Origin of the sequence: Kitasatospora sp. CB01950 (assembly GCF_001905465.1) — a bacterium.
Classification (GTDB): domain Bacteria; phylum Actinomycetota; class Actinomycetes; order Streptomycetales; family Streptomycetaceae; genus Kitasatospora.
The window spans coordinates 94,139-148,759 of the sequence record NZ_LISX01000009.1 but is presented as its reverse complement, the minus strand read 5'-3'; the positions used below and the strand labels follow the sequence as shown (position 1 = coordinate 148,759).

The 54,621-nt window shown below is 73.8% G+C and carries 55 protein-coding genes (2 of these 55 only partly in view); 31 read left to right on the top strand and 24 right to left on the bottom strand.

Going from position 1 to position 54,621, the window contains the following annotated elements; genetic code table 11:
- Together AMK19_RS38175 and AMK19_RS22910 are read right to left on the bottom strand one after the other, a co-directional pair.
- Positions 1–255, bottom strand: the 5' end (the start) of a protein-coding gene (locus tag AMK19_RS38175) for a M56 family metallopeptidase (protein WP_073814817.1). It extends 732 nt beyond the left edge of the window; only the first 255 of its 987 coding nucleotides appear in the window; the start codon lies at positions 253–255; the stop codon falls past the left edge of the window.
- Positions 252–620 carry a BlaI/MecI/CopY family transcriptional regulator gene (locus AMK19_RS22910; RefSeq protein WP_073814815.1) on the bottom strand — a complete coding sequence of 123 codons (369 nt, stop codon included), beginning with the start codon at positions 618–620 and terminating at the stop codon, positions 252–254. The genes AMK19_RS38175 and AMK19_RS22910 overlap by 4 nt, the downstream gene beginning before the upstream one ends.
- A gap of 190 nt (positions 621–810) precedes the next feature.
- Here AMK19_RS22910 and AMK19_RS22905 point away from each other — a divergent pair, with 190 nt between their 5' ends.
- The 4 genes from AMK19_RS22905 (at position 811) to AMK19_RS22890 (ending at position 4,736) form a co-directional block, all read left to right on the top strand.
- Complete coding sequence (locus tag AMK19_RS22905) at positions 811–1,449, top strand: phosphatase PAP2 family protein (RefSeq protein ID WP_073814812.1); 639 nt, start codon at positions 811–813, stop codon at positions 1,447–1,449.
- 107 nt (positions 1,450–1,556) lie between these two features.
- Complete coding sequence (locus tag AMK19_RS22900) at positions 1,557–2,678, top strand: TIGR03364 family FAD-dependent oxidoreductase (protein WP_073814810.1); 1,122 nt, start codon at positions 1,557–1,559, stop codon at positions 2,676–2,678.
- A gap of 34 nt (positions 2,679–2,712) precedes the next feature.
- The gene (locus AMK19_RS22895) at positions 2,713–3,393 is read left to right on the top strand and encodes a phosphonatase-like hydrolase (protein WP_073814807.1); all 681 of its coding nucleotides are present in this window, start codon (positions 2,713–2,715) and stop codon (positions 3,391–3,393) included.
- Positions 3,394–3,497: 104 nt separating this feature from the next.
- Positions 3,498–4,736 carry a glycoside hydrolase family 3 N-terminal domain-containing protein gene (locus tag AMK19_RS22890; RefSeq protein WP_241844528.1) on the top strand — a complete coding sequence of 413 codons (1,239 nt, stop codon included), beginning with the start codon at positions 3,498–3,500 and terminating at the stop codon, positions 4,734–4,736.
- A 33-nt stretch (positions 4,737–4,769) separates the two neighbouring features.
- On the opposite strand, the gene AMK19_RS22885 is transcribed toward AMK19_RS22890, so the two are convergent.
- The 7 genes from AMK19_RS22885 to AMK19_RS22855 form a co-directional block, all read right to left on the bottom strand.
- The gene (locus AMK19_RS22885) at positions 4,770–5,318 is read right to left on the bottom strand and encodes a DUF6584 family protein (RefSeq protein WP_073814801.1); all 549 of its coding nucleotides are present in this window, start codon (positions 5,316–5,318) and stop codon (positions 4,770–4,772) included.
- Positions 5,319–5,376: 58 nt separating this feature from the next.
- Positions 5,377–5,697: a DMT family transporter gene (locus AMK19_RS22880; RefSeq protein ID WP_073814800.1), complete on the bottom strand. Its 321-nt coding sequence runs from the start codon at positions 5,695–5,697 to the stop codon at positions 5,377–5,379.
- The gene (locus AMK19_RS22875) at positions 5,697–6,356 is read right to left on the bottom strand and encodes an HAD family hydrolase (RefSeq protein WP_073814799.1); all 660 of its coding nucleotides are present in this window, start codon (positions 6,354–6,356) and stop codon (positions 5,697–5,699) included. The genes AMK19_RS22880 and AMK19_RS22875 overlap by 1 nt, the downstream gene beginning before the upstream one ends.
- A 293-nt stretch (positions 6,357–6,649) precedes the next feature.
- Positions 6,650–7,732: an ABC transporter ATP-binding protein gene (locus AMK19_RS22870; RefSeq protein ID WP_073814798.1), complete on the bottom strand. Its 1,083-nt coding sequence runs from the start codon at positions 7,730–7,732 to the stop codon at positions 6,650–6,652.
- 23 nt (positions 7,733–7,755) lie between these two features.
- Positions 7,756–8,586 carry an ABC transporter permease gene (locus tag AMK19_RS22865; protein WP_198953411.1) on the bottom strand — a complete coding sequence of 277 codons (831 nt, stop codon included), beginning with the start codon at positions 8,584–8,586 and terminating at the stop codon, positions 7,756–7,758.
- On the bottom strand, positions 8,574–9,578 hold the full coding sequence (locus tag AMK19_RS22860; RefSeq protein ID WP_143200344.1) for an ABC transporter permease: 1,005 nt from the start codon (positions 9,576–9,578) through the stop codon (positions 8,574–8,576). The genes AMK19_RS22865 and AMK19_RS22860 overlap by 13 nt, the downstream gene beginning before the upstream one ends.
- Before the next feature lie 8 nt (positions 9,579–9,586).
- On the bottom strand, positions 9,587–10,753 hold the full coding sequence (locus AMK19_RS22855; RefSeq protein ID WP_073814797.1) for an ABC transporter substrate-binding protein: 1,167 nt from the start codon (positions 10,751–10,753) through the stop codon (positions 9,587–9,589).
- Between the two features lie 289 nt (positions 10,754–11,042).
- Between AMK19_RS22855 and AMK19_RS22850 the strand changes: the two genes are divergently transcribed.
- Both AMK19_RS22850 and AMK19_RS22845 read left to right on the top strand, forming a co-directional pair.
- On the top strand, positions 11,043–11,810 hold the full coding sequence (locus tag AMK19_RS22850) for a GntR family transcriptional regulator (protein ID WP_073814795.1): 768 nt from the start codon (positions 11,043–11,045) through the stop codon (positions 11,808–11,810).
- Between the two features lie 42 nt (positions 11,811–11,852).
- Entirely contained in the window at positions 11,853–12,260 is a 408-nt protein-coding gene (locus tag AMK19_RS22845; protein WP_073814794.1) for a RidA family protein, read from the top strand.
- A gap of 62 nt (positions 12,261–12,322) precedes the next feature.
- Here the strand turns inward: AMK19_RS22845 and AMK19_RS22840 are convergent, their stop codons facing one another.
- Positions 12,323–12,526, bottom strand: coding sequence for a hypothetical protein (locus AMK19_RS22840; protein WP_073814792.1), 204 nt, complete (start codon positions 12,524–12,526; stop codon positions 12,323–12,325).
- A gap of 121 nt (positions 12,527–12,647) precedes the next feature.
- Here AMK19_RS22840 and AMK19_RS22835 point away from each other — a divergent pair, with 121 nt between their 5' ends.
- Positions 12,648–14,885, top strand: a complete 2,238-nt coding sequence (locus tag AMK19_RS22835) for a SpoIIE family protein phosphatase (protein WP_073814791.1) — start codon at positions 12,648–12,650, stop codon at positions 14,883–14,885.
- The gene (locus AMK19_RS22830) at positions 14,875–15,333 is read left to right on the top strand and encodes a hypothetical protein (protein WP_143200343.1); all 459 of its coding nucleotides are present in this window, start codon (positions 14,875–14,877) and stop codon (positions 15,331–15,333) included. Before AMK19_RS22835 ends, AMK19_RS22830 begins: the two co-directional genes overlap by 11 nt.
- A gap of 225 nt (positions 15,334–15,558) precedes the next feature.
- Here AMK19_RS22830 and tmpA read toward each other — a convergent pair whose 3' ends face one another.
- A complete protein-coding gene (tmpA, locus tag AMK19_RS22825) occupies positions 15,559–17,142 on the bottom strand; it encodes a 2-trimethylaminoethylphosphonate dioxygenase (RefSeq protein ID WP_083647222.1) in 1,584 nt (527 codons plus the stop codon).
- Positions 17,143–17,282: 140 nt separating this feature from the next.
- Between tmpA and AMK19_RS22820 the strand changes: the two genes are divergently transcribed.
- The gene (locus AMK19_RS22820; RefSeq protein WP_073814789.1) at positions 17,283–17,993 is read left to right on the top strand and encodes an SMI1/KNR4 family protein; all 711 of its coding nucleotides are present in this window, start codon (positions 17,283–17,285) and stop codon (positions 17,991–17,993) included.
- A 1-nt stretch (position 17,994) separates the two neighbouring features.
- On the opposite strand, the gene AMK19_RS22815 is transcribed toward AMK19_RS22820, so the two are convergent.
- The 3 genes from AMK19_RS22815 to AMK19_RS22805 form a co-directional block, all read right to left on the bottom strand.
- The gene (locus tag AMK19_RS22815) at positions 17,995–18,714 is read right to left on the bottom strand and encodes a hypothetical protein (protein ID WP_073814788.1); all 720 of its coding nucleotides are present in this window, start codon (positions 18,712–18,714) and stop codon (positions 17,995–17,997) included.
- Positions 18,711–20,057 (bottom strand): AAA family ATPase, encoded by a 1,347-nt coding sequence (locus tag AMK19_RS22810; protein ID WP_073814786.1) that lies wholly within the window; start codon positions 20,055–20,057, stop codon positions 18,711–18,713. Before AMK19_RS22810 ends, AMK19_RS22815 begins: the two co-directional genes overlap by 4 nt.
- Before the next feature lie 122 nt (positions 20,058–20,179).
- Positions 20,180–21,262 carry a pyridoxal-phosphate-dependent aminotransferase family protein gene (locus AMK19_RS22805; protein WP_073814785.1) on the bottom strand — a complete coding sequence of 361 codons (1,083 nt, stop codon included), beginning with the start codon at positions 21,260–21,262 and terminating at the stop codon, positions 20,180–20,182.
- A gap of 120 nt (positions 21,263–21,382) precedes the next feature.
- On the opposite strand from AMK19_RS22805, the gene AMK19_RS22800 reads away from it, so the two are divergent.
- The 4 genes from AMK19_RS22800 (at position 21,383) to AMK19_RS22785 (ending at position 24,980) form a co-directional block, all read left to right on the top strand.
- Positions 21,383–22,468, top strand: coding sequence for an amidohydrolase family protein (locus AMK19_RS22800; protein ID WP_073814783.1), 1,086 nt, complete (start codon positions 21,383–21,385; stop codon positions 22,466–22,468).
- A 16-nt stretch (positions 22,469–22,484) separates the two neighbouring features.
- Positions 22,485–23,030: a hypothetical protein gene (locus AMK19_RS22795; RefSeq protein ID WP_073814782.1), complete on the top strand. Its 546-nt coding sequence runs from the start codon at positions 22,485–22,487 to the stop codon at positions 23,028–23,030.
- Positions 23,031–23,065: 35 nt separating this feature from the next.
- Positions 23,066–23,743, top strand: a complete 678-nt coding sequence (locus AMK19_RS22790; RefSeq protein ID WP_073814780.1) for a uracil-DNA glycosylase — start codon at positions 23,066–23,068, stop codon at positions 23,741–23,743.
- A gap of 301 nt (positions 23,744–24,044) precedes the next feature.
- Entirely contained in the window at positions 24,045–24,980 is a 936-nt protein-coding gene (locus AMK19_RS22785) for a JmjC domain-containing protein (RefSeq protein WP_073814778.1), read from the top strand.
- Positions 24,981–25,067: 87 nt separating this feature from the next.
- On the opposite strand, the gene AMK19_RS38170 is transcribed toward AMK19_RS22785, so the two are convergent.
- Positions 25,068–25,202, bottom strand: coding sequence for a hypothetical protein (locus AMK19_RS38170; RefSeq protein ID WP_274536992.1), 135 nt, complete (start codon positions 25,200–25,202; stop codon positions 25,068–25,070).
- A 438-nt stretch (positions 25,203–25,640) separates the two neighbouring features.
- On the opposite strand from AMK19_RS38170, the gene AMK19_RS22780 reads away from it, so the two are divergent.
- Complete coding sequence (locus AMK19_RS22780) at positions 25,641–29,402, top strand: thiopeptide-type bacteriocin biosynthesis protein (RefSeq protein WP_073814777.1); 3,762 nt, start codon at positions 25,641–25,643, stop codon at positions 29,400–29,402.
- A gap of 261 nt (positions 29,403–29,663) precedes the next feature.
- On the top strand, positions 29,664–30,818 hold the full coding sequence (locus AMK19_RS22775) for a lanthionine synthetase LanC family protein (protein ID WP_158071932.1): 1,155 nt from the start codon (positions 29,664–29,666) through the stop codon (positions 30,816–30,818).
- Positions 30,819–31,228: 410 nt separating this feature from the next.
- Here AMK19_RS22775 and AMK19_RS22770 read toward each other — a convergent pair whose 3' ends face one another.
- On the bottom strand, positions 31,229–31,777 hold the full coding sequence (locus AMK19_RS22770) for a DUF2087 domain-containing protein (RefSeq protein ID WP_073814775.1): 549 nt from the start codon (positions 31,775–31,777) through the stop codon (positions 31,229–31,231).
- Positions 31,774–33,006, bottom strand: a complete 1,233-nt coding sequence (locus AMK19_RS22765; RefSeq protein WP_241844527.1) for a CynX/NimT family MFS transporter — start codon at positions 33,004–33,006, stop codon at positions 31,774–31,776. The genes AMK19_RS22770 and AMK19_RS22765 overlap by 4 nt, the downstream gene beginning before the upstream one ends.
- Before the next feature lie 102 nt (positions 33,007–33,108).
- On the opposite strand from AMK19_RS22765, the gene AMK19_RS22760 reads away from it, so the two are divergent.
- From AMK19_RS22760 to glnII, 4 genes are all read left to right on the top strand, one after another.
- Positions 33,109–33,936 (top strand): helix-turn-helix domain-containing protein, encoded by an 828-nt coding sequence (locus tag AMK19_RS22760; protein ID WP_073814770.1) that lies wholly within the window; start codon positions 33,109–33,111, stop codon positions 33,934–33,936.
- Positions 33,937–34,067: 131 nt separating this feature from the next.
- Positions 34,068–34,550, top strand: coding sequence for a hypothetical protein (locus tag AMK19_RS22755; RefSeq protein WP_083647217.1), 483 nt, complete (start codon positions 34,068–34,070; stop codon positions 34,548–34,550).
- Between the two features lie 208 nt (positions 34,551–34,758).
- On the top strand, positions 34,759–35,694 hold the full coding sequence (locus AMK19_RS38165) for an SCO1860 family LAETG-anchored protein (RefSeq protein WP_073814767.1): 936 nt from the start codon (positions 34,759–34,761) through the stop codon (positions 35,692–35,694).
- A 177-nt stretch (positions 35,695–35,871) separates the two neighbouring features.
- Positions 35,872–36,894 (top strand): glutamine synthetase GlnII, encoded by a 1,023-nt coding sequence (gene glnII, locus AMK19_RS22745; protein WP_073814766.1) that lies wholly within the window; start codon positions 35,872–35,874, stop codon positions 36,892–36,894.
- 118 nt (positions 36,895–37,012) lie between these two features.
- Here glnII and AMK19_RS22740 read toward each other — a convergent pair whose 3' ends face one another.
- On the bottom strand, positions 37,013–37,777 hold the full coding sequence (locus tag AMK19_RS22740) for a GNAT family N-acetyltransferase (RefSeq protein WP_338015807.1): 765 nt from the start codon (positions 37,775–37,777) through the stop codon (positions 37,013–37,015).
- Between the two features lie 86 nt (positions 37,778–37,863).
- Between AMK19_RS22740 and AMK19_RS22735 the strand changes: the two genes are divergently transcribed.
- From AMK19_RS22735 to AMK19_RS22715, 5 genes are all read left to right on the top strand, one after another.
- Positions 37,864–38,814: a helix-turn-helix domain-containing protein gene (locus AMK19_RS22735; protein ID WP_073814764.1), complete on the top strand. Its 951-nt coding sequence runs from the start codon at positions 37,864–37,866 to the stop codon at positions 38,812–38,814.
- Between the two features lie 46 nt (positions 38,815–38,860).
- Positions 38,861–40,033: a M48 family metallopeptidase gene (locus AMK19_RS22730; RefSeq protein WP_073814763.1), complete on the top strand. Its 1,173-nt coding sequence runs from the start codon at positions 38,861–38,863 to the stop codon at positions 40,031–40,033.
- 68 nt (positions 40,034–40,101) lie between these two features.
- Complete coding sequence (locus AMK19_RS22725) at positions 40,102–40,635, top strand: hypothetical protein (protein ID WP_073814761.1); 534 nt, start codon at positions 40,102–40,104, stop codon at positions 40,633–40,635.
- An 80-nt stretch (positions 40,636–40,715) separates the two neighbouring features.
- Complete coding sequence (locus tag AMK19_RS22720) at positions 40,716–41,255, top strand: hypothetical protein (protein WP_073814760.1); 540 nt, start codon at positions 40,716–40,718, stop codon at positions 41,253–41,255.
- The gene (locus tag AMK19_RS22715) at positions 41,252–42,028 is read left to right on the top strand and encodes an MOSC domain-containing protein (protein WP_073814758.1); all 777 of its coding nucleotides are present in this window, start codon (positions 41,252–41,254) and stop codon (positions 42,026–42,028) included. Before AMK19_RS22720 ends, AMK19_RS22715 begins: the two co-directional genes overlap by 4 nt.
- A 62-nt stretch (positions 42,029–42,090) precedes the next feature.
- On the opposite strand, the gene cobC is transcribed toward AMK19_RS22715, so the two are convergent.
- Both cobC and AMK19_RS22705 read right to left on the bottom strand, forming a co-directional pair.
- Complete coding sequence (cobC, locus tag AMK19_RS22710; protein ID WP_073814757.1) at positions 42,091–43,131, bottom strand: Rv2231c family pyridoxal phosphate-dependent protein CobC; 1,041 nt, start codon at positions 43,129–43,131, stop codon at positions 42,091–42,093.
- Positions 43,128–43,526 carry a cobalamin biosynthesis protein gene (locus AMK19_RS22705; protein WP_073814755.1) on the bottom strand — a complete coding sequence of 133 codons (399 nt, stop codon included), beginning with the start codon at positions 43,524–43,526 and terminating at the stop codon, positions 43,128–43,130. The genes cobC and AMK19_RS22705 overlap by 4 nt, the downstream gene beginning before the upstream one ends.
- A gap of 267 nt (positions 43,527–43,793) precedes the next feature.
- Between AMK19_RS22705 and AMK19_RS22700 the strand changes: the two genes are divergently transcribed.
- From AMK19_RS22700 to AMK19_RS22685, 4 genes are all read left to right on the top strand, one after another.
- The gene (locus AMK19_RS22700; RefSeq protein WP_073814754.1) at positions 43,794–44,684 is read left to right on the top strand and encodes an alkaline phosphatase family protein; all 891 of its coding nucleotides are present in this window, start codon (positions 43,794–43,796) and stop codon (positions 44,682–44,684) included.
- A gap of 6 nt (positions 44,685–44,690) precedes the next feature.
- Complete coding sequence (locus AMK19_RS22695) at positions 44,691–46,001, top strand: MFS transporter (RefSeq protein WP_073814752.1); 1,311 nt, start codon at positions 44,691–44,693, stop codon at positions 45,999–46,001.
- Positions 46,002–46,053: 52 nt separating this feature from the next.
- Complete coding sequence (locus AMK19_RS22690) at positions 46,054–47,130, top strand: TolB family protein (RefSeq protein WP_073814750.1); 1,077 nt, start codon at positions 46,054–46,056, stop codon at positions 47,128–47,130.
- Between the two features lie 108 nt (positions 47,131–47,238).
- Positions 47,239–47,856, top strand: a complete 618-nt coding sequence (locus AMK19_RS22685; RefSeq protein WP_073814749.1) for a hypothetical protein — start codon at positions 47,239–47,241, stop codon at positions 47,854–47,856.
- A 75-nt stretch (positions 47,857–47,931) separates the two neighbouring features.
- Here AMK19_RS22685 and AMK19_RS22680 read toward each other — a convergent pair whose 3' ends face one another.
- Positions 47,932–48,444, bottom strand: coding sequence for a MarR family transcriptional regulator (locus AMK19_RS22680; protein WP_073814747.1), 513 nt, complete (start codon positions 48,442–48,444; stop codon positions 47,932–47,934).
- Between the two features lie 125 nt (positions 48,445–48,569).
- Here AMK19_RS22680 and AMK19_RS22675 point away from each other — a divergent pair, with 125 nt between their 5' ends.
- Together AMK19_RS22675 and AMK19_RS22670 are read left to right on the top strand one after the other, a co-directional pair.
- Positions 48,570–49,478, top strand: a complete 909-nt coding sequence (locus AMK19_RS22675; RefSeq protein ID WP_073814745.1) for an ABC transporter ATP-binding protein — start codon at positions 48,570–48,572, stop codon at positions 49,476–49,478.
- Positions 49,475–51,079 carry an ABC transporter permease gene (locus tag AMK19_RS22670; RefSeq protein ID WP_073814743.1) on the top strand — a complete coding sequence of 535 codons (1,605 nt, stop codon included), beginning with the start codon at positions 49,475–49,477 and terminating at the stop codon, positions 51,077–51,079. Before AMK19_RS22675 ends, AMK19_RS22670 begins: the two co-directional genes overlap by 4 nt.
- A gap of 140 nt (positions 51,080–51,219) precedes the next feature.
- Here AMK19_RS22670 and AMK19_RS22665 read toward each other — a convergent pair whose 3' ends face one another.
- The 3 genes from AMK19_RS22665 to AMK19_RS22655 all read right to left on the bottom strand — a co-directional run bounded on the left by AMK19_RS22665 (position 51,220) and on the right by AMK19_RS22655 (position 53,975).
- Positions 51,220–52,722 carry an alpha/beta hydrolase gene (locus AMK19_RS22665; protein ID WP_083647275.1) on the bottom strand — a complete coding sequence of 501 codons (1,503 nt, stop codon included), beginning with the start codon at positions 52,720–52,722 and terminating at the stop codon, positions 51,220–51,222.
- 130 nt (positions 52,723–52,852) lie between these two features.
- Complete coding sequence (locus AMK19_RS22660; protein ID WP_073814740.1) at positions 52,853–53,329, bottom strand: OsmC family protein; 477 nt, start codon at positions 53,327–53,329, stop codon at positions 52,853–52,855.
- Positions 53,330–53,333: 4 nt separating this feature from the next.
- On the bottom strand, positions 53,334–53,975 hold the full coding sequence (locus AMK19_RS22655; protein WP_073814739.1) for a GntR family transcriptional regulator: 642 nt from the start codon (positions 53,973–53,975) through the stop codon (positions 53,334–53,336).
- 149 nt (positions 53,976–54,124) lie between these two features.
- Between AMK19_RS22655 and AMK19_RS22650 the strand changes: the two genes are divergently transcribed.
- Positions 54,125–54,621, top strand: partial view of a DUF4190 domain-containing protein gene (locus AMK19_RS22650; RefSeq protein WP_073814737.1) — the 5' end (the start) only. The gene runs 1,003 nt beyond the window's last position; 497 of the gene's 1,500 nt are visible here — the first part of the coding sequence; it begins with the start codon at positions 54,125–54,127; its stop codon lies beyond the right edge, outside the window.

The window sequence follows — 54,621 nt, the reverse complement described above, 5'->3', positions numbered from 1 at the left end:
CCACTGCGTCCCGGACAGGGCGTCGGGCAGGCGGCGGGCGGGGGTGAAGTGGGCGAGCGCGGCCGCGTACGGCAGGTGCAGCAGGCCGGTGACGGTGAGCAGGCCGAGTGAGGCCAGCGCGGCGGTGCCGAGGGCGGCGGCGGTGGCGGCCAGGGTGAGCGCGGCGGTGCGCGGGGCGAGCTGTTCGGCGAGCCGGCGGGCCAGCGGCGCGGCGAGCAGCGGCAGCAGCAGCGGGATCCAGACGGCGAGGGTCACGACTGGTCCCCGAGCAGGTCGCGCAGCAGCCGCTCGTCCTCGTCGGACAGGTCGGAGACGAACCGGGCGAGCACCGTGGAGCGGTCGCGGCCGCGGTCGAGTTCGGTGCGCATCCGGCGGGCGGCGAGGCCGTCGGCGTCCTGGACGGTCGGGGTGTAGGCGAAGGAGCGGCCCGCCTTGCTGCGGGCGACGGTGCCCTTCTCGTGCAGCCTGGCCAGGATGGTGGCGACCGTGGTGCGGGCCAGGTCGGCGTCCACGGCGTCCTGCACCTGCTGGGGGGTGAGCGGGGCGCCGGCGGCCCAGAGGGCGGCGAGCACCTGGGACTCCAGCTCGCCCGACGGGCGACGTGCGGGTGAATCCGTCATGTCGCGCGAACCTCCGGCATTCGTCTACAGTCCTGTCGATCGACGTCTACAACACTGTAGACGTGCGGGGGCGGCCGGGGATCGGCCACCCCCAAAGGTAACGGGAGGTCCGCCAGCCTTGCCCCAGTCACTCCTGCTCGCCTCTGCGGCCGAGCCGTCCAGTACGTCCGTTCTGGTACACCTTGTCCCTGTGACTTCGAACGTTCATCCCCCCGCCCGCCTGCTCGCCTACGACGGCAGCGGCATCGACGGCGGCCTCTACACCCGGATCACCGGGTGGGCCGAGGCCGCGCCGCACTGGTTCGACCAACTGGTCACGCAGTGGTCGGCGCTCGGCCTCGGCGTCTTCGCGGTGCTGATGGTGTGGGGCTGGTGGCGGGCCCGGGCCGCCGACTCGACGGTGATGGCCCGGGTGCTGGCCTCGCCGCTGATCGTGGTCGGCGCGTACCTGGTGAACTCGGTGTTCAAGAGCCTGGTCGAGGAGAACCGGCCCTGCCAGCAGATCCCCGGCACCGTCACCCTGGAGGCCTGTCCCGCCCCCGGTGACTGGTCGTTCCCCAGCAACCACACGGTGATCGCGTTCGCCGCCGCCGTCGCGCTCTGGTACGCGGACCGTCGGCTCGGCTGGATCGGCCTGGTCGCCGCCGTGCTGATGGGCGCCTCCCGGGTCTGGGTCGGCGCGCACTACCCGCACGACGTGGCGGTCGGCGCGCTGGTCGGCGTCCTGGTCGCGATCCCGCTGGCGCTGCTCGCCGGGAGGGCCGCACCGCTGGTGGACCGGCTGCGCACCGGCCCGCTCGGCCCCGTCCTCGGTGCCGGAGCGGCCTGACCCTCCCCGCCGGTGGCCCAGGTTGTATGGACAACTCTTGCGGGCGGTTCACCTGACCGACCCGATCCGGACGACCTGCGGCCACCTCGACGCCCCAGCCTGTCCGCATGAAGGTAATCGTCGTAGGAGCAGGCGTGCTGGGCACCATGCACGCCTGGCAGGCCGTCGAGCGCGGCCACGAGGTCGTCCACCTGGAGCGCGAGGCCGAGGCGCGCGGCGCGTCCGTCCGCAACTTCGGACTGGTCTGGGTCAGCGGACGCGCCGCCGGTGAGGAGCTGGAGGTCGCGCTGCGCGCCCGTGAACTCTGGGAGCAGATCGGCGCGCGCGTCCCCGGCCTCGGGTTCCGGCCCAACGGCTCGCTCACGATGGCCCGCACCGAGGCCGAACTCGCCGTCGCCGAAGCCGCCGTCGAGCTGCCCGACGCCGCCGCCCGCGGTTACCGCCTGCTCGACGCCGACCAGGTCCGCGCCGTCAACCCGGCGCTGCGCGGCGACTTCCTCGGCGGCCTGCACTGCACCCGGGACGGCGCCGTCGAATCCCGGGTCGCCCAGCCGGCGCTGCGCGCCGCGCTGGAGGCCACCGGCCGCTACACCTTCCTGCCCGGACGCGAGGTCCGCGAGGTCGTCGGCGCCGCCGCCGTCCGCGACGACCACGGGCAGCTGCACCAGGGCGACCAGGTGATCCTGTGCACCGGCGCCTGGCTCGGCGGCCTGGTCCGCGAACTCGTCCCCGACCTGCCGGTGCGCCGGGTCCGCCTGCAGATGATGCAGACCGACCCGCTCGGCGAGACCCTCACCACCTCGGTCGCCGACGGCGACTCGTTCCGCTACTACCCCGCCTTCGCCGGCCCCGAGCTGGACGCGCTGCGCGCCGTCCAGCCGCAGTCGCCGGTCGCCGCCGAGCACAAGATGCAGCTGCTGATGGTCCAGCGCAAGGACGGCGGCCTCACCATCGGCGACACCCACGAGTACGACCAGCCGTTCGGCTTCGACGTCGTCGAGGACCCGTACGAGCACGTCGCCGAGGTCGCCGAGGCCCTGCTCGGCCGGCCGCTGCCGAAGATCCGCCGCCGCTGGGCCGGCGTCTACGCCCAGTGCGTCGACACCACCCGGGTGGTGCACCGCCAGCAGGTCGCCGACGGCACCTGGCTGGTCACCGGCCCCGGCGGCCGCGGCATGACCTGCTCGCCCGCGATCGCCGAGACCACCGCCGACCTCGCCGGCCTCTGAGCCCACCACTCCCGAACGACTGCAAGGGCAGAACATGACCACGCACGATGTGACCCTGGTGGTGCTCGACATGGCCGGCACCACCGTCGCCGACGACGGCCTGGTGGAGCTCGCCTTCGCCGCCGCCGCCCGCTCCCAGGGCGTCGAGACCGGCAGCCCCGAGCACACCGCGATGCTGGCGCACGTCCGCGCCACCATGGGCGAGTCCAAGATCTCGGTCTTCCGCCACCTGTTCGGCGACGAGGACCGCGCCCAGGCCGCCAACCTGGCCTTCGAGGCCGCCTACGACAGCCTCGTCGACGAAGGCCGCTGCGAGGCGCTGCCCGGCGCCGCCGAGGCGATCGCCGAACTGCGCGGCCGGGGCCTGAAGGTGGTCCTCACCACCGGCTTCGCCCGCACCACCCAGGACCGGATCCTGGACGCGCTCGGCTGGCAGTCCGCGGCCGACCTGACGCTGTGCCCCGCCGACGCGGGCCGCGGCCGCCCCTACCCCGACATGGTGCTCACCGCGCTGCTGCGCACCCGCACCGACTCGGTCCGGCAGATCGCGGTGGCCGGTGACACCGGCTACGACATGCTCACCGGCACCCGGGCCGGCGCGTCCGTGGTGGCGGGCGTGCTCACCGGCGCCCACGACGAGGCCCGGCTGCGGGCGGACGGCGCGACGCACGTGCTCGGCTCGATCGCCGAGCTGCCGGCGGTGCTGCTGGGCTGACGCCCGGTCAGGCGGTGTGTGCGGCCCCGGGGTGGCGTTGACGCCCCGGGGTCGCGCCGGTGCTGGATCCGAGGTAGTTCGCATGCTTGTCTGACGGTATGTCGATGTCATCGAGGTCGGTCGGACTGTTGCTCGTGCTGGGCCTGGCGCTGGCCGCCGGCTGCGGATCGCCCGGCAACGCAGGCAACGGCGGCAGCCCGTCGCCCAGCCCGACGGCCGGCAGCCCCGAGCCGGAGAGCCCGTCGCCCTCGCCTTCACCCTCGGCGTCGCCCTCGCCGTCCCCCTCGCCCTCGCCGTCCCCCTCGGCCTCGTTGACGCCCGCCCCCGCGTCCGCGGCGAGCTCCGCCGAACTGGCCGGACAGCGGATCGTGTACTCCTACCCCGGCACCACGCCGCCCGCCGCGCTGCTGCAGCGCATCCGCGAGGGCCGGGTCGCCGGGGTGATCTTCTTCGCCGAGAACGTCGGCAGCGACCCGTCCGTGCTGCGCACCGCCGTCAACCAGCTGCGGCAGGCCGAACAGCAGGCCCCGAACCCGCGGCCGCTGCTGCTGATGACCGACCAGGAAGGCGGCCTGGTACGGCGGCTGCCCGGCGGGCCCGGACAGTCCGCGAAGGACGTCGGCCGCGCCGCCGACCCGACCGCCGCCGCCACCGCGACCGGCGGGCAGGCCGCCGCGACCCTGGCCGGCTTCGGACTCAACCTCAACCTGGCGCCCGTCCTCGACGTCTACCGCACCCCCGGCGACTTCGCCGACAGCGCCCAGCGCTCGTACAGCACCGACCCCGCCGTCGTGGGCCGGCTCGGCTCCGCGTTCATCAAGGCCCAGCAGGGCGCCGGGGTCGCCGCCACCGCCAAGCACTTCCCGGGGCTGGGCAGCGCGCCCGCCGGGGCCAACACCGACGAGGAGCCGGTGACGCTCAACGTCTCCCTGGACACGCTGCGGACCGTCGACGAGCGCCCCTACCGGGACGCGGTCGCCGCCGACGTCAAGCTGGTGATGCTGTCCTGGGCCGTCTACCCCGCGCTCGACCCCGGCACCCCCGCCGGGATGTCCGGCACCGTCGTCCGCGACGAGCTCCGGGGGCGGCTGAACTACCGGGGCGTCACGGTGACGGACGCGCTGGAGGCGAAGGCGCTCGACCCCGTCGGCAGCACCGCGAAACGGGCCCTCGCTGTCGCCGGGGCCGGTGTCGACCTGATCCTGTGCTCCGCGCGGGACGTCGGGCAGGGCGACCAGGCGGCCGCCGCGCTGGCCGGTGCACTGGACTCCGGGGATCTCGACCGGGACGCGTTCACCGCGTCCGCGGACCGGGTGGAGGCGTTGCGGGGGTCGCTCAAGTAGCTCGGCCGGAAGGCGAGTTGCCGCGGGGCGGGATCAGCGGAAGTAGAGCCAGGTCAGGGCGGCGAGGCAGAGCAGCAGGGCGATCCGCTTGGGCCAGAGGTGCGCCGGGGGCTCGGGCTTGCGGTACGGCAGGGCGATCGGCGGCGGCGGTGGGAGCGGCAGGTACAGGGGCTCCGGTTCGCGCGGGGGCGGGGCGGGGGCGGTGGCGTCCTCCGGGTGGTCCGGCCAGTTCGGGGCCTTGCCGGTGGCCGCGCGGTGGAGGGCGGCGAGACGGCGGCGGGCCGTCGGGGTGGACGGCGGGTTGCGGTCCGGGTCGGGCCAGCGCAGGACCGCGAGGCGGCGGGCCGGGTCGCGGAACTGCTTCTCGAACGCGGCGAGTTCGGTGGTGGTCAGCGAGTCGTCGAGGTAGTTCCAGCGGCCGGCCTGGGGCGGGTCGTACCCGTGGGCGCCGGCGATCGCGAGGCGGATCGTCAGGTCGGTCGGGTAGCTCGACAGCAGGCCGTACAGGCGGCGTCGGGCGAGGCCGTACCGGCACTCGCGCCGGTCGGCGGCGGCCTTGGCCAGGGTGGATTCGACGCTCATGGCAGTGATCGTTCCGGGCCGGCGGGCGGTGCGTCAACGGGCTTTCGGCGGGGCGTCGTCAGTGCGAGGAGCGGAGGTTGAGCAGGACCACGCCCGCGATCACCAGGGCGATGCCGCACCACTGGAGGCGGCCCAGCGACTCGCCGAAGAAGGTCGTGCCTATCGCGGCGACGGCCGCGGTGCCCGCGCCCGACCAGACGGCGTAGGCGACGGACACCGGGATGTGCTTGAGGGCGCGGCCCAGCAGGAAGAACGACAGCACGTAGCCGACGGCGACGGCGAGGCTGGGCCACAGCCGGGAGAAGCCCTCGGTGAGCTTCAGCAGGCTGGTGGCGCAGACCTCGCTGGCTATCGCGAGCGCGAGCAGCAGGTACGGCATCAGGAACTCGTGAGGGCGCCGAGGAACGCGAGGTCCGCGTGTTCGAGGCTGTCGAGCACGGTGATGCCGTCGGCGGCCGCGATCGGGACGGTGGACGGGACGGCCAGGACGGCGCAGCCGGCGGCGTGCGCGGAGGCGACGCCGGTGGGGGTGTCCTCGACGGCGACGCAGGCGGCCGGGGCGAGACCGAGACGCGCGGCGGCGGCCAGGTACGGGTCCGGGGCGGGCTTGGTGCGGGGGGTGTCCTCGGCGGCGAGAGTGGTGGTGAACCAGTGCGGGCCGAGAGCGTGCAGGACGAGATCGACGACGCGGCGGGGGGAGGCGGAGACCAGGGCGGCGGGGATCTGCGCCTCGCGGAGGGCCGAGAGCAGCGCGAGGGCGCCGGGGCGGGGGACGATCTCGGCCTCGACCTTGGCGGCGAAGGCGTCGTTGAGGTGCTCGATCAGCTCGGACTCGGCGCGGGTGGTGCGGCTGGAGCGGTACAGGTGGGCCGCGGTGTGCTCGACGGCCTGGCCGAGGACGTCCGGGAGGTCGGCGTCGGTGAGGGTGAGGTCGAGTTCGGCGGCGAGTTCGGCCGCGGCCTGCCACCAGAGGTGCTCGGTGTCGACCAGGGTGCCGTCCATGTCGAACAGGACGGCGGCGGGGTGGGATGCAGGCATGGCGGTACCTTACGTGGGCATGTCGGGCCAGGGCGTGGGACGGGGCCCTGGCGGGGCGTGGAGGTTGAGGATCGGGAAAGCGCTGCGTGGTGCAACTGGCTGTTGGCGGGCAGGTTTTGGGCCGGTGTCTTCCGCTTCGCGCAGTTCCCCGCGCCCCTGGCGGGGCACGAAGGTTGAGGGTCGGGAAAGCGCCGCGTGGTGCAACTGACGGCCGGTGGGCGGGCCTTAGACCAGCGCGTTCTCGCGCAGTTCTGGCGGGCAGGGAGGTGTCCCCACGCGCGCCTGGCGGGGCGTCAGGGGGTGGCGCGGTCGACGAGGACGGGGCGGGGCGGGAGGGTGAGGGTGGCGTGGGTGCCGAGGGGGAGGGTGGTGGCGGTCTCGGTGGGGACGTCGGACTTGATCTCGGTGCCGTCGGCGAGGCGGACGGTGAGGCGGGTGACGGCGCCGAGGAAGGAGGCGGCGACGACCTGGGCGGGGCCGTCCGCGGCGGGGGTGAGTTCGACGTTCTCGGGGCGGACCAGGACGTGCAGGTCGCCGTCGGCGGGGAGGTCGCCGTCGACGGGGTGCCGATGGCCGAGGACCTCGACCTGGCCGTCGGCCGTGCGCGAGCACGGGATACGGCTCATGGTGCCGACGAACTCGGCGACGAACGCGGTGGCCGGCCGGGAGTACAGCTCGGAGGGCGTCGCGCACTGTTCGAGCTGTCCGGCGCGCAGGACGGCGACCCGGTCGGCCATCGAGAGGGCCTCTTCCTGGTCGTGGGTGACGAACAGGGTGGTGATGCCGAGTTCCTGCTGGAGGCGGCGGATCTCCTCGCGGAGCGAGAGGCGGACCTTCGCGTCGAGCGCGGACAGCGGCTCGTCGAGGAGCAGGACGCGCGGCTGGAGGGCGAGGGCGCGGGCGAGGGCGATGCGCTGCTGCTGGCCGCCGGACATCTGGTGCGGGTAGTGCTCGGCGCGCTGCGGCAGGCCGACGAGTTCGAGCAACTCGTGGGCGCGCTTGCGGCGTTCGGCCTTGGCGACGCCGCGCATGCGGAGGCCGAAGGCGACGTTGTCGGCGGCGGTGAGGTGCGGGAAGAGGCTGTAGGACTGGAACACCATGCCGGCGTCGCGCTTGTGGGCGGGGATTCGGGTGATGTCCTCGCCGTCGACCAGGACCTCGCCGGAGTCGTGGGTCTCGAACCCGGCGAGGATGCGCAGCGCGGTGGTCTTGCCGCAGCCGGACGGGCCGAGCAGGGCGAGGAGTTCGCCCGGTTCGACCGTCAGGTCGAGGCCGTCGAGGGCGGTGGTGGTGCCGAACTGCCGCCGCAGGGAGCGGAATTCGACGGTGGCGCTGGTGGTGGTGCGTCCGGCGGGGGCGAGGGTGGCGGTGCTCATGGGTGGTGGTCTCCGGGAGAGGCTCAGGAGGCGGTGGCGGTCTTGTGGCGGCGCTCGCGGCCGGCGGCGGCCAACAGGAGCAGCAGCACCCAGGTGATCAGCAGGCTGAGCACGGACACCGCGACGGACATCTGGCCCTGGCTGTTGCCGACCGAGTAGATCCACACGGCGAAGGGCTGGTAGCCGAGGATCGAGGCGGTGGTGAACTCGCCGAGGACCAGGGCCAGGGTGAGGAAGGAGGCGTTCAGCAGGGCGCCGCGCAGGTTCGGCAGGATCACCTGGACGACCGCGCGCGGCCAGCTCGCGCCGCAGTTGCGGGCGGCCTCGACCAGGGTGCGGACGTCCACGGCGCGCAGGCCGGAGTCCAGGGCGCGGTAGGCGAGCGGCAGGGCCATCAGCACGTAGGCGATCACCAGGACCAGCGGGAACTCCGGCTGCTGGACGAACACGAAGGTCTGGAAGAACGGGGTGTCCATCAGGTAGTCCGGGCCCCAGCGGAGCACGCCGATCAGGCCGGCGGTCAGGGCGACCGGCGGCACCACCAGCGGCAAGGTGCAGACCACTTCGAGCAGCGGGCGGAGCTTCGGCGAGCCGAGCCGGACCGCGATCATGGCGGGCACCAGCAGGAGCAGCAGCACCACGACGGTGACGACGGCGAGTTCCAGGGTGAGCACCAGGCTGTCGGTGAAGCCGGGGGCGGAGATCAGGCCGGTGTAGGCGTCGAAGGCGATGGTGCCGTTGACGTCGTCGATGGAGAACCACACCGAGGCGGCCATCGGGATCAGGAAGTACAGGCCGGCCAGCAGCAGGACCGCCCCGCGCCAGACCCGCAGACGGGAGATCAGCTGAGCCATCGGGCACTCCGACGCTGGAGGGGCAGGTACACGGCCATCACCAGGACGGCGACGATGATCATGTCGAGGCTGAGCGCCAGCGCCAGGTTGCCCTGGCCGACCAGCACGTTGCCGGACAGCGCGTCGGCGATCTGCCGGCTGATCAGCGGGACGGTCGCGCCGACCATCGCGGCGGCGGTGGCGTACGCGGCGAACGCCGAGCCGAACAGCAGCACGAAGCCGCCGAGCAGGGACGGGAAGAGGATCGGCAGCGCGACGTGCCGCCAGTACTGGAGGCTGGTGGCCCGGTTGTTCTGGGCGGCCTCGCGCCACTGGACCCGCAGGCCCTCCAGGGCCGGGGTGATGGTGAGGACCATCAGCGGCACCAGGAAGTACAGGTAGGCGACGGTCAGGCCGGTGAAGCTGTACAGCGACCAGCCGTGGTCGGTCAGGTGGAACATCTTGGTCAGCTCACCGGCGTTGCCGAGGGTCGCGACGAACGCGAACGCCAGCGGCAGGCCGCCGAAGTTGGCGAGCACGCCGGAGGCGGTCAGCACCGCCTCGCGCAGCACCCGGAACCGGGAGGTGAGCACCGCCTGTGCGATCGGGACGCCGACGACGGTGCCGATCAGCGCGGTGAGCGCGGACAGCTTCACGCTGGAGACCAGGGCCGTCCAGTAGGCGCCCTGCACCGAGTCGGTGACGTTGGCGGTGGTGAACGAGCCCGCGCCGGTGTCCGCGTCGCTGGAGACGGTGAACGCCCCGGTGACGATGGCGACGGCGGGCAGGCCGAAGCCGATCAGGAAGAACACCAGCAGCGGGACGGTGGCCAGCCAGGACTTGCCGCGCAGCAGGCGGCGTCCGGCGGCCTTAGGGGCGGAGCTCCGGAGGGTGGAGCTCGGCGGGGTGGAGTTCGGGAGGGTGGGGGAGTTCGTGGCGGTGCCCGCGGCCCCCGGGCCGCCGCTGAGGTCAGCGGCGGCCGGGGCCGGCACCGGGGTGGGAGCCGTGGTCATTTCGGTGATCAGCCCGCGATCGCCTTGGCCCAGTTCTCGGTCACGACCTTCTTGGCCGCGTCGATCTGCTCCGAGGACGGGAAGGTGGTGAACGGCTTCTCGACGACCGGCAGCTTGGCCGCGGCGGCGGTGTCCAGGGTGCCGTCCTTCTTCATCGCGTCGAACAGCGCCGGGGTGGCGTAGCCGCCCATGAAGCCGTTCTGGCCCTCGGCCGAGTACAGGTACTCCATCCACAGGCGGGCGGCCGCCGGGTGCGGCGCGTCCTTGTTGATGGCCTGGTTGTAGAACTGGGCGTAGGAGCCGTCCGAGGGGATCGACACCTTCCAGTCGACGCCCTTGCCCTTGAACTCGTCGGTGTAGCCGGCGTTCAGGTACGACCAGTCGATCGAGATCGGGGTCTCGCCCTTCTCGACGGTCGCCGGGGTGGACTCGACCGGGTTGAAGTTGCCGGACTGCTTCAGCTTGGCGAAGAAGTCGATGCCGGGCTGGATGTTGTCCAGCGAACCGCCGTTGGCCAGCGCGGCCGCGTACACGCCGCCGAACGCCGAACCGGACTTGGTCGGGTTGCCGTTCAGCGCGACCTGGCCCTTGTACTCGGGCTTGAGCAGGTCGGCGAAGGTCTTCGGGCAGTTGGCGACCTTCTTGGCGTCGCAGCCGATCGAGACGTAGCCGCCGTAGTCGTTGACCCGCAGACCGGCCGGGTCCTTCATGGTGTCCGGGATCTTGTCGAAGGACGCGACCTTGTAGGGGGCGAGGATGCCCTCCTTGGCGGCGGACAGCGCGAACGCCGAACCCAGGTCCAGGGTGTCGGGCGCGCGGTCCTGGCCCTTGCGGGACTTGACCGCGTTGATCTCGTCCTGGCTGGAGCCGTCCGGGTTCTCGTCCTCGATCTCGATGCCGTACTTCGCCTTGAAGTCGTCCATCAGCTTGCCGTAGTTGGCCCAGTCGCGCGGGAGGGTGATGACGTGCAGCTTGCCCTCCTTCTTCGCGGCGGCGACCAGGCCGTCCATGCCGCCGAAGTCGGCCAGCGAGGTGGCGGTCTTGGCGTTGCCCGCACCGCCCTTGGCGTCGCCGGACTTGGCGGTCGAGCCGGCGGAGCCGCAGGCGGACAGGGAGAGCGCGGCAGCGGTCAGCACGGCCGCGAGGGCGGCGGCGCGGTGGCGGTGCACGGTCACGGGAGGGTCTCCTGGAGGAAGTGGAGCTGCAGAGATCACAAGAGGGTGTTCGGTGCGCGGCGCGGCATGTCCGCGGCCAAGTTGGCCAGCCAACTTCCGTCGCCCGAGCTAAGTACGCCCGAGGCCGGTGACGGGAAAGTGAACGGACGGCCCAGTACAGGGGGCGGCTGTCGGAACGGTCGCGCCCCGCGCCGGAGGGCGCGGCAGCAGCGGCTACAGTCAATGGTGTACGCGCGATCACAGCGCGGACACAGCCCAATCTCCTTACCAGTCAAGGGACTCGACGCACGTGGCACCCGACCAGGACAGCGCCGCCGGCTCGCTCTACCGCAAGGTGGCCGCCGACCTGCGCGAAGCGATCACCTCCGGCTCGTTCGGCGACGCCGGACGACTGCCGGCGGAGGGCGCCCTCGCCGAGCAGTACGGCGTCTCCCGCGGCACCGTCCGGCAGGCCCTCGCCCTGCTGCGCGCCGACGGCCTGGTCACCTCCCGCCGCGGCACCCGCCGGGTCGTCCTCGGCAGCGCCCGCGTCCAGTCCTTCTCCGAACTGCTCTCCTTCACCCACTGGGCCCGCTCCATGGGCGAGGAACCCGGCGGCCGGCTCGAATCCATGGTCCGCCGCCCCGCCGACGCCGCCGAACGCGAACACCTGCGCCTCGAACCCGGCACCGAGGTCTACGCCATGCTCCGGCTGCGCACCCTCTCCGGCACCCCCGTCATGGTCGAACGCACCGTCTACCCGCCCCGGGTCGGCGAACTCGTCGCCCAACTCCCGCCCGACGCCGTCTCCCACACCGAACCGCTGCGCGAACACGGCATCCTGTTCAGCGACGCCGACCACACCATCGACGTGGTCGGCGCCAACGCCGACGACGCCCGCCTGCTCGGCTGCCGGCGCGGCAGCCCGCTGCTGCGCGAGAAGCGCCGCACGACGGACCCCACCGGCACGCCCGTCGAGTGGTCCCAGGACCGGTACCTGCCCGGGACGGTGGCGTTCTCGATCCACAACTCCCTTGCGTCGTCGGCGCTTTCGCGGCACGCCCGGGAGAACGACTGAAATTCGGGTGCGGCCGTCCTGCGGGTGGGCGACCATCGGCGGATGACCGACATCACCCGCATCAGCCCCGCCGAACTCCACCCGACCGGCGGCTACGCCCACATCACCGTCGTCGAAGCCGGCCGCACCGCGCACCTGGCCGGGCAGTGCCCGATGGACCGCCACGACGTCCTGGTCGGCGAGGGCGACCTGTTCGCGCAGATCGACCAGATGGTCGCCAACTCGCTGGTCGCCCTCGGGGCGGTCGGGGTCGGCCCCGAGCGGGTGGTGCGGTCGGTGATCTACGTGGTGAGCGACCGGGCGGAGGAACTCGCCGCCGCCTGGGACCACCTGCAGGCCGGGCCGCTCGCGCCCGCATTCGCCACCGCCGGCACGCTGCTGGGCGTCACCGCGCTCGGCTACCGCGGCCAGTTGGTGGAGATCGACCTGACGGCGGCGCTGCCCGAGTGACCGGACGCCGCCACTTCTGCCGGTAGGGCGCCGTGACGGGGACTGCCTTGGGCGTGCCCTGCCTAGCTCCGGGACAGGACGGTGTCGGTCCAGCGGCGGAGCAGGGTGAGCAGGGCGGTGAGGCGGCGGATGCCGCCGGGGAAGGCGGGGAGGAGCAGGACGGCGGGCAGGCAGGCCACCGTCACCAGGATCACGGGGAGCAGGGCCAGGGCCACGACCACTGCGCGCTGGCAGGCGGCGAGCTGTCGGACGACTGCGGTGAACATCAATGGGCCTTTCACTGCGGGGGGTTGAGGATTTCTCCTAGTCTTCGACGCAGGTCGAGGGTTGCGCCAGGCGCAACGGGTTGCCACTTTCCGGCAACGGCCGGGGAGGGGAGTCGGGTCGATGACGCTCGAACCGCGGGGCGGGGGGCCGGAAGTCGCGGCGTTCACGGCCTTCCTGGAGCAGTTGTTCCAGGCGCTGGGGATCTCGCTCACCCGCTACGCGGCCCGCTGCAACCGCGACAAGGGCAGCGTCTCGCGGTACTTCAGCGGGGCGCGGATCGCCCCCAAGGACTTCGTGGACGAGCTGCTGCGGCAGGTCGCCGAGACCACCGGGGAGTCCGTCACCCCGGAGGTGCAGGAGCACGTCCACCGGCTGCGGATGGCGGCGTTGCAGGTGCGCAACGCCTCGCGGCACGAGGTCGAGGAACTGCGCGACCGACTGGGCGCGGCGGAACGCGACTTGCAGTTGGCGGGGGTGCGGGAACGGTACCTGCTGCGCTCGCTGGAGGCGACCGAGGCGCAGGCACACCAGGCCGAACAGCGCTACCGGCAACTGGAGGCCGACCGGGCCGCGGCGCGGTACGGGGCCGGGCCGGGGGAGTTGGAGCGCTGGGCGGACGGGCCCGAGACGGAGCATGCGCGCGAGGAACTGCGGGAGCTCAGGCGGGAGTTGGACCTGCTGCGAACCGAGCTGGCGCGGGCCCAGGAGCTGCGGCACGACGCGGAGGACCAGTGCGTTCGGTTGGAGGCGCGGTTGCTGGCGGCGGAGGCCGCGCTCGCCACCCAGCGGGCGCGGCACGAGCGGGAGTTGAGGTACCGGGCGGAGTTGGAGTCGCCGGCGGCGGTGCTCGGCCGGGAGTTCGCGCGCAAGGTCGGGACGAAGCCGGATCTGCTCGCCACCGCGACCGAGCTCTGCGAAGTGTTCGTCCCGGGCTGGGCGACGTCCGCCAAGGTGTTCCTGCGGTCCGCGTACCTCGGAGTCCCCGGCCAGGACACGTCATTGATGGCTTTCCAGTCGGGCGACGACGAGTTCGACAATCCGGGGCGTCTGTTCGGGGAAGCGAGGCGAGTGCTTCGGGACGGCGTTCCGTCGCTCGCCTCGGTACCCGGAGAGCTGGACGAAGAACTGGTGCATTCGACGCTGACACTGCCGCTGTCCGTCCGGGGCGAGGTGTTCGGGGCGCTCCAATTCGTCCGGGAGCCTGGACGGTTGCCGTTCGAGCGGGCCGACATCGAGCTGCTGTCGGGGCTTGCGGAACGTGGCGCGCTGCTACTGGACAGTGCCCGGCTGTACCAGGCGGAGGGCCGGCTGGCGTCGGCCCTGCAACGGTCGATGATCCCGACCGAGCCGCCGCGCATCCCCGGGACCCGGATCGCCCACCGCTACCTGCCGGGCGACGGGGAAGCCGGGGCCGGCGGAGACTGGTTCGATGCGATCCAACTGCCGGGCAGCCGGGTGGCGTTGGTGATCGGCGACGTGATGGGCCACGGGCTGCCCGCCGCGCAGGCGATGAGCCGACTCCGGGCCGGGGTGCAGGCGTTCGCGGCGCTCGACCTGCCGCCCGGCCAACTGCTACGCCACCTCGACAACTTGGCCCACACCCTGGGCGACGACCACCTCGCCACCTGCCTGTACGCCGTCTACGACCCGATCAACCGGACCTGCGAGGTCGCCTCGGCCGGGCACACCCCGCCGGTGCTGGTGCATCGGGACGGTCGGGGCGAGCTGCTTCCGGTTCCGCCGGGAGCGCCGATCGGGGTCGGCGGGATTCCGTTCGTTCCGCAGAAGTTGACCGTCCCGGACGGCTCGATGCTGGTGATGTGCAGTGACAGCCTGGTCGACGGGCTGGCCGAGCTGTGCGGCGAGCTGATCGGGCCGGCCGACGACCCGGACGACGCCTGCACCCTCCTGTTGGGTGCGCTGCCGGACCGGCGGGACGACGTGGCCCTGCTGGCGGCCCGGTTGGACGGCATTCCGCAGGACAGGGTGGCGGCCTTCGTGGTGCCGCTCCACCCCACCGCCGTGCGGATGGTCCGACGGTGGGTGCGGGCCCGGCTCGAACAGTGGGGGCTGGACCATCTGTCGTTCACCGCCGAACTGCTGGCCGGCGAGCTGGTGACCAACGCCCAGCGAGTGGCCCACCTGCCGATCGACCTCCAACTGGTCTGCACCGACCGGCTGTTGATCGAGGTCTGCGACGACGACCACGAACTCCCGGCGCTGAACGACGACGACCCGCTCGCCGACAGCGGCCGCGGCCTGCTGCTCGTCAGCCGGCTCGCCGACCGCTGGGGAGCGTCCCGGAAGACGGTCGGCAAGGTGGTCTGGTTCGAACTGGGGGTCGGTCGTGATCAGTAGGGGCGTCGGGCCGGAGTTGCGCCGGGCCGCCGTCGTGGCGCTGTGCGCGCTCGGACGGAGTCGCGACGCGGGCGACCGTGCGGATGCCGGGTGCGGCCTGGCGGCGTTCGCCGAACTGCCGGAGGCGGTCGAGGCGTTGCTGGCACTGGTGCTCGACCCCGATGACACCTTCGTCACCAGGGCGACGACGGGCGCGTTGCTGCGGCGGATGGACAGGGCCGGGCTCGCGGTGGTCGCGTCCGCACTGGCGGTCGCCGAACCGGGTCACGGGGACTGGATCGCGACCGCAGTCGTGGACGTGCTCGGCGTCTTCGCCGATGACTGGGACGACGCGGCTCGGTGGTGCGACAAACTGTCGCAGGACGCCGACCAGCGCGTCGCCCGGGGAGCGCGGGAGCTGCGCGGGATCCTGGCCGGGATCGAGCCGGTGCTCCGGCCCGTGCAGTGAGTCGTGCTGGTCCCGCCCTGCTCGTCCCGGTCCCGGTCGTGCAGGAGGCTCCAGGTGCGATGCGGCGAGGGCGGGCCTGGACCCGGGGGTTTCGGTCGGGCCGGGCCGCCTCGATTTCCTGTGGTGCGTGAACAGCATGGGTCGGACGCTATGAGCCGGGACGCCCGTTCCACCCGGCCCGAAAGTCAATCGGCACCCCTGGCCAGGGTCAGGGTTGACAGCGGTTCATCCCATCAACTCCAGCAGCAGCGGCCGGAATTCGGCGAACGTCGGGGTTTCGGCCGACGGGTCCTTCGCGGCCTCGTCCCACCGTCGGACGGCGACCGCGTCGGTGGCGAACGGGCCGGCGGCGAACTCCTCGGCCTCGGCGGGGGTCATCGGGCCGCCCTGGAGGCCGAGGGTGTGGACGGAGGCGGGGGAGAGCTTGGCGAAGTAGTCGGGTTCGACGGCGCAGAGGTAGCGCTTGGCGGGGACGTGCAGGCGGACGGGCTCGGTGACGGCCGGGGCGAAGAAGCGGGAGAGCCGGGCGGCGGCGGTCGCGCCGTGGCGGTTGTCGGCGCCGGCCATCAACTCCAGTCCGCTGCCGTGGAAGTGGCCGATGTCGTGCAGCAGCGCGGCGGCCACCAGCGCCGGCGGGGCACCCGCGGCGCGGGCCAACTGGCCTGCCTGGAGCATGTGTTCGGCCATGGTGACGGCCTCGCCCAGATACTCGCCGGCGCCCTCGCCCGCGAACAGCGCCTCCAACTCGTCGAGGGCGGCGACGTTGCGCCGCAGCACGGACAGGGTCGAGGAGAGCGAGTCGAGGTCGGCGTAGCAGCCCTGCAGGTGGCGGCCGCCGGCCTGCTCGAAGGCGGTGCGGGCGTGCAGCAGGCGGGTGTTGTCGAAGATCAGGCAGTCGCCGGGGCCGAGGCGGAACTCCAGCTGGAGGGCCGGGCGCAGGGTGATCTCCGCGAACCGCCGGTACGCGGCGTAGAAGGCGTCGAGCTCGGCGCCGTCGAGGGTGCGAATGGTGTCGATGGAGCGGTTGTTGAAGCGGACCTCGCGGATCGCGCCGCGCGGGTCGAGGCCGATCATCGGCAGCTCGGCGGCCAGGTCGGCGGTGCGGTCGCGGTAGCGGAACGGCACCGGCGTGCGGGCGAGCAGCGCGAACGCCTCCGGGTCCTCCTCGCGCAGCAGCGCGGCCGCGCGGAAGCCGTCCACCAGGCCGGAGTCGCCGCCGGCGGCCTCGTTGCGCAGGCAGTGCAGCAGCTGGAGGGTGGGGACGGGGTCACGGTACGGGTTGTCGGTGTGCGGGGCGATGGCGGCGTCGGTGAAGGCGAAGTTCACCGCGTCGGGCTCGACCCGGACGTCGAACAGCTCGCCGTAGTTGGTGTCCCGGACGTAGCCGAAACTCCGTGCCACGGCCAGGACTTGACGCTCCTCGACGGGGACGCCGCGGAGTACCGCGAAGCCGGAGCGGCGGACGGCGGCGAGGACGGCGATCTTCTCCTCCGGGTCGGCCAGGTAGGTCGACCAGTCGGCCTCGGGCAGGCCGCGGGCGAAGTCGGCGGCCTCCCACAGGCGCTTGCCGTGCTCGGTGCGGTGGTCGCCGCTCTCGTCGGGCGTGTTCCAGTCGGTCGGGTAGTGCGAGCGGTGGCCGTCGGACCACAGCACGCTCAGGCCGGTCGCGTCCTCGACGGCCTCGGCGGCGGTCAGGTCGTCCGGCAGGTCGCCGATCTGGAACCGCTTCTGCCCGCTGCGCGGGTTGCGGCACTCGGCGCACGGGCAGTTGTCGCGCAGCCAGTAGGGGTTGGGGACGGGGACGGACATCGGAGCAGCCTCCAGTTGTACAGACAACTTCGCGGGGGCCCTCAGCCAAGTGCCCGCTTGCGTCCGCCGGTTGCCCAGCCGGTGAACGGTCGGCCACCGGCAGCCGAACCCTGTCCGTGGGGTGCGTTAGCGTGCCGGGCATGACGCTCGATCTCGCCCGTGACCTCGCCCGCGACCTGTCCCGGGACCTGCCCGCCGCCCTCGCCGACCGTGCCGCCGCGTGGCGGCTGATCGCCGACATCGCCGCCTTCTGGGGCGCGCCGCTGACCCCCGACGGCGGCTGGAGCGACGTCCGACTCGACGCGGCCGAGGCCCGGTTGGGCCTGAAACTGCCCGCCGCGCTGCGCGAGGCGTACCGGCTGCTCGGCAACCGCCCCGACCTGACCAGCAACCAGGACACCCTGCTGCCGCCCGAAGAGCTGTACATCGACCAGGACTGCCTGGTGTACCGGGTCGAGAACCAGTCCTGCGCCTACTGGGGCATCCCGCTCACCGCGCTCGACCAGGAGGACCCACCGACCGTGGCCTGGCCGGACGTCGCGCCGTCCGTGCAGCTGGAGATCACCCCGTGGACGGCCCGCTTCTCGGCCGAGTGCCTGGGCATCGTGCTCGCCGAACCGCTGCTCGACGACAGCGCACACGTGGACGGCGCCGAGGTCGATCCGGCCGACCTGACCGCCTGGACGGAACTGCCGCGCGTGCACGCCGACGGCGTCGACACCCGCTTCTTCGCCCGGCCGGACGCCCTGCTGGTGCTCCAGGAGGGCGCCTGGCTGGCGGTGCGTGCGGTGGACGAGGAGGCGCTGGACGCGATCTGCGAGGAGCTTCCGGCACCCTGGCTCGAACACTGACTCAGAAGCTGTGCACCGACCGCCAGGCGTCGAGAGCGGCCACGGTGCGCTGTCCGACGACGGTGGGGGCGACGGCCGGCCCGAGCCGGGTCATCGCGTGGACGACGTCGATGAAGGGGGAATCCAACAAGGCCTGCGCCAAGCGGTCGGCGTGCGGGTCGTCGTCCTGGATCAGAACGAACCAGTCGCGGATGTTGGAGCAGGCGCGGTCGAAGGCGTCCAAGCGGCCCTTGACCAGATCTCTCCGGTTGAGGCCGAACACGTCGATCGTCTGCTGCCCCTTCGGGGAGTCGTTCACCGCCAGATACTCGCCGCTCCTCAGCAGCAGCACCAGATGGTCGGCAGGGTCCTCGACAGTCGGATCGACAAGCAGACATGCGCCGTCCTGGTCGACCGGGTAGCGCGACCTCTTGGCGTTGCTGTTGCAGTAGGAGCAGGCAAGAAGGTGGTTCGCCCAGACGAACGTCCGCAGCGGCGCCTTCTCGATCGGCTGAAAGTGGTCGATGTCGGTGGCTCGGCTGTCGTCGCAGTACATGCACCGGACATTGCCGCGGGCCATCGGCTCCAGTGCGTCTCGGACGTGCTTCTTCGGCCTGGCGGCTCTCACCCACAGGTCACGTGCCGCTTTCGAACTGCCGCCCGCGTCCGAGACACGGCCGCTCCACTTGGTCAGCAGCGTCTCGGCGTTCGTCGGCAGCGGTATCCGCCGGAGCGGGATCACCGGTCCTGCTCCAGCCGGGCGGACACCTCGGCCACCCTGCTGGACAGTGAACTCGTGAGCAGTTCGGCCAGGTTGTGGTACTCGGTGATCTCGTCCTCGGAGGCGGTCTCGGCGTACACCTTGCTCTCCAGTGCGACCAGCCGCCTCCGCTGCTGCTCGGCGCGGCTGGAGTAGGGCGTCTCCAGGCCGAAGAGCTCCGAGAGCACCGCGTCGTCCCCGCTGCCGTAGACGACTCGTCGATAGAGGTCGTCGTCGACGACCGCGGCCGGCTGCTGCTCGTCCACCCCGGGCAGGCGGATCAGGCTCCTCGGGTCGGCGGCCTGACAGATGTAGGGACTGTGGCTGGTGACGATGAACTGGATGTTCGGGAAGTGTTCCTGCAGCCAATCGCCGATCTTGCGCTGCCAGGTGACGTGCAGATGCGCGTCGACCTCGTCGATCAGCACGACACCGGGCGAAGCGATTGCGAGGCCCCCGTTGCCGGTCCCCATGAAGGACAACGAGCCGTAGGTGTGGTGGAGTTGACGGACGATGTCGAGGACCAGCGCTGCCACCGTCCGGTAACCGTCACTCATCTCCTTCAGCGGGAAGCGTCTGCCCTCCTTGCCCGTCTCGGCGACCCACAAGCCGTCCGCTGTCACGCGCTGAATCTGGTACTGGTCCGGCAGCAGGCCGTCTCCCAGCAGGTCGAGCACGATGTCGAGCAGGCCTTCGGCGACGCCTTCCCGGGTGCCCTCCTCGAACGCCCGCAGGCGCAGGTCGATCAGCCAGGCCACCCCTTCGGCCAGAGACGCATCCTCGTGGAAGAGAGTGGCCAGACGGCCTCTCGGCCCCTGGTTCATCATCAGACGCTGGGCCTCGCTGGATCCGCCGGTGAGACGCCGGAACGGCCCGTAGCCCGCGTAGAACCAGCCGACCGGGTTCTCCGCCCACGGGCCGCGGGGGCCGTTCTTGATCCTGGGTGTCAGGGTGTCCAGGACCGGCCGGGCACCGTGGTCCTGTTCGGTGGACGGGGGCGTCCACCGCAGCCCCAATGAGATCTCTCGCTGGGGCGTGTTCCCGGGGCCCACGAAGCCGTCCAGGGACGGTTCATGGGTGACATGGACCTCCACCTCGCCCTTCTTGGCGCCGGTGGTGACCCAGCCGGTGAAATCCGTCACCAGGGACCGGGCGACGCCTGGGCCGCAGAGTGCCAGCGCGATCGCCTGGAGCACCGTGGACTTGCCCGAGCTGTTGCGTCCGGCCAGGACCGTCCAGCCGCTCTTCCCCTCCAGGCGCAGGTCCACGGCCCGCTTCCCGCTGAAGCCCTTGACGTTCCTGAGCTGGACTCTGGTGACGTACACCCGCACTCCCTCTTCACTTCGGCGGCCGACGCGGTCTCGGCGCAGGCCGCCGAGTGCCGATCAGGCTCTCACGAGACCTAGCCGCACCTGCCGGTTCGCTCCTGATCGACGGTGTCGGGCCGTCAGATCGCCCGCTCCCAGGCCTCGGTGGCCGCCGTGACCGCCGGGGCGGCGGGGGTGGCGGTGGCCTGGGCGAGGGCTTCGAGGGTGGCGATGACGGTTTCGGCGGTGGCGGCCGGGCCGTAGTGGTTGAGGCGGAGCATGCGGGAGGCCAGTGCGCCGCCGCCTGCCTGGATCGGCAACTGCGGGGCGTGGCGGTGGAGTTCGGCGGCGAGCTCGGTGGCGTCCAGGCCCTCGGGGGTGCGCAGGGTTGTGGCGACCGGGGCGGCGTGCTCGGCGAGGCGGACGTACGGGGTGACGGTGCCGAGCGCGGTGGCGCCGGCGCGGGTGGCGGCGGCCGCGGCGCGGTGCCGGGCGATGACCGCGTCGAGGCCCTCGGCGGTGATCGCGTCCAGGCAGGCGTCCAGCGCGAGCATCTCCAACTGGGCGGGGGCGTGCGGCAGTTGGGTGCGGCCGGCGTCGGTCCAGCGGGCCTTCCAGTCGAGCAGCGAGAGGTAGGAGCGGCGCGGTGCGGCCGGGTTGGCCTCGATCCGCTGCCAGGCCCGCTCGCTGACCGAGACCGCCGAGACGCCGGCCGGGCCGCCCATCGCCTTCTGGCCGCCGATCACGCACAGGTCGATGCCCCAGGCGTCGGTCAGCAGCGGCTCGGCGGCCACCGAGGCCACCGCGTCCAGCATCAGCAGCGCACCGTGCTCGCGCACCACGGCGGCGATGTCGGCGACCGGGTTGGTGTTGCCGGTGGCGGCCTCGGCGTGCACCAGCGAGACGAAGTCGATCTCCGGGTTGGCGCGCAGCGCGTCCGCGACCTGCTCGGCGGTGACGGCGGCGTCGAACGGCGCGGCCAGGTCCACCACCTTGGCGCCCGCGTCGCGCAGCCAGCCGCCGAAGGTCTGGCCGTACGGGCCGGTGATGATGTTCAGCGCGGTCGAGCCCGGGTGCGCCGCGCCCTTGATCGCCGCCTCCAGCGGCAGCAGCGCCTCGCCCTGGGTCACGATCACGTCGGCCTCGGTGTGCAGCAGCGCCGCCACCTTGTCCTCGATCGCGGCGAACCGGGCGGCGGTCATCGGCGGGAGGTCGAGCAGCATGCGGGAAGACCTTTCGGGCAGCGGAGGGATTTCGCCGGGGCGGCACGGGAGGTCCGCCGTCGAACAGTCTGCCGCAGATCGTCCTGTGCGCCCGCACAGGCGCCGAGTACAGTGCCAGGCATGACCGACGGTGGGGTGCTGCACATCAGGGGCCGGGTGCTGGTCGGACCGGACGACGTCCGGGACGAACTCTGGGCGGTGGACGGCCGGGTGACCTTCGAGCGGCCCGCCGCCGAGCCCGCCGCGACCCTCACCGGCTGGGCGATGCCCGGCCTGGTGGACGCCCACTGCCATGTCGGCCTGGACGCGCACGGCGCCGTCGACCGGGCCACCAGCGAGAAGCAGGCCCTCACCGACCGGGACGCCGGCACCCTGCTGATCCGCGACGCCGGCTCCGCCGCCGACACCCGGTGGATCGACGACCGCGACGACCTGCCGAAGATCATCCGGGCCGGGCGGCACATCGCCCGCACCCGCCGCTACATCCGCAACTACGCGCACGAGATCGAGCCCGGCGACCTCGCCGCGTACGTCACCGCAGAGGCCCGGCGCGGCGACGGCTGGGTCAAGCTGGTCGGCGACTGGATCGACCGCGGCGCCGGCGACCTCGCCGCGTGCTGGCCCGGCGACGCGCTCACCGAGGCGATCGCCGCCGCGCACGCCGAGGGCGCGCGGGTCACCGCGCACTGCTTCGCCACCGAGTCGCTGCCCGACCTGCTGGCCGCCGGCATCGACTGCATCGAGCACGCCACCGGCCTCACCGAGGAACTGATCCCCGCCTTCGTGGAGCGCGGCGTGGCGATCGTCCCGACCCTGGTCAACATCGCCACCTTCCCGGCCCTCGCCGACGGCGGCGAGGCCAAGTTCCCGCAGTGGTCCGCGCACATGCGCCGCCTGCACGAGAACCGCTACGCGACGGTGGGCGCCGCGCACGACGCCGGCATCCCGATCTACGTCGGCACCGACGCCGGGGGCTCGCTCGCGCACGGCCTGGTCGCCGAGGAGGCGATCGAACTCACCAAGGCCGGCCTCAGCGCCAACGAGGCCCTGGCCGCCGCCAGTTGGTCCGCCCGCGAGTGGCTCGGCCGCCCCGGCCTCACCGAGGGCGCCCCCGCCGACCTGGTGGTCTACGACGCCGACCCGCGCGCAGACCTGCGGGTCCTGGGGGCGCCGCGGCACATCGTGCTCAACGGCGCGGTGGTGTGAGGCGGCAGGAGGCGCCGTGACGGCGGACGAGGCGGTGCTCGCGCTGTGGGAGGCGCTGCCCGCCGACGTGCGCGAGCGGGTGGACGACCTGGCGCGGAAGGGCACGTCGTTCGGGATCGTGGCGCTGCTGTGTCCGGCCCACGGCTTGAGCATCCCGCAGGGGCTGAGGATCGCGGTCGCCCGCCACGCGTTGCTGCGGCCGCCGGTCCCGGACGGGCCGGTGGATCCCCGGGTGCTGATCCGGAAGGCCGGGGAGGTCGAGGAGCGGGTGCTGGCGGTCGAGGCGGTCTGGGCCGGTGACTTGGCGCACGGCCGGTTCGTGTGGCTGTTCGCGATCGGTGAGACGCGGGACCACCCGCTGGAGCCCGTGTACGCGAGCACGGCGACCCGGCACCTCGGCTCGGAGGAGAGCGACGACGGGCGGCCGCACATCGCGGTGGCGGCGGAGATGATCGGCGTCGCGGTGGCACGGGCGTTGCGGGTGCCGTTCCACTTCGCGAGTCCGCGGGTGCCCGACGGGCGGGCGCCGCGGTGGGTGCGGCCGGGTGCGGCGACCTGCTGAACTGGCATTGTCAGTGCGGCCGATAGGCTTCCGTCATGGCTGCACGACCCTTGCACGAAGTTGTTGAAGCCGGCTGGGCCGAGGCCCTTGCGCCGGTCGCCGGACAGGTCGCCGCGATGGGCGATTTCCTGCGCGCCGAGATCGCGGCCGGCCGGACGTACCTGCCACCGGGGCCGCAGGTGCTGCGGGCCTTCCAGCAGCCGTTCGCGGACGTCCGGGTGCTGATCGTCGGTCAGGACCCGTACCCGACGCCGGGTCACGCCGTCGGTCTGAGTTTCTCGGTCGGCGCGGATGTCCGGCCGATTCCGAAGAGTCTGATCAACATCTACCGGGAGTACAGCACCGACCTGGGCTTCCCGCCGCCGTCCAACGGCGACCTGACGCCGTGGGCGAACCAGGGCGTGCTGCTGCTCAACCGGGCGCTGACCACGCAGACCCGCCAGACCAACGGCCACCGCGGCAAGGGCTGGGAGGCCGTCACCGAGCAGGCGATCAAGGCGCTCGCGGCGCGTGGCGGCCCGCTGGTCGCGATCCTGTGGGGCCGCGATGCGCAGGAGTTGCGGCCGTGGCTGGGCCAGGTGCCCAGCATCGAGTCGTCGCACCCGAGCCCGTACTCCGCCGACCGCGGCTTCTTCAACTCCCGCCCGTTCAGCCGCGCCAACGACCTGCTGGTCCGGCAGGGCGGGCAGCCGGTGGATTGGCGTCTGCCGTAACGCCGCGCGGCGAATCGGTCCTGTACGGTCGGCCGCCGGGCGCGGTTGCTGTGATCTAAATCACTCCCGCCGGAACGGAGTGCGCGAGGTGTGGAGCTTCGGTCGGAGATTACCGTGCGTAACGTCCGGTGAACTGCGATGTCCTGGCGGCGGCGGCGATATGGCCGGCCGGTGAAGCCCGCGCAAAGGTGGCCGATAGCCGACCGATCGGTCGGGCGGGGGTGGACCGGCGGCCGGTCGCGGTCCGTAGTTGTGGGGGACGGCCGGCCCCGGATCGGCCGCGGGAGCGGGAGGACGGACGATGGCGGGAGCACTGGCCGGACTGGTGGGGGACACGGCGGCCTTCGTCGAACTGCTGGCGAAGCGGCAGCCGGAGGTGTTCGCCCCGGACGCCTGGCCCGTCGGGGTTCCCGGGCCGAAGGATCTGGACGAGGTGCTGCGCGGCGGGCTGCTGCGGGTGCCGTACGTCGAGATGGTCCGGGCGGGGGAGGTCGTCCCGGCCGCGGAGTTCTGTACGACCCGCACCGTGGCCGGGCGTCGCGAGCAGGGCTTCGCCGACCCCGAGCGGATCGGCGCGCTGCTCGCCGAGGGCGCAACGCTACTGCTGCCGCAACTGGACCAGTGGCACCCGTCCGTGCGCGCGCTGGCCGCCGACATCGCGCGCACCCTGGGCCGGCGCACCGAGGCGTTCTGCTTCGCCACCGGGCCAGGCCGGCGCGGGCTCGACGTGCACCGGGACGACGCGGACGTGCTGGTCGTCCAGCTGGCCGGCGAGAAGGAGTGGACCGTCCACGAGGCGCCCGCCGACGGGCGCTGGCACCCCGGACCGGCCCCGGAGCCCGGCCCGGTGGCGCTCGCCACGGTGCTCCGGGCGGGCCAGGTGCTGTACGTGCCGCGCGGCGCCGCGCATGCCGCGACCGGCCACGCGGGGCTCTCCGTCCACCTGTCCTTCACCGTCCGGGAAGCGGGCACCGGAGGGATGTGGGGAGCCATCGGCGAGTGGCTGGCGGGCGGCGGCCGGGCCGCGACGCTGCCGCAACGCCCCGCGACCGAGGCGGAGTTGCTGGCCGCCGCCGCCGAACTGCTGCGGCTCGGCCGGGAGCGGCTGGCCGCACTCACCCCCGAGGAACTGCTGCGCCTGGCCAGGGGGCCGCTGCCCACGGCGGACGAGAGCGGGCTGCACGGGCCGCACGGGCCGCACGGGTCGCACGGGCCGCTCGGCCAGGACCCGGCGTAGGCCGGGAACGCACACAAGGGCGCGGCAGCCGGGACCGTTCGCACGGTCCGGGCAGCCGCGCCCCGTTCTGACGCGAGCGCCGAAGCGTCAGATGCAGTACGGGCGGTGACAGGACCCGGTGACGCAGAGGTCACTGATGCTGGCCTGCTCCGCCGCGTCGGACTCGGTGGAGATCAGGTCGTGGACGTCCAGGTCGAACAGCTCGTTCATGTCGTCGGCCATGTGAGCCTCCCTTTCCTCGCTGCCGCATCGGACGCGGCGGACAGCATCGGACGTTAGGCAGTGGGTGACCGGCCGGACAATGGTTCTGCGCCGCCGGGCGATCGTATTCGGTCAATCATCGACTCAGTCCGTCTACGGTCGATCGGCCATGGACAGTTCTCGATCGCCGCGATACACAACCCGGATGCCGTCCGAACTCGGCCGACGGCACCCAGGAGTCACCCGACCGGCGTGAGGAGCACTGTGGGCGAGACAGCGGCGGCGCGGCAGGACCCACTCTTCACAGCCACCGGGCCGGTTCTGCTGCGCAGCCCGGCACTGCCGCGCCGGCACCGCAGGACCGCCCCGGCCGAACCGGTGGACTTTGGGGGCCTTGGGGAGTTCGGGGGGCTCGCGGACGTCGGGGGCCTCGGGGGTGAGGACGTCCGGCGGGCTGCGATGGCCGAGTACCTTGCCGAGGCCGCCGCCGATCCGGTGCTGCGGGAGGCGATCGAGATATCCAGCCCCTCGCTGGCCGACCAGCTCGCGCAGGTCGCCGCCGGGGCTGTGCTGCGGCCCGCCGCGCTGCGCCGCGCGGCCGAGGCCGTCGGCCGCTACCGGCTGAGGATGTCGACCCGGCCCACCCCGTTCGGGCTGATGGCCGCCGTGGCCCCCGCCCGCTTCGACACGGCGACCAAGGTCCGGTGGGCCGGCGGCCACCGCCGCGTGCTGCGCCCCGACCTCGGCTGGCTGCTCCCGCTGCTGGACCGGCTGCGGACCGATCCGGCCGTCCTGCCCGGCCTGCTGCTGGTCGCGGACCAGCAGGCGGTGGTGCGCGGTGACCGGCTGGTTCTGCCGTACCTGCCCGAGCGCGGGGTCGCAGCCGGTGCCGGTGCCGATGCCGCCGAGACGCAGCCGGTCGCCGAACGCACCGTCCGTGCCACCGCCGTGGTCCGGGCCGCGATGACGGCGGCCGGTGCGCCGGTCCGCCACCCCGAGCTGCTGGCCGCGCTGGCCGCCGAGTTCCTGGCCGCACCCGCCGAAGCGGTCGCGAACCTGGTCCGTGCCCTGGTCGAGCACGGCTTCCTGCTGACCGACCTCACCCCGCCCGCGTCCTGTCCGGACCTGCTGGGCCACGTCCTTGACCGGCTCCCGGACGAGTTGCCGCTGCGCGCCGAACTGGCAGGCATCGGAGCGCAGTTGGACGCGGCCGCCGAGGCCGGTAGCGGGTGTGGCGGGGAGTTGATCCGGGAGGTGCGGGCCCGAATGGCCCGGCTCGGGCCGGCCGACCGTCCGATCCACGCGGACCTCGCGCTGGACGCCGAGATCGTGCTGCCCGACCACGTCCGCACCGAACTGGAACAGGCCGTCACGGCGCTCTGGCGGCTGTCGCCGCCGACCACCGGGCCCGAGCATCTGCGCTCCTACCACCGGGAGTTCGTCGAACGGTACGGCACGGACAGCCCCGTCCCGCTGACCGAACTGCTCGACCCCGACACCGGGTTGGGCCCGCCCGCCGGCTACCGGCGCCCGGTCGGCGGGCGGGGCGCGGCCAACCCGCAGCCGTCCGGAGAACGCACCGACGCCGAAGCGGCCCGCGACCGGCTGCTGGCCGAGCTCGCGACCGGAGCCCTCGCCGACCGGGGACCGGACGGGGGACTGCCCGAAGTGGTGCTGGACGAAGCGCTGTTGAGCCGGTTGGTGCTGCCGGCGGACGAGGCGGCGGGCCGGGCCGCCGACACCCCGTCCGCGTCGTTGGAGCTGTACGCCGAACTGGCCGCGGACTCCGTCGAGGCGCTGGACGCCGGTGACTACCGGCTGGTGATCTCCCCGATGGCGGGCAGCGACCGCGCCGGCGCGACGTTCGGTCGCTTTGCCGCGCTGCTGGCCGGGGTTGGTGGCGATGCAGAGCCGGGTGCTGCGGAGTTCGCCGGCGGTGGTGGCGGTGCGGTGTCGGGCGCGGCGTTGCCTGCCAGGGGTGGCCGTGCCGCGACGTCAGGTGCGGTATTGCCCGCCGGGAGCGGCAGCGACGCGGTGCTGAGTGCTGCGTTGTCTGCCGGGGTTGGTGGCGATGCAGAGCCGGGTGCTGCGGAGTTCACCGGAGTTGGCGGCGATGCGGTGGCGGCTGTCGCGATGCCCGGCGGTGGCGGTGGCGGTGGCGGTGGCGGTGGCGGCGCGGTGCCGGGTGCTGCGATGCCTGCCCGGAGCGGCGGTGCGGTGTTGAATGCTGCGGCGTTCGCCGGGGTTGGCGGCGATGCAGTGACGGGTGGCGCGATTCCTGCCGGGGTTGGCGGCCATGCGGTGGCGGGTGCTGCGTTGCCTGTCGGGGGCGGTGGCAGCGCGACGTCGGGTGTTGCGGAGCTTGCCGGAGTTGGCGGCGGTGCGGTGTCAGGTGCTGCGCTGCCCGCCGCAATGGGTGGTGGCGCGGTGGCGGGTGCTGTGGCGTTCACCGGAGTTGGCGGCGACACGACGTCGAATGCACCGCTACCGGGCGGGGGCGGCGACGCGGTGTTGAGTGCTGCGGTGTTCGCTGGGGTTGGCGGCGACGCGACGTCGGGCGTCGCGTCGCCCGTCCGGGGCGGCGGCGGTGGTGCGACGTCGGGTGCTGGGTTGTTGATGGCCGAGGCTGCCGGGGTCGGTGACGGCGAGGCGGTCGAGGTGCATCTGCAGTTCGCTCCCTACCGGCCTCGGCACGCCAACATCGCGCTGGCTCCGCACTGGCTCGGCCATCGGGTCGTGGTGAGTGCCTTCCCCGAGCGGGGCGGTCCGGCCACGCTGCCGCTGGACGATTTGGTGGTGCTCGCCGATCAGGAGCGGCTCGCCGTCTTCTCGCGGAGTCTTGGGCGTGAGGTCCGGGCCGGCGCGCACCATGCGCTCAACCAGCGTGCGGGCGCGCCCAATGTGGCCCGTTTCCTACAGGAAGTGATGCTCGGCGGGCAGCGCCCCTGGCAGTCCTGGGACTGGGGAGCGGTGAGCGCCGCCCCCGTGCTGCCCCGGGTCCGGTACGGCAGAGTCGTTCTGGCGCCGGCCAGTTGGCGGCTGTCCGCGCCCGTGCCGGACGCCGCCGCGCCGTTCGAGGAGTGGGCCGACGGGCTGGCCCGGTGGCGTCGGCGCTGGGGCGTGCCGGCCGCCGTCCGGCTGGTCAGCGGTGACCACCGGATCAGCCTGGACCTCGAACTCCCGTGGCATCAGCGGCTGTTGCACAGTCAGGCGCGTTCGTCCGAACCGGTGCTGCTCCAGGAGGAGTTGGCGCCCGCCGGTGACGCGGGCTGGCTGTGCGGGCCCGACGGTGCGCGCACCGTCGAACTGGTCGTCCCGATGCGCCGTCGGCCGTTGCCGCAGGCCGCTCCGCGTCGCCGACGGGCGCTGCCCGCGCCCCGCTCGCGTGGGCCCGAACTGCCCGGCGGGCCATGGTTGTTCGCCAGGCTGGCGGCCGTCGAGGCCCGGCACGACGAGATCCTGGCCGACCGGTTGCCTCCGTTGATCGCCGCGCTGCCGGGTGAGGTGGACCGCTGGTTCTTCATCCGCTACCGGGACCCGGAACCGCACCTGCGGCTGCGCTTCCACGGCGCACCCCCGGCCCTGGCGGCCGCCCTGCTCCCCGCCCTGCACGACTGGGTGACCGACCTGCGCCGCGATGGTCTCGCCGCCGACCTGCGCCTGGAGAGCTACCAGCCGGAGGCCGACCGGTACGGCGGCCCCGAGCTGCTCGCGGACGCCGAGCGGGTGTTCCAGGCCGACAGCTCGGTCGCCCTCGCCGCCCTGCGCCTGACCCGGGCCGGGCGCGGCCCGTCCAGGGAACTGCTGGCCGCCGCGAACGCCGCCGCCACCGCACAGGACTTCCTCACCGCCCGCCCCGACGGGCCGCCGCTCGTCGACTGGCTGACCACCGTCTTTCCGAAGTCGGAACACCACCACCAGGCCTTCCGCACCCACCGCCGGGCTGCTCTGCAGGCCATCGGCCCCGAGGGTCCGCCCGCCCCGGCAGGCGGCCTGCTGCCCGCCGACCCCGTACTCGCCGAGGCCTGGCAGCGACGCGCGACAGCCCTCGCCGCCTACGCGACCCGGGTGCCGTCCGTCGAGGTCGACTCCGTGCTGGCCTCGCTGCTGCACATGGGGCACAACCGGCTGGCGGGGATGGACCGCGAGGCGGAGCGCCGCTCGTACGCCCTGGCCAGGGGCGCGGTCGAGGCCCACCGGGCGCGGCAGGCACGGCAGTGAATCGTCGGGTTGCCGAACTGTCTGGCGTTCCGGGGGAGTTTGGGGGTGAGTGGGTGAACTGCGTGGCGGGACGCCGGGTGTGGAGGTCGAGGCGGTGAGTGCGTCGGACGTGGTGCGTGGGGTCGCTGAACTGCTCGGCGTTCCGGGGGAGTTCGAGGGTGAGTGAGTGGACTGCGTGGCGGGATACCGGGTGTGGAGGTCGAGGCGGTGAGTGCGTCGGACGTAGTGCGTGGGGTCGCTGAACTGCTCAGCGCCCCAAGGGTGTTCGAGGGCGATCGGCCGGCGCATGCGCTCGGAACCGGTCGGATCGGGGCTGCGCTGGCCCTCGCCGTGCTGGCGGACGCCGGGCCGGACGGGGGATCGGACGCCAGGCTGCGTCGCGCTGCGCACGGGCACCTTGCGGCTGCCGCGAAGTCGCCCGGGGCGATGCGGCCGGGCGGGTTGTACTTCGGGGCTGCCGCTCTCGCTCTCGCCGCCCACACCATGGCGCGGCCGGGCGAGTACCGGGGGCTGCTGGACGCGTTGACGCCCCGGGTGCGGGAGGCTGCCGCCGCGCGCACTGTCGCGCTCCGGGCCGAGCTGGCCGCCGGGGCCGGGCTGAGTGCTCCCACGTTCGATGCTGTCGCGGGCGCGGCGGGTCTGGGGCGGCTGCTGCTCGCCCTGGAGCCGGACGGGCCGGCCCTCGCCGAGCTGCTCGCCGCGCTGGTGGAACTGACCGGGCCGGACGCGGGTGCCCGGTTGCCGCGCTGGTGGACCGCCGGTGGCCCCGGAACGCTGGGTGTCGGCCCCGAGTACCCCCGAGGGCACCTCAACCTGGGCCTGGCGCACGGGATTCCGGGCCCGCTCGCGCTGCTGGCCACGGCTCGGCTGCACGGCGTCGGGGTGGCCGGGCTCGACGAGGCCGTCGCGGCGCTGGGGGGCTGGCTGGCCGCGCGGCGGGTCGGGTGCCACTGGCCGATGGCGTTGCGCGTCGAGGACGAGGAGGCCGGACGGCTGCCCGCCGACCCGCCCACCCGCGCGGCCTGGTGCTACGGCACGCCCGGCGTGGCCCGCGCGCTCTTCCTGGCGGGCACGGCCCTCGGGCGCCCCGACTGGCAGCGCGACGCCGTCGCCGCGCTGGTGGGGACGCTGCGCGAGCCGGCCGGCTGGAACCTCGAAGGCGCCGGGCTCTGCCACGGCACCGGCGGCCTGCTGCGGATCGCCCAGCGGATGGCCGAGGACTCCGGCTCCGCCGAACTCGCCGCCCACCTCCCCGTTCTCGCCGCCACCGTCACCCGCGAACTCGACGCGGCACTCGCCGCCGCCCCCGACCCCGGCCTGCTGGACGGCACGGCGGGCGCCGCCCTCGCCCTGCACGCCCACACCGCCCCGCGCCCCGACGCACCCGCCTGGGACACCTTCCTGCTGCTCGGCTGAGCCGTCGCCCCGCCCTCGCGGGCGCTCCGTGTACCGGCGGTGTCCACGGGCCGGTGCCCTGTCGGGCCGGAGAGCCGGGCGTAAGGGGAACGTGGATCTCGTCGGCCGGCAGGGGCAGTTGGCGTCACTGGGCGTGTGCCGGCGGAGTCGCACAGCCGGGGCGGCGCGGTGCTGGCGCGTGGGCCGATCGGGCGAGGGCGGCCGCAGCGGCCGGCTTCGGGAGCAGGCCCACCCCACCACTCCGCCCGGCCCGTTCGCACCGGGGAAAGAGTCCGGTTGGGGCCCGACCCCGCCGAGCGTCGATCTTCGAGGTGCGGGCTTCGGCCTGCGCGCTCCTGCCGCCCGGTCGCCCACTCCGGTGCTGGGACCGGGTCGGGGCCGGGTCGGGTCGGGGCCGGGTCGGGGCGTGGTCAGACCGCGCGGTCCTCGGCGGTCGCGGCGAGGCGGTAGCGGCCGGTGTCGCGGGTCAGCAGGCCGTCGTCGACGAGGATGCGCCGCAGCGAGACGGCGTCGAGCGCGCCGCCCGCGCACCACGGCCGCAGGCGGTCGGTGACCGTCCGTTCGTCGTACTCGTCGTCGGCGGCGAAGCTGCTCCGGGCGACGTGGCCGAGCACCGCGCCGCGGGCGTCCGCGTCGTCCGGGACGTCGACCAGGACGCCGGCGCGGATGTGGCCGCGCAGGCGGGGGTCGGGCTGGTCGGCGGCCAGTTCGTCGGCCGTCCGCCGGGCGGCGGTCTCCGCCGCGGCGGCGAGGGCGGCGTCGTTCAGGGCGAGGGTGCCGCGCCCCTGGACGAGCAGGCCGCTGCGGACGAGCCGTCCGATGGCGGGGGCGGCCTGGGGTGCGCCGAGGCCGGACGCGGCGAGGATCTCGGAGGCGGTCGACGCGCCGAGGGTGACTGCCGCGAACACCCGGCGCAGTGCGGGATCGGCCAGTTCGACGGCGAGTTGGTCGGGGGTCATGAGGGGGAGGTTTCCGTTCGGTCGGGCCGACGAGCTGATGTCGCGTCAAGTATGGCGGCGGCCACCGTGCCCCGTCCGGCGGCCAGGGACACCGCGAGTTGGGCAGTCGTGGCGAGGGACATCAGCAGCAGCGGCGCGCGCCAGCCGTCGGGGCCGGGGGAGTGGAGCAGGCCGAAGACCACCGGGCCGACGGCGGCCAGCAGGTAGCCGACGGACTGGGTCATGGCGGAGAGGGCGCCGGCCGAGGCGGCGTCCTGGGCGCGGAGGCCGATGAAGGCGAGGGCGAGGACCAGACAGGCGCCGCCGCCGAGGCCCAGGAGCACCGTCCACAGCAGGGCCCAGTGGGGTTGGGCGAACAGGCCGAGCCAGCCGGCCAGCAGGACGGCGGAGCAGGCCGCCGCCAGGCCGCGTTGGTCGCGGGCGCGGCGCATCGCCCCGGGCACGGCGAGGCTGGTCAGCACCGCGACGACCTGGAACAGGAAGAGCAGCCAGCCGGCCGTCGCCGGGTCGGAGCCGTTGTCCTGGAACACCTGCGGCAGCCAGGTCACGGCGACGTAGAAGCCCAGCGACTGCAACCCCATGAACCCGGTGACCGCCCAGGCCAACCCCGAACTCCAGGGCAGCCGTTGCCCGTTGCGGGCGGGCCCGGTCGGGCGGGGAGTGCGCAGCTGCGGGAGCCACGCCAGCAGCGCGACCAGGGCGAAGAGCACCCAGCAGCCCAGCGCGGTGTGCCAACCGCCGGGAGCGGCCTCGGCGATCGGGACGGCCACCCCGGACGCCACGGCCGCCACCCCGCCCATCACGGTGGCGTAGGCGCTGGTCAACAGGCCCACCCGGGTGGGGAAATCGCGGCGGATCAGGCCCGGCAGCAGCACGTTGCCGACCGCGACGCCCGCGCCGATCAGCACGGTGCCGCCGAACAGGCCCGCCGCCGTGGGGATCCAACGGACGGCGATGCCGAGGGTCAGCACCGCCAGCGCGCCGCCGAGCAGCCGCTCCGCGCCCCAGCGGGCGGTCAGCGCGGGGACGAGCGGCGACAGGGCGGCGAAGGCCAGCAGCGGCAGGGTGTTCAGCAGGCCCGCGACGGCCGGGGTCAGGCCCAGCTCGGACTGCACCCGGTCCAGCAGCGGACCGACCCCGGTCAGGCTCGCCCGCAGGTTGGCCGCCACCACCAACAGCCCCCACACCAGGAGCAGTCGGCCCGAGCGGCGGGTCGATGTGTTCGTCATGCCGGTCAGCATCGGGCGGCCCGCCGACCGGCAGCGAGGCCCTGCCCAGGGTGGCCCCCGCAGGGCCATCCTGCGCGTTGCCGGGGCTTCTAGGCTGGGCGCGTGGCCACTACACCCCTGGGCAACTTCATCCGCGCCAAACGGGACGCCGTCCAACCGGCGGCCCTCGGGCTGCCGGAGCGCCGACGCCGCCGGTCGCCGGGGCTGCGCCGGCAGGACCTCGCCGACCGGGCCGACGTCAGCGTCGAATACCTCGCCCGGATCGAGCAGGGCCGCGACCGAAACCCCTCGCCGGCGGTGGTCGGCGCGCTCGCCGACGCGCTCCGGCTGGACGCGTCCGAACGCAACCACCTGCGCTACCTCGCCAAGATCACCGGCGACGCGTGCGCCGTCGACGTCCGGCCCGTACCGCCCTCCCGGGAGGTGCGCGGGTCCGTGCTGCGGATGCTCGAACTCCTGGAGCCGGGCGCGGCGTTCGTGACCAACCGGCTGGGCGACGTGCTCGCCCACACCGCCGGCTTCCGGGCGGTGGTCGGCGCGGCGGGCCTGCTCGACGCGGACCGGCCCAACCTCAACCACTACCTGTTCACCGACCCGCGGGCCCGGGCCTTCTTCGCCGACTGGGACGACGTCGCGGACGAGCAGACCTTCGACCTGTGGCAGGCGCCGTCGCTGGAGAACCTGGAGTGGCTGACCGCCGAACTGGCCCCCGCCGCGGGCGAGGAGTTCACCCGCCGCCTGCACCTGGCGACGGTGCCGCGCCGCGGCGTCCTGCGGCTCGACCACCCCGAGGGGCACCGGCTGCGACTGCTCCGCGAAACCCTCGAACTACCCGGTGACGCACAGCAGTTGGTGGTCCTGATGGCCGAGGACGCGGCCACCGCCGCAGTGCTGGCCGGGTCCGGGAGCCGGCTGCGGTCCGTGTCCTGAGAGCGGTGGGGCGGGTCACCCGATGTCGGTGGCGCTCAGGCGGATGGTGGCGGTGCTTCCGGTGACAGTACGGGCAGCTCGCCCTGATCGTCTTCGCGGTGCTGGCGGTGGCCGGCGAGCACAGCTCAGGAATGATCCGGACCTCGCTGCTGGCGGTGCCCGACCGGGGCCGGCTCTACCTGGCGAAGACCGCGGCAACGGCCCTGGCGGCACTGGCGTTCGGCGCGCCCGTGACCGTGGCCGGTTATCTGGTCACGCAGTACGCGCTCGGCCCGCACGGCGCGGGCATCGGGGCGGACGGCGTGCCCGGCGCGCTGGTCGGCGCGGTCGGCTACCTGGTGCTGATGAGCCTGTTCGCGGCCGGGCCGGCCGCGGCGGCCCGCAACGCCGTCGTCCCGCTGATCGTGCTGCTGCCGATGGTGCTGGCCGGCTCGCACCTGCTGTCGCTGCCCGGCGCGACCAGGGAACTCTCCCGCTACCTGCCGGACCGGGCCGGGGCCGAACTGCTCACCGTGGGCTCCCGCGACGGGCTGCGCGGACTGCTGGTGCTGATCGCCTGGACGGCCGCCGCACTCGGGCTCGGGCTGCTGCCGCTGCGGCGCTGGGACGGATGACGGAGCTGTGGAGGGGACGTGAGGGACTCGCGGTCACTCAATGGCGTCAACACCACTCGAAGGAGTGAACTGACGCTCCGTGTTGCTGAGGTGACGCACGGTTCGAGAAGACTGGCGGCAGTCGAGAGCGCGAACCCCTCCCCGTGCGTGGTGCCGGGTGGGTCGCGGGTGCGCTCTGCCGTTTCACCATGTGTGGGGGTTTCCTGTCATGTCTGTTCTGCGTACGGTCGCCGCGTCCGCCCTTGCCGCGTCCGCCCTCGCGGTCGCGCTGCCGATGCCGGCCCATGCCGCCGACGCCGGCGCGTCCGCCAAACCCGGGAAGGCGAGCGCCGTGACCGCCGAACTCGCCCTGGACGTCACGCTGTTGAACGCGATCAAGGTGCCCGTGAACGTGGCCCTGAACAAGGTCGAGTCGCCCGCCCAACGGGACGGGGCGATGCTCACCGCGACCGTCGACGGCGTCGACAACGGGAAGCCGGTGAACCTGGTGAAGGCGCAGGTCGGCAAGTCCGTCACCAAGGTCGACGACAAGCAGGCGACCGCCTCGGTGCAGCTGGTCGGCGCGGACGTGCACGTGCCCGGCCTGCCGCTGACCACACTGCTCGGCCTCGACGCGATGAGCACCGAGGTGACCTGCCCGGTGAACGGGCAGCCGACCGCCAAGGTGACCTCCCCCGTGAAGCTCACAGTGCTCGGCAAGTCGGTGACCGTCGGCCTCAACTCGCCCACCCACGTGGACGTTCCGGCGATCGGCACGGTCGACGTCGAGTTCTCGAAGAAGACCGTCACCAGCAGCACCGCCGCCGCCTCCGCGCTGGAGGTGCAGGTGTCGATCAACCCGCTGAACCTGAACGTCGCCAAGGTGGACGGCAAGGTGACGATCGCCGCGGTGTCCTGCGAGAAGCCGGTGCCCGCCGCCGCGCCCGCCACCGACACCTCCGCCACGCCGAGCCCGTCCGGCACCGCCCCCGGGACGACCGGACAGAACCGGACGGCGCCCAAGGAGTCCGGCGAGGAACTCGCGTACACCGGCTCCACCGGAACCGCCGCGATGGCCGCCGGCGGCTTCACCCTGCTGGTGGCCGGCGGGGCCGCGGTGTGGATGACCCGCCGCCGCCGCGCCGCGCACGCCCGCCAGCGCTGATTCCCGGCCCCAACGGTCCCGGTGGCGTGCCCCCGCACCGTCGGTGCACTCGCGGACGGTGAGCACGCCGCCGCGGACCGTTGGTTCACATGGGCGTTACATAGGAGGAACAACCGGGAAACGGCGGCTTGCGAGGCTACGCAGGCACCCACCACCCGAGCAGTGAGGTTCACCGCGATGGCAATCAAGGCCGAGTACATCTGGATCGACGGCACCAAGCCGACCGCGAAGCTGCGTTCCAAGACTCGTGTCCTGCCGAACGCGGACAAGATCCCCACCTGGGGCTTCGACGGTTCCTCGACCAACCAGGCCGAGGGCCACGCCTCGGACCGTGTGCTCGACCCGGTGCGCGTCGTCCCGGACCCGATCCGCGGCGGCGACCACATCCTGGTGCTGTGCGAGGTGCTGGAGACCAACGGCACCGCCCACGAGTCCAACCACCGCGCCCTGCTGCGCGAGGTCGCCGAGCGGTACGCCGACCAGGAGTCGATCTTCGGCATCGAGCAGGAGTACACCTTCTTCAAGGGCTCCCGCCCGCTCGGCTTCCCCGAGGGCGGCTACCCGGCCCCGCAGGGCGGCTACTACTGCGGCGTGGGTGCCGAGGAGGTCTTCGGCCGCGAGATCGTCGAGCTGCACCTCGACCGCTGCATGAACGCCGGCCTGGCGATCTGCGGCATCAACGCCGAGGTCATGCCCGGCCAGTGGGAGTTCCAGATCGGCCCGGTCGACGCGCTGACCGCCTCCGACGACCTGTGGATCGCCCGCTACCTGCTCTACCGCACCGCCGAGGAGTTCGGCATCGACGCCACCCTGGACGCCAAGCCGGTCCGTGGCGACTGGAACGGCGCGGGTGCGCACACCAACTTCTCCACCAAGGCGATGCGCGAGGGCTACGAGGCCATCATCACCGCCTGCGAGTCGCTCGGCGCCTCCCAGGAGAAGGTCCTGGAGCACGTCAACCAGTACGGTGACGACATCCAGTCCCGCCTGACCGGCAAGCACGAGACCGCCCCGTGGAACGTCTACTCCTACGGCGTCTCCAACCGCGGCGCTTCGGTCCGCATCCCGTGGCAGGTCGAGGTGGACCAGAAGGGCTACATCGAGGACCGCCGCCCGAACGCGAACATCGACCCGTACGTGGTCACCCGCCTGCTGATCAACACCTGCTGCGAGGCCCTGGAGAAGGCCGGCCAGGTCTGATCCGCGCCCTCCGCGCATCGCGAACGGCGCCCGCCGAACCCCTTCCCGGGGGTCGGCGGGCGCCGTCGTCGTCTCGTCGTCTCGTCTCGCTGTCACGTCTGGCCGTGACTTCTCGTCGTTACATGCGGGTGAAGCCGTGGGTGCGGCCGACCGGCACGAAGCCCCGGCGGGCGTACCACTGCTGCGGCCAGTCCTCGGCGTCCGCGACCAGGAAGCGCAGGCCGTCGGGGGCCTGCTCGGCGGCCAGGCGCAGGGCGGTGGACAGCACCCGGCCGGCGAGGCCGCGATGCTGTCGGCCCTCCGCCGTCGCCAGGTCCTCGACCTGCGCGGTGCCCGCCGCGTCCTGGTAGAGGTCCGCCCAGGAGCCGAACTCGCCGTCGGCGTCCCGCGCGGCCAGGATCAGCACCCGGTCCGCGCCGGCCTCGCGGGCGGTGCGCCGCGACACCAGCTGCCCGATCGATTCGTCCGAAGCCCACGGCAGCCAGTTGCGCCACTGGCGGTCCAACGCCGGTGCCAGCTCGGCCAGTTCGACCTGCTCCGCGCCGCCGGCGCTCGGCACCGGCCCCCGGTGGACCATCACCAGTTCCGTCTCGTGCTGGTACCCGGCCGCGACCAGACCCGGGGCCAGCGCCAGCGCGGACGCGTCGTCGAACACCGCGATCCGCCGGTGCCCGAGGTGCCCGAGCACCTCCTCGGCCAGCCCCGCCACGTCCATGCCGCTCGGCGGGGCGTCCAGGATCAGCTGGTTGTGCTCGTGCGAATACCGGTACGGCTCGCTCAACACCGCGAAACCGCCCGGGAGTTCGACGACCTCGTCGGCCTGCCGACGGGCGAACCCGCGACGGAACTCCAGCGCTGTCCGCAGACTCTCCTCGCCCATCATCCGGCCATCGTAGGCCGGACGTGCAGATCTACCGACCGAATAGCCCGGCTTGAGTCTCCCGCCGGGGGAGACCGCACAGTGGGGCCATGGACGGCGAAGAGCTGGTGACGATAGGCGAGTTGGCGCGACGGACCGGACTGACGGTGAAGACCGTCCGCTACTGGTCGGACACCGGCCTGGTGCCGTCCACCGACCGCACCCCCGCCGGGTACCGGCGGTACCGGACACAGGCCGTGGCGCGGCTCGAACTGGTCCGCACCCTGCGGGAGTTGGGGATAGGGCTGGCGACGATCCGGCAGGTGCTGGAACGGGAGAGCACAGTCGCCGAGGTGGCCCGCGCGCACGCGGACGCCCTCGACGCACAGATCCGCACGCTGCGGCTGCGCCGGGCGGTGCTCCGCACGGTCGCCGAACAGGGAAGCGAAACGGAGGAGATCGCGTTGATGCACCGACTGGCGAGGCTGTCCTCGCAGGAACGGCGCCGGATGATCGAGGAGTTCGTCGAGGACACCTTCGGCACGGCGGACGCCAACCCCGAGCTGGTGGCGATGCTCCGCACGGCGGTGCCGGAACTGCCGGAGGAACCCACCCCGGCGCAGGTCGCGGCCTGGGTCGAACTCGCCGAACTCACCCAGGACGCCGCCTTCCGGGCCTCGCTGCGACGGATGGCCGCCTACCAGGCCGCGGAACGCGCCGCCGGCGACACCACCGGGCTGCACCACGAACTCACCGAACACGTCCGCGAGGCCGTCACCGGAGCCCTCGCCGCCGGCCTCGCCCCCGACGCGCCGCAGGCCGCGGCCGTCGTGGCCGACCTGACCGCACGCTACGCCCAGGTCTTCGACCGCCCGGACGACGCCGCCCTGCGCACCTGGCTGCTCGCCCGTCTCGACGTCGCGGCCGACCCCCGGGTCGAGCGCTACTGGCACCTGCTGTCCCGCGTCAACGACTGGCCGGAGCCGCCCTCGCTGACGCCGGTGTTCGACTGGTTCGGGGCGGCCCTGCGCGAGGTCGCGCGACGGCCGACGGGGTCCTGAGGCGCGAACGGGGTGAGGTGGCGGGGACGGTCACTACGCTGGGGGCATGACCGACACTCCGCCCCCGCCGTCCCCCGTCGCGTCCGGTGACTTCACGTCGCAGGAGGTGGCGCGCGGGCGGGCGTTGCGGCGGGCGCAGGTGCCGTGGGCGCTCGGGGGGCAGGCCGCGTCGCTGGGGTTGGCGGCGGCGCTCGGGTTCACGGCGGCCGGGGCGGGGCTGGTGACGGCGGTCGGCAGCTGGTTCGGCGGCAGTTGGGCGGCCGAGGTGCTGGGCGGGAGCGCGGCGCTGGTGCTGCTCGGACGGGCGGTGACGCTGCCGTTCTCGGCCCGGGTCCGGGTCGCCCGCGCCCGGTTCGGGCTGGTCACCCAGGGCTGGGCCGGCTGGGCGGTGGACGTCCTGCGCGGCACGGCCGTCACCCTCGCGCTGTTCCTGCCGCTCGCGCTCGGCCTGTACACGCTGATCGGCCGCTCGCCGGAGCACTGGTGGGTGGCGGGCGCGCTCGCGGCGGCGCTGCTGACGGTGGCGCTGTCGTTCCTGCACCCGCTGGTGATCGAGCCGCTGTTCAACCGCTTCTCCCCGCTGCCGGACGGCGAACTGCGCACCGCCCTGCTGGAGTTGGCCCGCCGCGACGGCATCGCGGTGCGCGACGTGCTGGTCGCCGACGCGTCCCGCCGCACCACCGCGCTGAACGCGTACGTCTCCGGCTTCGGCCCGACCCGCCGGATCGTGGTCCACGACACCCTGCTGGAGACCGCCGACCCGCGCGAGGTCGAACTCGTCGCCGCCCACGAACTCGGCCACGTCAAGCACCGCGACGTCGCCACCGGCACCGTGCTCGGCGCGCTCGGCGCGGCCGTCGTGGTCCCGGTCCTCGCCGCCCTGCTCGCCTGGCAGCCACTGCTGGACGCCGCCGGCGCCGCCCACCCGCAGGACCCGCGTTCGCTCCCGCTGCTCGCCGCCCTGGCCGCCCTGCTCGGCGCGGCCAGCACCCCCGTCCAGTGCGCCGTCAGCCGCCGCATCGAAACCCGCGCCGACCGCCACGCCCTCGAACTGACCGGCGACACTGAGCAGTTCATCGCCATGCAGCGCCGCCTCGCGGTCGCCAACATCTCCGACCCCGCACCGCCCCGCGCCCTCGAACTCCTCCTCGCCACCCACCCCAGCGCCACCCGCCGCATCGCCGCCGCCCGCGCCTGGCAGGCCGAACAGGCGTCCTGAGCCGAAACGGTGGCCGGGCGGGCCGGGCGTGGGAGAGAATCCGGCACCGACCGACCGAGGGGGAGCCCATGGCAGACCGTCCGCTGCTGATGCTGGATGTCGACGGCCCGATCGCCCCGTACGGCGGCTTCTTCCGCCCCCGGGGCTACCGGACGCACCGGGTGCCGTCGCAGACCTGGCGGCAGCGCCAGCTCGACAAGGGCGTGACGGACCCGAAGCCGCTGCGGGTCCGGCTGAACCGCACCCACGGGCCGTCCCTGCTGGCCCTGCCGTACGACCTGGTGTGGGCGACCGCCTGGTGCGCGGAGGTGGACGAGCACCTGGCGCCGCTTCTCGGACTTCCCCGACTCCCGTACGTGAACTGGGAGTCGATGTTCCACAAGGACCCGGACGGGCTGCACTGGAAGACCCGGCAGCTGGTGTGCTGGGCCGACCAACAGCCGTTCGCCTGGGTGGACGACGAGATCGGACCGCAGGACACCGAGTGGATCGCCGCCCACCACCCGGGCCCGGCGCTCACCCTGAAGGTCGACCCCCGGTACGGGCTGCGACCGGCGCACTTCGCGCAACTCGCCGACTGGGCGCAGGAGATCGCCCGTTGAGGGCCGCCGCGCCATAATCGCTGGCCGGGCCGGGTGGCGGCAGGAGAGAATTCGGGACCGCACCATCCGAGGGGGAGTTCATGCCGGACCGGCCGTTGCTGATGCTGGACGTCGACGGGCCGATCGCGCCCTACGTCGGCAGCCCGTACCGGAGGCCCGAGGGCTACCTGACGTACCGGGTCGAGTCGCAGGCCTGGCGGCAGCGCCAGCGGGAGGCGGGCATCCGCAACCCGAAGCCGCTGCGGGTGTGGCTGCACCCCGAGCACGGTCCGTCCCTGCTGGCCCTGCCGTACGACCCGGTGTGGGCGACCACCTGGCGCGCCGAGGCGAACGAACACCTGGCCGGCCTCCTCGGCCTGCCTCAACTGCCGTACGTGGACTGGGAATCGATGCATCACGCCGATCCGGACGGACTGCACTGGAAGACCAGGCAGCTGGTGGCGTGGGCCGCGGGGCGGCCGTTCGCCTGGGTGGACGACGAGATCGAACCGCAGGACACCGAGTGGATCGCCGCCCACCACCCGGCACCGGCGCTCACCCTGACCGTGGACCACCGGTACGGGCTGCGGGCCGAGGACTTCGCACAACTCGCCGACTGGGCAGAGGAGATCGGACGATGAAGGTCGCCGCGCTGTACCGCCACCCCGTGAAGTCGATGCTCGGCGAGGAGATCGCCCGGGCCCGGATCGACGAGCACGGCGTCGAGGGCGACCGGCGCCACGCCCTGCTCGACGTGACGACCGGGCGGATCGCCAGCGCCAAACAGCCGCGCCTGTGGCGGAAGTTGCTCACGCTCCAGGCCGAGAGCGTGGACGGCGGGGTGCGGATCACCGGCCCCGACGGCGCCGAGCTGAAGGACGGCGACCTCGGCGCGCTGCTGGGCCGCCCCGTCCGGCTGATCAGTGAACGGCCACCCGGTTCGACGCTGCTGCGCTCGGTGCCCGAGAAGGTGCTGGCGGACGGCATCGAGGCCGAAGTCGACTACACCGTACAGGAGTTCGGCAAGGCCGCCGCACCCGGCAGCTTCTTCGACTTCGCGCCGCTGCACCTGGTCACCACCGCCAGCCTGGCCGGCACCCCGGTGGTCCGCTACCGGCCCAACCTGGTGATCGACGTCGACGCCGAGCCGTTCGTCGAGAACGACTGGGTCGGCCGCGAGCTCACCGTCGGCCCCGACCTGCGGCTGCGCGTGATCGCTGCCAGCCCGCGCTGCGCCGTCCCCACGCTCGCCCACGGGTCGCTGCCCGCCGACCCGGAGGCGCTGCGCCGCCCGGCCCGGCTGAACCGGACAGAGCCGCTGCCCGGCCTGGGCCCGATGCCCTGCCTCGGCGTCTACGCGCAGGTGGTCACGCCGGGCGTGGTGGAGGCCGGCCACCGGGTCGAGCTGGACTGAGTCCGGCCACCGGGTCGAGCTGGACTGAGGCCGGCCACCGGGTCGAGCTGGACTGAGCCGACTCAGCCCGGGACGGCCGCGGCCAGCGCGTCGAGGAAGCGGTCGGTGGTGTCGCGGTCGCGGACGGCCAGCCGCAGCCAGTCGGGGCCGAGACCGGGGAAGGTGTCGCCGCGGCGGACGGCGAACCCGGCGGCGCGCAGGCGGTCGCGGACGGCGGTGGCGCCGGGGAGCCGGATCAGCACGAAGGACGCGGCGGGGTCGCCGTACACCCGGACGGCGGGGAGCGCGGCAAGGCCCTTGAGCAGGTGTTCGCGGTCGAGCGCGGTGGCGCGGGCGGCGGCGTCCGCCTCGGCCAGGGCGGCGGGCGCGGAGCAGAGTTCGGCGGCGGCCAGCGCGGGCGTGGAGACCGGCCACAGCGGCTGGGCGGCGGCGAGTTCCGCGACCAGCCCGGCGGGGGCCAGCAGGTAGCCGATCCGCAGGCCGGCCAGGCCCCAGGTCTTGGTGAGGCTGCGCAGCACCACCACCCGGCCGGGCAGGTCGCGGGCCCCGGCGAGGGACTCGGTCTCGCCCGGGTCGGTGTCCATGAACGCCTCGTCGACCACCAGGGTCCGCCCGGGGCGGGCGAGTTCGGCCAGTGCGGCGGCCGGGTGCAGGATGGAGGTGGGGTTGGTGGGGTTGCCGACCACCACCAGGTCGGCGTCCTCGGGAACGGCCCCCGGCGGCAGGCGGAAACCCTGCTCCGGCGTGAGGAGGACCCGGTGGACGGTGTGCCCGGCGTCCCGCAGCGCCGCCTCCGGCTCGGTGAACTGCGGGTGCACCACCACCGCGTGGCGCGGGCGCAGCACCCGGGCGAGCAGTACGAACGCCTCGGCCGCGCCGGCGGTCAGCAGCACCTCGGCGACCGGCCGCCCGTGCCGGGCGGCGACGGCGGTGCGGGCCGCGGTGCCGTCCGGGTACGCGGCGAGGGTGCCCAGGGTGGCGGCGAGACGGTCGCGCAGCCACGGCGGCGGGGTGCCGGTGCGGACGTTCACCGCGAGGTCGACCAGACCGGCGGAGCGGACTTCGGCGTCGCCGTGATGGCGCAGATCGGGTTCGGCGTTCACCTGGGGGCCTCCGGTGGGGGTGCGGCGAGAGCTGCGGTGGCCGTCGCCGAGGCGGTGCGCGGCGCGAGCAGGCGGGCGCCGGGCCCGGCTGCGGCCAGCGCGGCGGCCTCCGCGACGCTCGGGGTGCCGACCGCGGCGGCCACCCGGGCCGAGCCGGCGACCGGGACGGCGGCCAGTTCGGCGGCCGGCCGGCCGACCAGCGGGACGTCCAACTCCCGTGCCGCGAGCCGGAGTCCGGGCTCGGCGAGCTTGCTGTCCAGGGTGGCGACCAGGGCGACGGCGGAACGGTCGAGGCCGCAGGCGGCGAGCGCGGCGTCGGCGGTGCGGAGCAGCTCGGCGGCGGGGGTGCCGCGGCGCAGCCCGAGCCCGAGCACCACACGGGGGGTGGCTGTCATGCCCGGCCCTCCCGTTCCTCGTCCACCGCGCCGGTCGTGCGCGCCGGGCCGCGAAGATCCCACCATGTCGGTCCGATCAGGGTCAATCCGGGTAAGTGTGAGACGCGCCGCTCCGACAAGGCCCGGGCGGGAGGGGTGAGTTGCACAGCCAACCATTCGCTTGTTCTTAACCTGTCAAAAGCCTCGTCGGCCACCGCCCGCGCCTAGGGTTTCCGGCGCTCCACCAGTTCAGCCCTCGTACGTTCCTTGCCCCGAAGGGACCACGCCATGACCGCTGCACCGCTCACCCGCCGCACCAAGCGCCGCCTCACCGCGATCGGCAGCACCGTCGCCCTCGCCGCCGCCTCGCTCGGGCTGTGGGCCGCCACCGGCTCCACCGCGCAGGCCGCCGCGCTCCCCTCGCCCGACCACGTCATCGTGGTGGTGATGGAGAACCACGCCTACAGCCAGGTGATCGGCAGCTCCAGCGCCCCCTACCTGAACGGCACCCTGAAGGCCGGCGGCGCCGACCTCGCCCAGTCCTACGGCCTGACCCACCCGTCCGAGCCCAACTACTACATGCTGTTCTCCGGCTCCAACCAGGGCCGCACCGACGACAGTTGCGTCAAGGTCGGATCGATGACCGCCCCCAACCTGGCGTCCGAGCTGATCGCCGCCGGCCAGACCTGGGGCTCGTACAACGAGACCCTGCCCAGCCAGGGCTCCACGGTCTGCTCCAGCGGCAAGTACGCGCAGAAGCACAACCCGTGGTTCGGCTTCGCCAACGTGCCGACCAACACCGCGTACACCTTCGCCCAGTTCCCCACCGACTACACCACCCTGCCGAAGGTCTCCTTCGTGGTGCCGAACCTGTGCAGCGACATGCACGACTGTTCGGTCTCCACCGGCGACACCTGGATCAAGAACAACCTCGGCGCGTACGCCACCTGGGCACAGACCCACAACAGCCTGCTGGTGGTCACCTTCGACGAGGACAACAGCCTCTCCGGCAACCGCATCCCCACCCTGGTCTACGGCCAGCACGTCATCCCCGGCTCCAGCAGCTCCACCACCTACAACCACTACAACGTGCTGCGCACCCTGGAGGACCTGGCCGGCCTGAGCACCCACGCGGGCAACGCCGCCGGCGCCTCCGACATCACCGGCATCTGGAACTGACGCCGGATGTACCTCGCGGACGCCCGCTCCACCAAGAGTGACCGCGCCGCGGCCGCCACCCCGGGCACCCGCCCGGGGCGGCGCGCCGCCGTCCCCGGCACCGTGCTCGCGCTCGGCGCCGTCAGCCTGGTCACCGACGTCTCCTCCGAGATGGTCAGCGCGGTCCTGCCGCTGTACGTGGTCGCCGCGCTCGGCCTGTCCCCGCTCGGCTTCGGCCTGCTCGACGGCATCAACAACGGCGTCGGCGCGCTGGTCCGGCTGCTCGGCGGCCACCTCGCCGACCGCGGCGGACGCGGCCACAAACTCGTCGCCGGGATCGGCTACGGCCTGTCCGCGCTGTGCAAGCCGCTGCTGCTGCTCGTCCACACCGTGCCGCTGATCGGCGGCGTCCTCGCGATCGACCGCACCGGCAAGGGCCTGCGCACCGCGCCGCGCGACGCGATGATCTCGCTCGCCACCGCACCCGAACACCGCGGCCGCGCGTTCGGCGTCCACCGCGCCATGGACACCACCGGCGCGCTGCTCGGCCCGCTGCTCGCCTTCGCCGTCCTGCGAATCACCGACGACCGGGCCGAACGGGCCGGCTACGGCGCGGTGTTCACCGTCTCCGGGTGCGTGGCCGTGCTCGGCGTGCTGCTGCTGGTGCTGTTCGTGCCCGGCCGCGTCGCTCCCGCCGCCGTGCCGCCGGGCCGTGTCGCTCCTGCCGCCGTGCCGCCCGGCCCCCGGCCCACGCTGCGGGACGCGATCGCGCTGCTGCGACGGCCCGCGCTGCGCCGACTCACCCTGGCCGCCGTGCTGCTCGGCCTCACCACCGTCAGCGACTCCTTCCTCTACCTGCTGCTGCAACGCGAACTCGCCCTGCCTGCCCACCTGTTCCCGCTGCTGCCGCTCGGCACCGCCGCCGTCTTCCTCACCCTCGCCGTCCCGCTCGGCCTGCTCGCCGACCGGATCGGCCGCCGCACCCTCTTCCTGGCCGGCCACGTCGTGCTGCTCGGCGCGTACGGCACCGTCCTCTCCCCACTGCACGGCGTGGGCGCCGCCGTGCTGGTCCTGCTGCTGCACGGCACCTTCTACGCCGCGACGGACGGGGTGCTCGCCGCCGCCACCGCCGCGACCGTCCCCGACGAGCAGCAGGGCGCCGGCCAGGCCCTCGTCGGCACCGGCCAGGCCCTCGCCCGCTTCACCTGCTCCCTCGCGTTCGGCGCCGCCTGGACCCTCTGCGGCCCCCGCACCGCCCTCGCCGCGACGACGGTCGCCCTGGCCGTCGCCGCCCTCGCCGCCACCCGCCTGCTCCGCCCGACCGCCACGACCGGCTGATGCGCCGCCATCCCGCGACCGCTCACGAACCCCCGCCCGGAGGGCACCTCACATGACTGCTCCCGTCGTCGCAGAGCCGGACTCCGAGACGCCCGAACCTCCCGGTGGGAACGTGCGGCGCAAGGTGCTGGTGCTGGTGGTCGCCGTGCTGCTGCTGGCCGGGGTCGGAACCTTCGCGGTCCGGTACGCCGCCGGGCGGGCGGACCGGCGCAACCAGGAGCAGGCGGGCGGCCCGCCGGTGCGGGAGGGTGCGGTGACGCTGCAACCGGCGGGGCGTCAGCTGCTGCTGCGCAACCTCGCCTGGGGGCCGCACCGGGACGAGGTCGCGGCCGTGCCCGCCGACCGCCCGGACGGGCCGCGGACCGCGTCCGGGGTGAAGTGCCTGCGCTTCCACGCCGCCGCCGGCACCGGCATCTGCCTCCAGGCCGAGCACGGCGCGCTGGACGACACCTACCACGCGTCCGTGCTGGACGCCTCGCTGCACGAGGTCAGGCGCTTCCCCGCGCCCGGCATCCCCACCCGCTCCCGGGTCTCCCCGTCCGGGCACCTGGTCGGCTGGACGGTGTTCGTCAGCGGCGACTCCTACGCGGGCACCGACTTCTCCACCCGCACCGCGATCGTCGACACCCGCAGCTGGCAGTTCTACGACAACCTGGAGACCTTCCAGGTGCTGAAGGACGGCCACCCCGTGCAGGCGTCCGACGTCAACGTCTGGGGCGTCACCTTCGCCGCCGACGACAACCGCTTCTACGCGACGGTCGCCACCGGCGGCCAGACCTACCTGGTGCAGGGCGACCTCGCCGCCCGCACCCTGACCACCCTGCACCAGAACGTCGAGTGCCCGTCGCTCTCGCCGGACGGCACCCGCGTCGCGTACAAGAAGCGGGTGGCCGGCGCCGACCCGGCCGCGCCCTGGCGGCTGTACGTGCTCGACCTCGCCACCATGACCGAGACCGCCACCGCCGAGCAGCGCAACATCGACGACCAGGCACTCTGGTCCGACGACCACACCCTGCTGTACTCGCTGCCCGGCGACTACGGCTCCGACCTGTGGACCACCCCCGCCGACGGCACCGGCACCCCGACCGTCCTGGTCCGCTCCGCCGTCGCCCCCGCCTACCTGGGCTGACGGCGGCGGCCGGACCGACCGGTGGCCGCACCCGGGTACCCCGGCTGACAGCGGTGTGCGGGCAGGAGTAGCGTCCCTCTTGATCCGAATGATCAAGGGGGGATCGATATGAACGTCATGCCCAAGGAACACCCGCACCGTTTCTGGGTGCGGTTCGTGCCGGCGACGTTGGTCGGCAGTTTCGCTCTGCTCTGGGTGGCGGACCACCAGCTCGGCTGGGGTGCGCCGGCCATGAATGTGTCGCGGGCAGTGTCGGCGATGGCCCTGATGCTGGTGATGGGGTTCGCCTACCGCACCATGCTCGGCCTCGTCGGGGCGGTGGCGGCCTTCGCGCTGGTGGTCATCCTCGGGTACACCGGGGCCACCGCGGTGCACCACGGCGTGCTGGCCCGGGACGGCGAGCCCACGGTCGCCGAGGTCGTCGCCGTCACTCCGGGCGGCCGGATGAACGCCGAGCACTGTGAGCTGCGGCGGGCCATCGACGGCGGGGACATCCGCGAGCTCCGTTCGAACGGCTGCCACGTCGGCGACCGCGTCGGCGTCACCTTCGACCCGGCCGGGCGGGTGGCTTCGATCGAAGGCACCCCCGACCCGGACGGCCGGGCGTTCACCGCCGAGGTGCTGGCCGCGGTGCTGGCCGTGCTGGTCCTGTCGATGCCACTGTGGGGCCGGTTCGGCCCGCCTCTGGAGCGGAGCCGGGAGACCGCCGCGGACGGAGCGGAGTAGTACTGCCTGCTGCGCGACGAGGCCGGCCGGGACACCCCCGGCCGGCCTCGTCGCTGCAACGGCCACGGCGCGCCGTCAGTCGTGGCGTTCGCGCCAGCGCTGCATCATCTGCTGGAGTTCGACCCGCAGGAAGGCGAAGAACTCCAGGGACTCGGCGAGGCGTTGACCGGCCGGGGTGTCCGGGCCGAGAGCCTCGATGCCCTCGGCGAGGCCGGACTCCCAGCGGAAGAGGGTGCGGTCGCGGCTGGCGGTGACCTCGTACCAGACGTGGTCGTGGACGCGGTAGCGGTCGCGGCGGGAGCCGGGCTCGCGTTCCCGGGTGACCAGGCCGACCTGGGTCAGGTAGCGGACGGCGCCGGAGACCGCGGCGGGGGAGACCTGCAGCAGCTCGCCCAGTTCGACGGAGGTCAGCCGCCCGGAGTCGGACGTCAGCAGCGCGGTGAACACCCGGGCCGGCATCCGCGGGAACCCGGCGTCCGTCAGCACCGCGGCGAACCGCTCCACGAACTCCGACACCGCCGCCGGATTCCGCCGCGCGTCCACGTCGCCCACGTCGCCCACGTCGCCCACCTCACTCACCTGCACCACCGGAACCTCCCCGACATCCGCCCGACCGGGTGTCCGCCCACCTTCACACGCCCTCCCCGGCGACGCGAAGATTCGGGACTTTCGGTGACTTCACGAAGTTGTGAAACAAGAGTAGCGTCGAATTCATGACGACCGCCATCTCGGTGTCCGGCCTGGTGAAGACCTTCGGCCGCACCCGCGCCCTGGACGGACTGGACCTCACGGTCGAGCAGGGCGAGGTTCACGGGTTCCTCGGCCCCAACGGGTCGGGCAAGTCCACCACCATCCGCGTTCTCCTCGGCCTGCTGCGCGCCGACTCCGGCACCGCCACCCTGCTCGGCGGCGACCCGTGGCGCGACGCCGTCCCGCTGCACCGCCGCATCGCCTACGTGCCGGGCGACGTGACGCTGTGGCGCAACCTCTCCGGTGGGGAGGCGATCGACCTGCTCGGACGGCTGCGCGGCGGACTCGACCCGGCCCGCCGGGCCGCGCTGCTGGAGCGCTTCGAACTCGACCCCACCAAGAAGGGCCGCTCCTACTCCAAGGGCAACCGGCAGAAGGTCGCCCTGGTCGCGGCGTTCGCCGGCGACAGCGACCTGCTGATCCTGGACGAACCCACCTCCGGCCTGGACCCGCTGATGGAGGAGGTGTTCCGCGAGTGCGTCGGCGAGGCCCGCGAACGGGGCGCCACGGTGCTGCTGTCCAGCCACATCCTGTCCGAGGTGGAGGCGCTCTGCGACCGGGTGTCGATCATCCGGGCCGGCCGCACCGTCGAGACCGGCACCCTCGACGAGCTGCGCCACCTCACCCGCACCTCGGTGGACGCCGTCCTCACCGGCCCGCCGCCGCACCCCGCCTACGCCCACGACCTGACCGTCGACGGCAACCGGCTGCGCTGCCACGTCGACACCGAACAGCTCGGAACCCTGCTCGCCGAACTCACCGCCGTCGGCGTGCGCAGCCTCACCAGCCGGCCGCCGACGCTGGAAGAGCTCTTCCTGCGCCACTACGAGAACGACCCGGCCGACACCCCCTCGACGGCGGCCGCCCGATGAGCGGCTACACGCTGGCCGGCACCGGCACCCTGTACCGCCTCGCCCTGCGCCGCGACCGCATCGCCCTGCCGGTGTGGGTCTACATCGGCACCGGCATGGTCGCCTCCACCGCCTTCTCCTTCCGCAAGCTGTACGGCGACGAGGCCTCCCGGCGGACCTTCGCCGCCGGCATCGACGGCAACGGCTCGCTGCGCGCCCTGTACGGCCCGATCTTCGACGGCTCCACCATCGGCGGGCTGACCGCGTGGCGGATGGGCGTGTTCGGGGCGGTGCTGGCCGCGCTGATGTCCACCCTGCTGGTGGTGCGGCACACCCGGGCGGAGGAGGAGGACGGCCGGCTCGAACTGATCGGCGCCGGCGCGGTCGGCCGCCGCGCCCCGCTGACCGCCGCGCTGGCCACCGCCCTCACCGCCGACGCCGCGCTGGCCGCCCTGGTGACGATCGTGCTGCTGGCGGCCGGTCAGTCGGCCGCCGGGGCGCTGGCGTTCGGGCTCGCGCTCGGCGCCACCGGGCTGTTCTTCGCCGCGCTGGCCGCCGTCACCGCGCAGGTCGCCGAGACCGGCCGGGCCGCCAACGGCCTGGCCGGGGCGGCGATCGGCATCGCCTTCGTGCTGCGCGCCGTCGGCGACTCCGGCAGCGGCACCGGCTGGGCGGTCTGGCTCTCCCCGATCGGCTGGAGCGAGCAGGTCCGGGCGTTCGCCGACGACCGCTGGTGGGTGCTGGCGCTGCCGCTGGGCGGGGCCGCACTGCTCACCGTGCTCGCCCGCGCCCTGGTCGAGCACCGCGATCTGGGCGCCGGCATGCTCCCGCAGCGCCCCGGCCCGGCCGCCGCCGCACCCGGCCTGGCGAACGCCGCCGCGCTGGCCCGCCGCCTGCAGCGCGGCGCCCTGCTCGGCTGGGCGCTGGCCTTCGCCGCGGGCGGCGCGGTGTTCGGCAGCGTCGCCAAGGGTGTGGTCGACCTGGTCGGCGACAACCGGCAGATGGCCGACCTGATGGCCCGGCTCGGCGGACAGCAGGGCGTGCTGAACGCCTACCTGTCCACCATCGCCGGGGTGTTCGGGATGATCGCCGCCGTGTACGCCGTGCAGTCCGTGCTGCGGCTGCGCGCCGAGGAGAGCGCCGGCCGGGCCGAACCCGTGCTGGCCGGGGCCGTCTCCCGGCTGCGCTGGGCCGGCGGACACCTGCTGTTCCCGCTGCTCGGCAGTGCCGTGCTGCTGGCCGTCGTCGGCGCCACCGCCGGCCTGGCGCAGAGCGCGGCGCTCGGCGGCGGGACGGGCGACGCCGTCGGCCGGATGCTCGGCGCGACGCTCGTCCAGCTGCCCGCGGTGTGGCTGACCGCCGCCGTGGCCCTGGCCGTGTACGGCCTGCTGCCGCGCTGGACGGCGGCAGGCTGGGCCGGCTACGGCGTGTTCGTGCTGGTCGCCTGGCTCGGCCCGATCCTGCAACTGCCGCAGTGGGTGCTCGACCTGTCCCCGTTCACCCACCTGCCGCACCTGCCCGGCAACGCCGTCACGGCCGCGCCGCTGCTGTGGTCCACCGCGCTGGCCGCGCTCGTCGCCCTGGCGGGCCTGGCCGGGCTGCACCGCCGCGACCTGGGCTGACGCCGGCCCGGCGACGAGCGGCCCGGTGATTGGCGGTCCGGTGATTGGCGGTCCGGTGATTGGCGGTCCGGTGATTGGCGGTCCGCCGCACCGCTCCCGGTCGGGGCGGTGCGGCCGGTGGATCGGATCGCGCAACGGCCTCACCCGGCCTTCGGGCAGAACGCGTCCCGGGCCGGGCGGTGCCCGGTGGCCAGGAACTCCGACACCAGCGCGTCGCCACAGGCGTTCCCGTTGGCCAGGTAGGCGCGGTGGCCGCCGGAGTCGACGGTGACCATCCGGGCCCGGTCGCCGAACGCCGCGCGCAGCTTCAGCGCCCCCGCGTACGGCGTGGCCGGATCGCGCAGGTTCTGTACCAGCAGCACGTTCGACGGCCCGTCGGAGGTGACCCGCACCGGCGGCTCGGCGGGCTGCCAGTGCCAGAACGCGCAGGCCGTCACGTTCACCGGCATGCCCGCGGTGAGCGGGTGCGCGACCCGGTCGGCGGCCACCGCGGCGGCGTAGGCGTCGACGCCGCGCGGCCAGGCCACGTCGTTGCACAGCGTGGCGGTCGAGATCGCCGCGGTGGCCTGCAGCTGCGCCGGCGTCGGATCGTTCGGCCCGGGGACCTGCGGGGGCAGCGGGGTGTGGCGCAGGGCGGACAGGATCAGGGTGGCCAGGGTGGGGAACCTGTTGTCGGCCTGGAGGCCGTTCAGCAGCATGGCGCGCAGGCCGTTGCCGTCCAGTACCGCCGGGTTGTTGCCGGGCCAGGGCAGCGCGGCGGCGTCCAGTTGCCGGGCGGCCTCCAGGTAGGCGGCGCGGACCTGCTCGGGGGTGTCGGCGACGCGCAGTTCGCCGGCGGCGGGGGAGGAGGCCCAGGCCGCGAAATCCGGGAAGCGGTCCTCCACGCCGGTGGCGAACGCGGCCAGCCAGCTGCGCTCGGCGTTCACCGGATCCGGATTGTCGTTGCTGTCCAGCACGATCCGGTCGGTGCGGTCGGGGAACATCGTGGCGTACGCCGCGCCCGCGTAGGTGCCGTAGGAGACGCCCCAGGCGGAGATCCGGCGCTCGCCGAGGGCCTGCCGGATCCGGTCGATGTCCCGTGCTTCGTTGCGCGTGGTGCTGCTGCGCAGCACCGGACCGCCGTTGGCCGCGCAGAGGTCGGCGATGCGCCGGCCGGTGGCCGCACTGGCGTCGACGCCGTGGTCGCCGGGCACGGGCCAGGGCAGCAGCCGGCCGGGCGAGAGGTCGGCGTCGCCCAGCCCGCAGGAGACCGGACCGGAGCGGCCGACCCCCCGCGGGTCGAAGCCGATCAGGTCGTAGCGGTCCCGGACCTCCGGGGGCAGTCGGTTCACGGCGCCGCTCGGCCCGTTCAGGCCGGAGCCGCCCGGGCCGCCCGGGATCAGCACCAGCACCCCGCGCCGCTGGTCGGGCCGGGCGGCGGGAATCCGGGAGATCGCGAGCGTCAGTGACGGCCCGTCGGGTTGTCGGTAGTCGACCGGGACGGTCACCTCCGCGCACAGCTGCCGGCCGTCCGGCGTGCCGCCCGCGCACGCGCCCCAGGCGGGGCGGGCAGGGGCGGGCGCGCCGGCGGCGAGCGGCGCCGTCAGGCCGAGCAGGACGGTGGTGGCGGCGGCGAGCGCGGCGCCCCGTGGAGTGATTCGCATGGCCATTCGCATGACCACGAGTCTTCGCCGTCGCGCCGCCCGAATCGATCCCCCCAGCCACCGTCTTTTTCCTGGAGCCAACCCCAGGGTGTCCCCTGTAGCCAGCTACACCAAGAGAGTTGACGAATCGTCAGGAAACGGACCGGACCGTCACCACGGGCTCGTGGTGGACCGGGAAGTTCACCGAGGAGGCGATGAAGCAGTCCTGGCCGGCCGGGCCGTGCAGGGCCTCGGCCTGCGCGCGCATCGACTCGTCGGCGATCTCCACCCGGGGCCGGAGCATCGCCGAGACGAACCGGCCGCCGCCGCCCGAGGTCTCCATGGTGGCCTCCGCCGCGTCCGCGTAGGACAGCACCACCACGCCGCTGCGCGCACAGTGCGACAGGTACGACAGCATGTGGCACTGGGCGAGCGCGGCCAGCAGGAACTGCTCCGGGTTCCACCGCGAACGGTCGCCGCGGAAGGTCTTGTCGGCGCTGCCGAGCAGCGTCGGCACCCCGTCCGAGGCGATGTCGTGGTCGCGGGAGTACGAGCGGTAGGTGTCGGTGCCGGTACCGAGGTTGCCGGTCCAGTCGACGCGGACCGCGTAGTGGTGGGACAGGGCCATCAGGTCACTCCTTCTCGGGCGGCCGGGCAGCGGCGCAGGTGTCCAGGACGTGCCGCCGGGCGGCCGCCCCGGCAGCGGCCGGATCCCCGGCGGTCACGGCGGCCAGCAGCTCACGGTGCTGGTCGTCCACCAGGGCGGTGCGGTCGGGCGCGTGCAGGGAACGGCGGGTGGAGACCTGGATCTGGTCCCACAGCCGTTCCAGCGAGTGCAGGGCGACCGGGTTGGCGGCGAGCTCCGCCACTCGGCGGTGGAACTGCCGGTTCAGCCGTACCGCCTCCGTCAACTCGCGCTCCACGGTGGCCCGGTGGGTGCGGTCGGCGAGCGCCGCGAGATCCGTCAGCTCGGCCGGGGCCAGCCGGCCCGCCCGCTGCCGCTCGGCCGCGAGTTCGGCGGTCAGCGCCTCCAGCGCGGCCCGCACCCGGTAGACGTGCGACAGCTCCTCCGCGGACAGCTCCACCACCCGGACACCGCGCCCGGCGGCGGCCAGCAGCCCGTCCGCCGTCAACGCCCGGAATGCCTCCCGGACCGGAGTGCGGCTCACCCCGAGGGTCTCCGCGACCTCCACCTCGCCCAGTCGCGCACCCGGCGGGTAGCGGCCGTCGAGGATCAGGGCCCGCAGGCTGTGGTGGATGCTCCCGGTCTGCACACCGGCAGCGTAGAGCGTTGTATGCATTGTATGCAACGGGCTTCGGGGTGCGGCCCGGGATCGGACGGAGAACGCGTTGGGAGACCGACGGACCGGTCCGATATATTCGCGCAGCCGTCGAACAGTTCCACGTCCCGAGGGGGAAACCCATGTCGTTCGACCAGGAACGCACCGGGGAGGCCGGCCCCGACGCCGCCCGGGACGACTCCCCGACCACGCCCACCACACCCACCGCGCCTGCGGCCCCGGTCTCCTTCACCAAGCGGCCGGCGGAGGACGCCGTGCCTGCCGAGACGCCCGCCGAGCCCGCGCCCGCCGAGCCCGCGCCCGCCGAGCCCGCGCTCGTCGCGCCCGAGGTGCCCGCCGCGCCGCCCGCGCCGCCCACCGCACCGCCCGCACCGCCGGCGAACCCGTGGGCGATGCCGTCCACGCCGCCGCCCGGGGCCCCCGTGCCGCCCCCCGGCGCGCCGTTGCCGCCCGCGCCCGACGGGGCCAACCCGTGGGCGCCGACGGGCGTTCAGCAGCCGTGGGGGACCGCCCAGTACCCGCCGGGCGTGCCCACCGGCCCGATGATGTACCCGGTGCCGCAGCGCTCGCTCTACACCAACAACCTGGCCATCGCCTCGCTGATCACCGGCATCATCTG

What these genes read in the sequence shown, in the direction of transcription:
- AMK19_RS38170 (WP_274536992.1), bottom strand. Translation starts at nt 25,202, where the DNA reads ATGGCCGACGACATGAACGAGCTGTTCGACCTGGACGTCCACGACCTG.
- AMK19_RS22690 (WP_073814750.1), top strand. Translation starts at nt 46,054, where the DNA reads ATGACTGCTCCCGTCGTCGCAGAGCCGGACTCCGAGACGCCCGAACCT.
- AMK19_RS22780 (WP_073814777.1), top strand. Translation starts at nt 25,641, where the DNA reads ATGGCCGAGTACCTTGCCGAGGCCGCCGCCGATCCGGTGCTGCGGGAG.
- AMK19_RS22785 (WP_073814778.1), top strand. Translation starts at nt 24,045, where the DNA reads ATGGCGGGAGCACTGGCCGGACTGGTGGGGGACACGGCGGCCTTCGTC.
- glnII (WP_073814766.1), top strand. Translation starts at nt 35,872, where the DNA reads ATGGCAATCAAGGCCGAGTACATCTGGATCGACGGCACCAAGCCGACC.
- AMK19_RS22735 (WP_073814764.1), top strand. Translation starts at nt 37,864, where the DNA reads ATGGACGGCGAAGAGCTGGTGACGATAGGCGAGTTGGCGCGACGGACC.
- AMK19_RS22770 (WP_073814775.1), bottom strand. Translation starts at nt 31,777, where the DNA reads ATGACCCCCGACCAACTCGCCGTCGAACTGGCCGATCCCGCACTGCGC.
- AMK19_RS22805 (WP_073814785.1), bottom strand. Translation starts at nt 21,262, where the DNA reads ATGCTGCTCGACCTCCCGCCGATGACCGCCGCCCGGTTCGCCGCGATC.
- AMK19_RS22885 (WP_073814801.1), bottom strand. Translation starts at nt 5,318, where the DNA reads ATGAGCGTCGAATCCACCCTGGCCAAGGCCGCCGCCGACCGGCGCGAG.
- AMK19_RS22695 (WP_073814752.1), top strand. Translation starts at nt 44,691, where the DNA reads ATGTACCTCGCGGACGCCCGCTCCACCAAGAGTGACCGCGCCGCGGCC.
- AMK19_RS22765 (WP_241844527.1), bottom strand. Translation starts at nt 33,006, where the DNA reads ATGACGAACACATCGACCCGCCGCTCGGGCCGACTGCTCCTGGTGTGG.
- AMK19_RS22685 (WP_073814749.1), top strand. Translation starts at nt 47,239, where the DNA reads ATGAACGTCATGCCCAAGGAACACCCGCACCGTTTCTGGGTGCGGTTC.
- AMK19_RS22870 (WP_073814798.1), bottom strand. Translation starts at nt 7,732, where the DNA reads ATGAGCACCGCCACCCTCGCCCCCGCCGGACGCACCACCACCAGCGCC.
- AMK19_RS22820 (WP_073814789.1), top strand. Translation starts at nt 17,283, where the DNA reads ATGACGCTCGATCTCGCCCGTGACCTCGCCCGCGACCTGTCCCGGGAC.
- AMK19_RS22875 (WP_073814799.1), bottom strand. Translation starts at nt 6,356, where the DNA reads ATGCCTGCATCCCACCCCGCCGCCGTCCTGTTCGACATGGACGGCACC.
- AMK19_RS22900 (WP_073814810.1), top strand. Translation starts at nt 1,557, where the DNA reads ATGAAGGTAATCGTCGTAGGAGCAGGCGTGCTGGGCACCATGCACGCC.
- tmpA (WP_083647222.1), bottom strand. Translation starts at nt 17,142, where the DNA reads ATGTCCGTCCCCGTCCCCAACCCCTACTGGCTGCGCGACAACTGCCCG.
- AMK19_RS22665 (WP_083647275.1), bottom strand. Translation starts at nt 52,722, where the DNA reads ATGCGAATCACTCCACGGGGCGCCGCGCTCGCCGCCGCCACCACCGTC.
- AMK19_RS22705 (WP_073814755.1), bottom strand. Translation starts at nt 43,526, where the DNA reads ATGACAGCCACCCCCCGTGTGGTGCTCGGGCTCGGGCTGCGCCGCGGC.
- AMK19_RS22715 (WP_073814758.1), top strand. Translation starts at nt 41,252, where the DNA reads ATGAAGGTCGCCGCGCTGTACCGCCACCCCGTGAAGTCGATGCTCGGC.
- AMK19_RS22840 (WP_073814792.1), bottom strand. Translation starts at nt 12,526, where the DNA reads ATGTTCACCGCAGTCGTCCGACAGCTCGCCGCCTGCCAGCGCGCAGTG.
- AMK19_RS22755 (WP_083647217.1), top strand. Translation starts at nt 34,068, where the DNA reads ATGATCCGGACCTCGCTGCTGGCGGTGCCCGACCGGGGCCGGCTCTAC.
- AMK19_RS22790 (WP_073814780.1), top strand. Translation starts at nt 23,066, where the DNA reads ATGGCTGCACGACCCTTGCACGAAGTTGTTGAAGCCGGCTGGGCCGAG.
- AMK19_RS38165 (WP_073814767.1), top strand. Translation starts at nt 34,759, where the DNA reads ATGTCTGTTCTGCGTACGGTCGCCGCGTCCGCCCTTGCCGCGTCCGCC.
- AMK19_RS22835 (WP_073814791.1), top strand. Translation starts at nt 12,648, where the DNA reads ATGACGCTCGAACCGCGGGGCGGGGGGCCGGAAGTCGCGGCGTTCACG.
- AMK19_RS22880 (WP_073814800.1), bottom strand. Translation starts at nt 5,697, where the DNA reads ATGCCGTACCTGCTGCTCGCGCTCGCGATAGCCAGCGAGGTCTGCGCC.
- AMK19_RS22740 (WP_338015807.1), bottom strand. Translation starts at nt 37,777, where the DNA reads ATGATGGGCGAGGAGAGTCTGCGGACAGCGCTGGAGTTCCGTCGCGGG.
- AMK19_RS22845 (WP_073814794.1), top strand. Translation starts at nt 11,853, where the DNA reads ATGACCGACATCACCCGCATCAGCCCCGCCGAACTCCACCCGACCGGC.
- AMK19_RS22895 (WP_073814807.1), top strand. Translation starts at nt 2,713, where the DNA reads ATGACCACGCACGATGTGACCCTGGTGGTGCTCGACATGGCCGGCACC.
- AMK19_RS22660 (WP_073814740.1), bottom strand. Translation starts at nt 53,329, where the DNA reads ATGGCCCTGTCCCACCACTACGCGGTCCGCGTCGACTGGACCGGCAAC.
- AMK19_RS22800 (WP_073814783.1), top strand. Translation starts at nt 21,383, where the DNA reads ATGACCGACGGTGGGGTGCTGCACATCAGGGGCCGGGTGCTGGTCGGA.
- AMK19_RS22865 (WP_198953411.1), bottom strand. Translation starts at nt 8,586, where the DNA reads ATGGCTCAGCTGATCTCCCGTCTGCGGGTCTGGCGCGGGGCGGTCCTG.
- AMK19_RS22910 (WP_073814815.1), bottom strand. Translation starts at nt 620, where the DNA reads ATGACGGATTCACCCGCACGTCGCCCGTCGGGCGAGCTGGAGTCCCAG.
- AMK19_RS22730 (WP_073814763.1), top strand. Translation starts at nt 38,861, where the DNA reads ATGACCGACACTCCGCCCCCGCCGTCCCCCGTCGCGTCCGGTGACTTC.
- AMK19_RS22860 (WP_143200344.1), bottom strand. Translation starts at nt 9,578, where the DNA reads ATGACCACGGCTCCCACCCCGGTGCCGGCCCCGGCCGCCGCTGACCTC.
- AMK19_RS22675 (WP_073814745.1), top strand. Translation starts at nt 48,570, where the DNA reads ATGACGACCGCCATCTCGGTGTCCGGCCTGGTGAAGACCTTCGGCCGC.
- AMK19_RS22890 (WP_241844528.1), top strand. Translation starts at nt 3,498, where the DNA reads ATGTCATCGAGGTCGGTCGGACTGTTGCTCGTGCTGGGCCTGGCGCTG.
- AMK19_RS22700 (WP_073814754.1), top strand. Translation starts at nt 43,794, where the DNA reads ATGACCGCTGCACCGCTCACCCGCCGCACCAAGCGCCGCCTCACCGCG.
- AMK19_RS22670 (WP_073814743.1), top strand. Translation starts at nt 49,475, where the DNA reads ATGAGCGGCTACACGCTGGCCGGCACCGGCACCCTGTACCGCCTCGCC.
- AMK19_RS22725 (WP_073814761.1), top strand. Translation starts at nt 40,102, where the DNA reads ATGGCAGACCGTCCGCTGCTGATGCTGGATGTCGACGGCCCGATCGCC.
- AMK19_RS22720 (WP_073814760.1), top strand. Translation starts at nt 40,716, where the DNA reads ATGCCGGACCGGCCGTTGCTGATGCTGGACGTCGACGGGCCGATCGCG.